The 52,586-nt window shown below is 62.0% G+C and carries 68 protein-coding genes, 1 tRNA gene and 2 pseudogenes (1 of these 71 running past the window's edge); 38 read left to right on the forward strand and 33 right to left on the reverse strand.

The features are described 5' to 3' along the window. Positions 1 to 236 precede the first annotated feature (236 nt). Together CIT26_RS26265 and CIT26_RS26270 are read right to left on the reverse strand one after the other, a co-directional pair. Entirely contained in the window at positions 237 to 461 is a 225-nt protein-coding gene (locus CIT26_RS26265; RefSeq protein ID WP_095495275.1) for a hypothetical protein, read from the reverse strand. Between the two features lie 386 nt (positions 462 to 847). Beyond that, on the reverse strand, positions 848 to 1,075 hold the full coding sequence (locus CIT26_RS26270) for a hypothetical protein (protein WP_095495276.1): 228 nt from the start codon (positions 1,073 to 1,075) through the stop codon (positions 848 to 850). A 330-nt stretch (positions 1,076 to 1,405) separates the two neighbouring features. Here CIT26_RS26270 and CIT26_RS26275 point away from each other — a divergent pair, with 330 nt between their 5' ends. Further along, positions 1,406 to 1,606, forward strand: a complete 201-nt coding sequence (locus tag CIT26_RS26275; RefSeq protein WP_095495277.1) for a YodC family protein — start codon at positions 1,406 to 1,408, stop codon at positions 1,604 to 1,606. A gap of 64 nt (positions 1,607 to 1,670) precedes the next feature. On the opposite strand, the gene CIT26_RS26280 is transcribed toward CIT26_RS26275, so the two are convergent. Genes CIT26_RS26280 through CIT26_RS37955 form a run of 3 tightly spaced genes read right to left on the reverse strand, consistent with a single transcriptional unit; the run spans position 1,671 to position 2,250 of the window. Beyond that, entirely contained in the window at positions 1,671 to 1,874 is a 204-nt protein-coding gene (locus CIT26_RS26280; protein ID WP_095495278.1) for a hypothetical protein, read from the reverse strand. Positions 1,875 to 1,888: 14 nt separating this feature from the next. Beyond that, the gene (locus CIT26_RS36810; RefSeq protein WP_167391542.1) at positions 1,889 to 2,047 is read right to left on the reverse strand and encodes a hypothetical protein; all 159 of its coding nucleotides are present in this window, start codon (positions 2,045 to 2,047) and stop codon (positions 1,889 to 1,891) included. Then, positions 2,044 to 2,250: a ribbon-helix-helix domain-containing protein gene (locus tag CIT26_RS37955; protein WP_095495279.1), complete on the reverse strand. Its 207-nt coding sequence runs from the start codon at positions 2,248 to 2,250 to the stop codon at positions 2,044 to 2,046. Before CIT26_RS37955 ends, CIT26_RS36810 begins: the two co-directional genes overlap by 4 nt. Positions 2,251 to 2,326: 76 nt before the next feature. Between CIT26_RS37955 and CIT26_RS26290 the strand changes: the two genes are divergently transcribed. From CIT26_RS26290 to CIT26_RS26300, 3 genes are all read left to right on the forward strand, one after another. Beyond that, complete coding sequence (locus tag CIT26_RS26290; protein WP_095495280.1) at positions 2,327 to 2,608, forward strand: hypothetical protein; 282 nt, start codon at positions 2,327 to 2,329, stop codon at positions 2,606 to 2,608. Next, entirely contained in the window at positions 2,605 to 2,895 is a 291-nt protein-coding gene (locus CIT26_RS26295; protein WP_095495281.1) for a hypothetical protein, read from the forward strand. Before CIT26_RS26290 ends, CIT26_RS26295 begins: the two co-directional genes overlap by 4 nt. A gap of 362 nt (positions 2,896 to 3,257) precedes the next feature. After that, the gene (locus CIT26_RS26300) at positions 3,258 to 3,554 is read left to right on the forward strand and encodes a hypothetical protein (RefSeq protein ID WP_143747922.1); all 297 of its coding nucleotides are present in this window, start codon (positions 3,258 to 3,260) and stop codon (positions 3,552 to 3,554) included. A gap of 1,135 nt (positions 3,555 to 4,689) precedes the next feature. Here CIT26_RS26300 and CIT26_RS26310 read toward each other — a convergent pair. The 3 genes from CIT26_RS26310 to CIT26_RS26320 all read right to left on the reverse strand — a co-directional run bounded on the left by CIT26_RS26310 (position 4,690) and on the right by CIT26_RS26320 (position 5,651). After that, positions 4,690 to 4,764 (reverse strand) — tRNA-Glu (locus tag CIT26_RS26310). Positions 4,765 to 4,854: 90 nt separating this feature from the next. Beyond that, a complete protein-coding gene (locus CIT26_RS26315) occupies positions 4,855 to 5,262 on the reverse strand; it encodes a VOC family protein (RefSeq protein WP_095495284.1) in 408 nt (135 codons plus the stop codon). Next, positions 5,259 to 5,651, reverse strand: a complete 393-nt coding sequence (locus CIT26_RS26320) for a fimbrial protein (protein WP_095495285.1) — start codon at positions 5,649 to 5,651, stop codon at positions 5,259 to 5,261. Before CIT26_RS26320 ends, CIT26_RS26315 begins: the two co-directional genes overlap by 4 nt. Positions 5,652 to 5,677: 26 nt before the next feature. Between CIT26_RS26320 and CIT26_RS26325 the strand changes: the two genes are divergently transcribed. Continuing rightward, complete coding sequence (locus CIT26_RS26325) at positions 5,678 to 6,763, forward strand: RluA family pseudouridine synthase (protein WP_095495286.1); 1,086 nt, start codon at positions 5,678 to 5,680, stop codon at positions 6,761 to 6,763. A 209-nt stretch (positions 6,764 to 6,972) separates the two neighbouring features. Then, positions 6,973 to 7,884, forward strand: coding sequence for an RNA polymerase sigma factor RpoH (gene rpoH / locus CIT26_RS26330; protein WP_095495287.1), 912 nt, complete (start codon positions 6,973 to 6,975; stop codon positions 7,882 to 7,884). Between the two features lie 108 nt (positions 7,885 to 7,992). Here rpoH and CIT26_RS26335 read toward each other — a convergent pair. Beyond that, positions 7,993 to 8,076: pseudogene (locus CIT26_RS26335) on the reverse strand (DUF2274 domain-containing protein); the annotation flags it as partial. A gap of 92 nt (positions 8,077 to 8,168) precedes the next feature. Here CIT26_RS26335 and CIT26_RS26340 point away from each other — a divergent pair. After that, positions 8,169 to 8,786: a hypothetical protein gene (locus tag CIT26_RS26340; protein ID WP_143747923.1), complete on the forward strand. Its 618-nt coding sequence runs from the start codon at positions 8,169 to 8,171 to the stop codon at positions 8,784 to 8,786. A 252-nt stretch (positions 8,787 to 9,038) separates the two neighbouring features. Here the strand turns inward: CIT26_RS26340 and CIT26_RS26350 are convergent, their stop codons facing one another. The 4 genes from CIT26_RS26350 to CIT26_RS26365 all read right to left on the reverse strand — a co-directional run bounded on the left by CIT26_RS26350 (position 9,039) and on the right by CIT26_RS26365 (position 11,543). Next, the gene (locus CIT26_RS26350; RefSeq protein WP_095495290.1) at positions 9,039 to 9,911 is read right to left on the reverse strand and encodes an MBL fold metallo-hydrolase; all 873 of its coding nucleotides are present in this window, start codon (positions 9,909 to 9,911) and stop codon (positions 9,039 to 9,041) included. Between the two features lie 147 nt (positions 9,912 to 10,058). After that, the gene (locus CIT26_RS26355; RefSeq protein WP_095495291.1) at positions 10,059 to 10,718 is read right to left on the reverse strand and encodes a peroxiredoxin; all 660 of its coding nucleotides are present in this window, start codon (positions 10,716 to 10,718) and stop codon (positions 10,059 to 10,061) included. Between the two features lie 175 nt (positions 10,719 to 10,893). Then, complete coding sequence (locus CIT26_RS26360; RefSeq protein ID WP_095495292.1) at positions 10,894 to 11,259, reverse strand: cell division protein ZapA; 366 nt, start codon at positions 11,257 to 11,259, stop codon at positions 10,894 to 10,896. A gap of 11 nt (positions 11,260 to 11,270) precedes the next feature. After that, positions 11,271 to 11,543 (reverse strand): DUF4164 domain-containing protein, encoded by a 273-nt coding sequence (locus CIT26_RS26365; RefSeq protein WP_023797069.1) that lies wholly within the window; start codon positions 11,541 to 11,543, stop codon positions 11,271 to 11,273. A gap of 306 nt (positions 11,544 to 11,849) precedes the next feature. Here CIT26_RS26365 and tkt point away from each other — a divergent pair, with 306 nt between their 5' ends. From tkt to CIT26_RS26400, 7 genes are all read left to right on the forward strand, one after another. Next, positions 11,850 to 13,841 (forward strand): transketolase, encoded by a 1,992-nt coding sequence (tkt, locus tag CIT26_RS26370; RefSeq protein ID WP_095495293.1) that lies wholly within the window; start codon positions 11,850 to 11,852, stop codon positions 13,839 to 13,841. A gap of 153 nt (positions 13,842 to 13,994) precedes the next feature. Next, positions 13,995 to 15,005 carry a type I glyceraldehyde-3-phosphate dehydrogenase gene (gene gap / locus CIT26_RS26375; RefSeq protein WP_095495294.1) on the forward strand — a complete coding sequence of 337 codons (1,011 nt, stop codon included), beginning with the start codon at positions 13,995 to 13,997 and terminating at the stop codon, positions 15,003 to 15,005. A 253-nt stretch (positions 15,006 to 15,258) separates the two neighbouring features. Further along, the gene (locus CIT26_RS26380) at positions 15,259 to 17,148 is read left to right on the forward strand and encodes a potassium/proton antiporter (RefSeq protein ID WP_095495295.1); all 1,890 of its coding nucleotides are present in this window, start codon (positions 15,259 to 15,261) and stop codon (positions 17,146 to 17,148) included. 109 nt (positions 17,149 to 17,257) lie between these two features. After that, the gene (locus CIT26_RS26385) at positions 17,258 to 18,454 is read left to right on the forward strand and encodes a phosphoglycerate kinase (RefSeq protein ID WP_095495296.1); all 1,197 of its coding nucleotides are present in this window, start codon (positions 17,258 to 17,260) and stop codon (positions 18,452 to 18,454) included. Between the two features lie 129 nt (positions 18,455 to 18,583). Beyond that, the gene (locus CIT26_RS26390; RefSeq protein ID WP_095495297.1) at positions 18,584 to 19,609 is read left to right on the forward strand and encodes a class I fructose-bisphosphate aldolase; all 1,026 of its coding nucleotides are present in this window, start codon (positions 18,584 to 18,586) and stop codon (positions 19,607 to 19,609) included. A 129-nt stretch (positions 19,610 to 19,738) separates the two neighbouring features. Continuing rightward, complete coding sequence (locus tag CIT26_RS26395; protein WP_095495298.1) at positions 19,739 to 20,479, forward strand: DUF899 domain-containing protein; 741 nt, start codon at positions 19,739 to 19,741, stop codon at positions 20,477 to 20,479. Between the two features lie 98 nt (positions 20,480 to 20,577). Continuing rightward, positions 20,578 to 21,309: an SGNH/GDSL hydrolase family protein gene (locus CIT26_RS26400; protein ID WP_095495299.1), complete on the forward strand. Its 732-nt coding sequence runs from the start codon at positions 20,578 to 20,580 to the stop codon at positions 21,307 to 21,309. A gap of 13 nt (positions 21,310 to 21,322) precedes the next feature. On the opposite strand, the gene CIT26_RS26405 is transcribed toward CIT26_RS26400, so the two are convergent. Further along, complete coding sequence (locus CIT26_RS26405; protein WP_164759070.1) at positions 21,323 to 21,502, reverse strand: hypothetical protein; 180 nt, start codon at positions 21,500 to 21,502, stop codon at positions 21,323 to 21,325. Between the two features lie 57 nt (positions 21,503 to 21,559). Next, complete coding sequence (locus CIT26_RS26410; RefSeq protein WP_095495300.1) at positions 21,560 to 22,513, reverse strand: ring-cleaving dioxygenase; 954 nt, start codon at positions 22,511 to 22,513, stop codon at positions 21,560 to 21,562. A 269-nt stretch (positions 22,514 to 22,782) separates the two neighbouring features. Between CIT26_RS26410 and CIT26_RS26415 the strand changes: the two genes are divergently transcribed. The 5 genes and pseudogenes from CIT26_RS26415 to CIT26_RS26435 all read left to right on the forward strand — a co-directional run bounded on the left by CIT26_RS26415 (position 22,783) and on the right by CIT26_RS26435 (position 25,201). Then, positions 22,783 to 22,950 (forward strand): hypothetical protein, encoded by a 168-nt coding sequence (locus CIT26_RS26415; protein ID WP_095495301.1) that lies wholly within the window; start codon positions 22,783 to 22,785, stop codon positions 22,948 to 22,950. Positions 22,951 to 23,036: 86 nt separating this feature from the next. Beyond that, a pseudogene (locus CIT26_RS26420) lies at positions 23,037 to 23,571 on the forward strand (type 1 glutamine amidotransferase family protein). Between the two features lie 53 nt (positions 23,572 to 23,624). Continuing rightward, positions 23,625 to 23,990, forward strand: coding sequence for a VOC family protein (locus tag CIT26_RS26425; protein WP_095495302.1), 366 nt, complete (start codon positions 23,625 to 23,627; stop codon positions 23,988 to 23,990). 7 nt (positions 23,991 to 23,997) lie between these two features. Next, entirely contained in the window at positions 23,998 to 24,408 is a 411-nt protein-coding gene (locus tag CIT26_RS26430) for a hypothetical protein (RefSeq protein WP_095495303.1), read from the forward strand. Positions 24,409 to 24,481: 73 nt separating this feature from the next. Beyond that, positions 24,482 to 25,201 (forward strand): helix-turn-helix transcriptional regulator, encoded by a 720-nt coding sequence (locus CIT26_RS26435; protein ID WP_095487267.1) that lies wholly within the window; start codon positions 24,482 to 24,484, stop codon positions 25,199 to 25,201. A 64-nt stretch (positions 25,202 to 25,265) separates the two neighbouring features. Here the strand turns inward: CIT26_RS26435 and CIT26_RS26440 are convergent, their stop codons facing one another. Then, positions 25,266 to 25,961, reverse strand: coding sequence for a DUF1013 domain-containing protein (locus tag CIT26_RS26440; protein ID WP_095495304.1), 696 nt, complete (start codon positions 25,959 to 25,961; stop codon positions 25,266 to 25,268). 351 nt (positions 25,962 to 26,312) lie between these two features. On the opposite strand from CIT26_RS26440, the gene CIT26_RS26445 reads away from it, so the two are divergent. Continuing rightward, positions 26,313 to 26,930, forward strand: a complete 618-nt coding sequence (locus CIT26_RS26445; RefSeq protein WP_095495305.1) for a LysE family transporter — start codon at positions 26,313 to 26,315, stop codon at positions 26,928 to 26,930. Between the two features lie 193 nt (positions 26,931 to 27,123). Here CIT26_RS26445 and CIT26_RS26450 read toward each other — a convergent pair whose 3' ends face one another. Further along, positions 27,124 to 27,264: a DUF1127 domain-containing protein gene (locus CIT26_RS26450; protein WP_065011316.1), complete on the reverse strand. Its 141-nt coding sequence runs from the start codon at positions 27,262 to 27,264 to the stop codon at positions 27,124 to 27,126. A gap of 131 nt (positions 27,265 to 27,395) precedes the next feature. Further along, positions 27,396 to 28,409, reverse strand: coding sequence for an NAD(P)H-quinone oxidoreductase (locus CIT26_RS26455; protein WP_095495306.1), 1,014 nt, complete (start codon positions 28,407 to 28,409; stop codon positions 27,396 to 27,398). Between the two features lie 186 nt (positions 28,410 to 28,595). Here CIT26_RS26455 and CIT26_RS26460 point away from each other — a divergent pair, with 186 nt between their 5' ends. The 3 genes from CIT26_RS26460 to CIT26_RS26470 all read left to right on the forward strand — a co-directional run bounded on the left by CIT26_RS26460 (position 28,596) and on the right by CIT26_RS26470 (position 30,440). After that, positions 28,596 to 28,790: a DUF1192 domain-containing protein gene (locus tag CIT26_RS26460; RefSeq protein ID WP_023797052.1), complete on the forward strand. Its 195-nt coding sequence runs from the start codon at positions 28,596 to 28,598 to the stop codon at positions 28,788 to 28,790. Positions 28,791 to 28,873: 83 nt separating this feature from the next. Next, positions 28,874 to 30,121 (forward strand): MFS transporter, encoded by a 1,248-nt coding sequence (locus tag CIT26_RS26465; RefSeq protein WP_095495307.1) that lies wholly within the window; start codon positions 28,874 to 28,876, stop codon positions 30,119 to 30,121. A gap of 31 nt (positions 30,122 to 30,152) precedes the next feature. Beyond that, the gene (locus CIT26_RS26470; RefSeq protein ID WP_095495308.1) at positions 30,153 to 30,440 is read left to right on the forward strand and encodes an ArsR/SmtB family transcription factor; all 288 of its coding nucleotides are present in this window, start codon (positions 30,153 to 30,155) and stop codon (positions 30,438 to 30,440) included. A 218-nt stretch (positions 30,441 to 30,658) separates the two neighbouring features. Here the strand turns inward: CIT26_RS26470 and CIT26_RS26475 are convergent, their stop codons facing one another. The 6 genes from CIT26_RS26475 to CIT26_RS26500 form a co-directional block, all read right to left on the reverse strand. Further along, positions 30,659 to 30,946, reverse strand: a complete 288-nt coding sequence (locus tag CIT26_RS26475; protein WP_095495309.1) for a hypothetical protein — start codon at positions 30,944 to 30,946, stop codon at positions 30,659 to 30,661. 76 nt (positions 30,947 to 31,022) lie between these two features. Beyond that, the gene (locus tag CIT26_RS26480; RefSeq protein ID WP_425350383.1) at positions 31,023 to 31,613 is read right to left on the reverse strand and encodes a glutathione S-transferase family protein; all 591 of its coding nucleotides are present in this window, start codon (positions 31,611 to 31,613) and stop codon (positions 31,023 to 31,025) included. Between the two features lie 60 nt (positions 31,614 to 31,673). Further along, positions 31,674 to 32,129 carry an SRPBCC family protein gene (locus CIT26_RS26485; protein ID WP_095495311.1) on the reverse strand — a complete coding sequence of 152 codons (456 nt, stop codon included), beginning with the start codon at positions 32,127 to 32,129 and terminating at the stop codon, positions 31,674 to 31,676. Between the two features lie 10 nt (positions 32,130 to 32,139). After that, the gene (locus tag CIT26_RS26490) at positions 32,140 to 32,484 is read right to left on the reverse strand and encodes an ArsR/SmtB family transcription factor (protein ID WP_095495312.1); all 345 of its coding nucleotides are present in this window, start codon (positions 32,482 to 32,484) and stop codon (positions 32,140 to 32,142) included. Between the two features lie 5 nt (positions 32,485 to 32,489). Next, on the reverse strand, positions 32,490 to 33,146 hold the full coding sequence (locus CIT26_RS26495; protein ID WP_095495313.1) for a glutathione S-transferase family protein: 657 nt from the start codon (positions 33,144 to 33,146) through the stop codon (positions 32,490 to 32,492). A 63-nt stretch (positions 33,147 to 33,209) separates the two neighbouring features. Next, positions 33,210 to 34,091 carry an alpha/beta fold hydrolase gene (locus CIT26_RS26500; protein ID WP_095495314.1) on the reverse strand — a complete coding sequence of 294 codons (882 nt, stop codon included), beginning with the start codon at positions 34,089 to 34,091 and terminating at the stop codon, positions 33,210 to 33,212. A gap of 98 nt (positions 34,092 to 34,189) precedes the next feature. Between CIT26_RS26500 and CIT26_RS26505 the strand changes: the two genes are divergently transcribed. Together CIT26_RS26505 and CIT26_RS26510 are read left to right on the forward strand one after the other, a co-directional pair. After that, a complete protein-coding gene (locus tag CIT26_RS26505; protein ID WP_095495315.1) occupies positions 34,190 to 34,717 on the forward strand; it encodes a winged helix-turn-helix transcriptional regulator in 528 nt (175 codons plus the stop codon). 79 nt (positions 34,718 to 34,796) lie between these two features. Next, positions 34,797 to 35,027 (forward strand): hypothetical protein, encoded by a 231-nt coding sequence (locus CIT26_RS26510; RefSeq protein WP_095495316.1) that lies wholly within the window; start codon positions 34,797 to 34,799, stop codon positions 35,025 to 35,027. Between the two features lie 133 nt (positions 35,028 to 35,160). Here CIT26_RS26510 and CIT26_RS26515 read toward each other — a convergent pair whose 3' ends face one another. The 3 genes from CIT26_RS26515 to CIT26_RS26525 all read right to left on the reverse strand — a co-directional run bounded on the left by CIT26_RS26515 (position 35,161) and on the right by CIT26_RS26525 (position 36,898). Continuing rightward, positions 35,161 to 35,562 carry a hypothetical protein gene (locus CIT26_RS26515; protein WP_095495317.1) on the reverse strand — a complete coding sequence of 134 codons (402 nt, stop codon included), beginning with the start codon at positions 35,560 to 35,562 and terminating at the stop codon, positions 35,161 to 35,163. A 244-nt stretch (positions 35,563 to 35,806) separates the two neighbouring features. Then, positions 35,807 to 35,989 carry a 50S ribosomal protein L32 gene (gene rpmF, locus CIT26_RS26520; RefSeq protein ID WP_029348751.1) on the reverse strand — a complete coding sequence of 61 codons (183 nt, stop codon included), beginning with the start codon at positions 35,987 to 35,989 and terminating at the stop codon, positions 35,807 to 35,809. Between the two features lie 138 nt (positions 35,990 to 36,127). Then, positions 36,128 to 36,898 (reverse strand): biosynthetic peptidoglycan transglycosylase, encoded by a 771-nt coding sequence (locus CIT26_RS26525; protein ID WP_029348752.1) that lies wholly within the window; start codon positions 36,896 to 36,898, stop codon positions 36,128 to 36,130. A gap of 78 nt (positions 36,899 to 36,976) precedes the next feature. Between CIT26_RS26525 and CIT26_RS26530 the strand changes: the two genes are divergently transcribed. Further along, complete coding sequence (locus tag CIT26_RS26530) at positions 36,977 to 37,894, forward strand: polyprenyl synthetase family protein (RefSeq protein ID WP_095495318.1); 918 nt, start codon at positions 36,977 to 36,979, stop codon at positions 37,892 to 37,894. 27 nt (positions 37,895 to 37,921) lie between these two features. Here CIT26_RS26530 and CIT26_RS26535 read toward each other — a convergent pair whose 3' ends face one another. The 5 genes from CIT26_RS26535 to CIT26_RS26555 all read right to left on the reverse strand — a co-directional run bounded on the left by CIT26_RS26535 (position 37,922) and on the right by CIT26_RS26555 (position 42,660). After that, positions 37,922 to 38,812 (reverse strand): LysR family transcriptional regulator, encoded by an 891-nt coding sequence (locus tag CIT26_RS26535; RefSeq protein ID WP_245319570.1) that lies wholly within the window; start codon positions 38,810 to 38,812, stop codon positions 37,922 to 37,924. Between the two features lie 290 nt (positions 38,813 to 39,102). Then, entirely contained in the window at positions 39,103 to 39,840 is a 738-nt protein-coding gene (locus tag CIT26_RS26540) for a class I SAM-dependent methyltransferase (RefSeq protein WP_095495320.1), read from the reverse strand. 89 nt (positions 39,841 to 39,929) lie between these two features. Beyond that, on the reverse strand, positions 39,930 to 40,802 hold the full coding sequence (locus CIT26_RS26545; RefSeq protein WP_095495321.1) for a lytic transglycosylase domain-containing protein: 873 nt from the start codon (positions 40,800 to 40,802) through the stop codon (positions 39,930 to 39,932). A 4-nt stretch (positions 40,803 to 40,806) separates the two neighbouring features. Then, complete coding sequence (ispG, locus tag CIT26_RS26550) at positions 40,807 to 42,060, reverse strand: flavodoxin-dependent (E)-4-hydroxy-3-methylbut-2-enyl-diphosphate synthase (RefSeq protein WP_095495755.1); 1,254 nt, start codon at positions 42,058 to 42,060, stop codon at positions 40,807 to 40,809. Between the two features lie 420 nt (positions 42,061 to 42,480). Beyond that, positions 42,481 to 42,660 carry a YdcH family protein gene (locus tag CIT26_RS26555; RefSeq protein WP_095495322.1) on the reverse strand — a complete coding sequence of 60 codons (180 nt, stop codon included), beginning with the start codon at positions 42,658 to 42,660 and terminating at the stop codon, positions 42,481 to 42,483. 239 nt (positions 42,661 to 42,899) lie between these two features. Between CIT26_RS26555 and CIT26_RS26560 the strand changes: the two genes are divergently transcribed. Beyond that, positions 42,900 to 43,103, forward strand: coding sequence for a YdcH family protein (locus CIT26_RS26560; protein ID WP_077380473.1), 204 nt, complete (start codon positions 42,900 to 42,902; stop codon positions 43,101 to 43,103). A 33-nt stretch (positions 43,104 to 43,136) separates the two neighbouring features. Here CIT26_RS26560 and CIT26_RS26565 read toward each other — a convergent pair whose 3' ends face one another. Next, a complete protein-coding gene (locus tag CIT26_RS26565; protein ID WP_095495323.1) occupies positions 43,137 to 43,940 on the reverse strand; it encodes an IclR family transcriptional regulator in 804 nt (267 codons plus the stop codon). Positions 43,941 to 44,062: 122 nt separating this feature from the next. Between CIT26_RS26565 and CIT26_RS26570 the strand changes: the two genes are divergently transcribed. The 11 genes from CIT26_RS26570 to CIT26_RS26620 all read left to right on the forward strand — a co-directional run. Beyond that, positions 44,063 to 44,938, forward strand: a complete 876-nt coding sequence (locus CIT26_RS26570; RefSeq protein WP_095495756.1) for a transporter substrate-binding protein — start codon at positions 44,063 to 44,065, stop codon at positions 44,936 to 44,938. A 70-nt stretch (positions 44,939 to 45,008) separates the two neighbouring features. After that, the gene (locus tag CIT26_RS26575; RefSeq protein ID WP_095495324.1) at positions 45,009 to 45,674 is read left to right on the forward strand and encodes an amino acid ABC transporter permease; all 666 of its coding nucleotides are present in this window, start codon (positions 45,009 to 45,011) and stop codon (positions 45,672 to 45,674) included. 1 nt (position 45,675) lies between these two features. After that, positions 45,676 to 46,326: an amino acid ABC transporter permease gene (locus CIT26_RS26580; RefSeq protein ID WP_095495325.1), complete on the forward strand. Its 651-nt coding sequence runs from the start codon at positions 45,676 to 45,678 to the stop codon at positions 46,324 to 46,326. Positions 46,327 to 46,330: 4 nt separating this feature from the next. Then, the gene (locus tag CIT26_RS26585; RefSeq protein ID WP_206072819.1) at positions 46,331 to 47,125 is read left to right on the forward strand and encodes an amino acid ABC transporter ATP-binding protein; all 795 of its coding nucleotides are present in this window, start codon (positions 46,331 to 46,333) and stop codon (positions 47,123 to 47,125) included. 36 nt (positions 47,126 to 47,161) lie between these two features. After that, positions 47,162 to 47,626: a RidA family protein gene (locus CIT26_RS26590; protein ID WP_095495326.1), complete on the forward strand. Its 465-nt coding sequence runs from the start codon at positions 47,162 to 47,164 to the stop codon at positions 47,624 to 47,626. A 24-nt stretch (positions 47,627 to 47,650) separates the two neighbouring features. Further along, positions 47,651 to 48,856 (forward strand): aminotransferase class V-fold PLP-dependent enzyme, encoded by a 1,206-nt coding sequence (locus CIT26_RS26595; RefSeq protein ID WP_095495327.1) that lies wholly within the window; start codon positions 47,651 to 47,653, stop codon positions 48,854 to 48,856. 103 nt (positions 48,857 to 48,959) lie between these two features. Then, entirely contained in the window at positions 48,960 to 49,457 is a 498-nt protein-coding gene (purE, locus tag CIT26_RS26600) for a 5-(carboxyamino)imidazole ribonucleotide mutase (RefSeq protein ID WP_095495328.1), read from the forward strand. Beyond that, the gene (locus CIT26_RS26605; protein ID WP_095495329.1) at positions 49,454 to 50,530 is read left to right on the forward strand and encodes a 5-(carboxyamino)imidazole ribonucleotide synthase; all 1,077 of its coding nucleotides are present in this window, start codon (positions 49,454 to 49,456) and stop codon (positions 50,528 to 50,530) included. The genes purE and CIT26_RS26605 overlap by 4 nt, the downstream gene beginning before the upstream one ends. A 200-nt stretch (positions 50,531 to 50,730) precedes the next feature. After that, entirely contained in the window at positions 50,731 to 50,856 is a 126-nt protein-coding gene (ykgO, locus tag CIT26_RS26610) for a type B 50S ribosomal protein L36 (RefSeq protein ID WP_006327841.1), read from the forward strand. Between the two features lie 116 nt (positions 50,857 to 50,972). Continuing rightward, complete coding sequence (locus CIT26_RS26615; RefSeq protein ID WP_095495330.1) at positions 50,973 to 51,557, forward strand: tetratricopeptide repeat protein; 585 nt, start codon at positions 50,973 to 50,975, stop codon at positions 51,555 to 51,557. Positions 51,558 to 51,644: 87 nt separating this feature from the next. Next, on the forward strand, positions 51,645 to 52,586 hold the 5' portion of the coding sequence (locus CIT26_RS26620; RefSeq protein ID WP_095495331.1) for an alpha/beta fold hydrolase. Its footprint extends 126 nt past the window's final position; only the first 942 of its 1,068 coding nucleotides appear in the window; its start codon is at positions 51,645 to 51,647; the stop codon falls past the right edge of the window.

Consider the following 52,586-nt stretch of genomic DNA (forward strand, 5'->3'; position numbering starts at 1 on the left):
GGCACGCTGATCAGCCCGGCCCCCATGCCGGAGAGCGCGGCGACCAAGCCGTCAGCTACACCACTCCCTGGGACACGATCGTGGTCGCTTCGATAGCCGACGCCGAGACGGCGCTTCAGTAACCATGGCCACTCATGGAAAAGCCGTCCAGGCTTGCCCGCGAGAGCGGGTTGCATGAACGCAGGCGACAAAAGCCGGTCCCTCCGCGCATGGGCCGGCTTCTTATTGAATAGCGCTCAGTCCTTTGCGTCGTCACCGTCTTGCACAGAGCCATCGTTTTCATCTGCCGGGCTTTCTAACCCGGCTAGTTGCCGGTCGGCCATTTCTTTAGCGAGGCCCACCAGAGCATCGACCTCTTGCATCTGGTCCATGTGACCGCCATGGGCGACGCGTTTCCGGATCCTCTTCAGTTGGTCAGAGGTAAGTCGCAATATTTCGGCGATGGACAGCTTCTTGGCCACGCCTGCATCTCCTGCATCCCAACCCTCGAGATGAGCAAGCGTTCCGGCCCGAAACCTTTTACGGGTAAAGTTCGAGCGGCCCGGCAGCCCTATTGGGGTGACCAACAGCCAGCCGCCGGGCCTGGCCGGCTGGCGGTTGGGGGGCGGTCGCCGGCTGGGCAGTTATAGGCTCCCCATGCGTTGTTGCTAATTTAGTAAAATTGTCATGTTCCGTTCCCCCTGGCCGTCAAATCGGATGAGCCTGGAGGCGACTCCATGCCTAAAACGGGTGAGTACCGGCGGCAACGGGGCCGGCGTGCGGCTTGCCTTTGTAGCCGGTCGCGATGTTGTCCCTCCGGAGGAGCGATTCGCCGTGCGGGTGCGCGCTCTAAGAGTTCATCAATCCCCTACGGCTGGGTACGCTCGGCTATGGCGAACGCCTGTAAGTTCTTTGCCTTGCCGTGGTCGTCGTCGGCATTTGCGATAATCGAGAAGAACGCCGCGCGGGCGATGTCCTTCTTTGACGCGCTCGGGTGTTCTTTCCTAGCCGCCTTAACCAGTTGCTTTGGTGTCATTTCTGGCGTGACAATCCGCATGAGGGTGGCGCCTATCGCCTGCATTTCAGCCGCGTCCATGATCCAAACTCCTCAAAGCCACCCGCATTCGCACAGTATCTCATATTCCTAATGTGTGGAACGTGCGGCGTCCGGTTCGGCCCGGATGCACCAGCAATGGAATGGGATCTGAAACCCAAGCTCAGATGCAAAAAATGCGAGGGGAAAAAGGTCGGCGTGATCTATACGCCCGACACCAGGCCGAATGCTTACGGCAAGGCCAAATGATGACCGGCTGCAAGACACGATCTCAATTTGGTGCACCGCGCTTGCGGCGAGCGCTTGGCCTGTTGCCACCACGTCCTACGTCTGATTACCTTTGATTGTTTTCAAACATCAGGAGGGCCAACCATGGCGGACAATTTCAAGACCGGAGATGTGGTCCGTCTGAAGTCAGGAGGCCCTAACATGACTGTCAGCGACGCTGCCGCCTCGGGCTCCGTATTGTGCAATTGGTTCAATCGTGAAGGCGAAACTTGGACCCCGCAACACGCCGGATTCAAACCAGATCAACTGGAAATGGCGCACTTGGTCAGTCCCTCTCAGGCGTAACAAGCTTCGCGCAAGATCCCGTTGCGCGCAACGATTCCGCCACCGGGAAGCGCGAGACCATTCTTTAGCCGCCACCGTCTAGAACGCCACCCGCTTGACTGAATACAACCGTGCCGTCGTCTTTGCGTACTTCCACCGCTACGATACCGTCATCCTGCTTTCGAGCAGGGAATGTCGCCAGTGCGTGATCTCTTGCGGCCTTCTCGGCATCGAAGGGCGTCTCTTCAACAATGCCCTGTTTCCCGTACCAAATCACTGTGTAGGCCACTGCTGCGACGCTCCCTACATATCGTTGTTTTCGATGATGCCGGCTTCGCCGTCGGGCAGGTGAGGGGCGGGCGGGCGCGATTTCTTGATCCTTACCCCGGCGCCGCCGCCGTTCTCAGGGATGAAACTCCACGCCGGCGGCTTCGAGGGCAGCGCGGAAAGACCCGGTTTCACTCAGCCTTCAGTACCTGGTGTCTGATCAACCAGTCACGAATGATCAATCGGACGGCTTCAGGTCGCGAAACATCATGCTCGGCAACAAATTGATCGACGCCCGCGAGCATGTCCGGTTGAAGGCGGACCATGATCGGCACACCCTTTCCAGTTGGGGCCGGTCCGCGCCGTTTCTTTGATACCACGGTTTCTTGCTTTGGCATAAAAACTCTGATATCAGAATTCCCGTTCTTGCGGAAGCGCTAGAGCCTCACACAAAACCGAATTGGAGAAGATCCGATGCCGAACACCTATGTTCGGGCAGCCGCCGAAGGCATGCCCGCCACCAAGGAAAAGATGACCTTCATGGATCTGGAGCCGCTGATCTGCGACGCTTACAACATGATCGACGTGCTGTTGAACCTCTTGGAGCAGCATTTCAGCTGTCCCCCCGAAAACGGCAACTACGTCATCCCCGAGACGGAAGGTAGCCGCCTGTTCTTCGTTGCCAGCGTCGCGGAGTCGATGTCCCACAAGGCCAGGAAGAGCTACTACGAAGCCACCGAAGGAAAAGCGTCATGAGCACCGCCCCGACTGTCGAACCCTTCTGCGTCTCAGACACGTTCGTCACCGGCGCCGGCCCGCTCCAGTTCATGGGCGACAATCTCAGGCTGACCTTGTTCGTTCTGCAGCGCTCGACCTATGACGGCGGCACCGAAAACGCCGTTGTGTCGAAGCTAGTCGGAAGCAGATCCGACATGCTCAAGATCGCCGCCGACATATTGAAGGGGTGCCACGCTCACGCGCCGAAAGACAAAATCAAGGATGCCTTTGTCGAATTTCTCGAAGGCCCGACAGGGCGGCACTGAATTTCAAGCCAACTCACGACCTCGCCCGCTGCCTTCACGGTGGCGGGCTGTTCTTTTCTCGCGCTTCCCTTCATTAATGGATTCACGTTCATGGGGGGGCGGGCAATGGTTCAGTTCTGTGTGGAAATTGCGTCAGAATCACCCTGCCGAATTTGTGAGACGGCTGTACCTCTTCAGCTCTCGGAATGCCCGAAATGCTCGGCGGCCACGTATCGTCTGACTTTCACGGATTTCTTTGGGGATTTGGAGGGCATGCGCATTGCTGATGCGCGTTACGGCGGACTGGTCGTAGGCCGGCAAGGCCCCGTAGACGACATACCCATGTACCTTCACGTGGGTGGAGGGATTTTGAGTTAGCCGGATTGATGCACGGTCGAGAGTTTATCGTCTCAAACCAGGCCACCGCAAAACACTCAAAGACCCTTGAGGAGATCAATTCAGAAAAGGGCTCGGCGGGAGATATTCCGCTTTGCTACTCGATCAGGTCATCAGTCATCAACACGAACTTCCTGCCACCCGGAGGGGGCATTTGGATCACTCACGGCCAGTTTATCGTCAATGCGTTTGCCACCGCAAAACATCTCGACACACTTGAACGGCTGAACGCCGATGCCAATCCTGAGAGCGTCTTGTCGATCGGCATGCATTCAACTTCGTGAGCCCGCGCTGCCTCACGGTGGCGGGCTTTAACGTCTAACGCGCGAACATACGGAGGTGGACTCTCTCCCAGATCGGAGTAGGCTGCACCCATCGGCGATAAACATCATGGGCATCACCGGCTGAAAGCGACTACCGCACTTCCGCCCCGAATGGGAGGAAAGCTATGGTCAGCCCCAGATCTTCAAGAAGTGGCATTGCCTATCCAGACGACCTTGCTCTGTTGAAGCGAGTCTATGACCGTGTTTGTCACGAGGAAGGACTTGCCGAAGGCAGCGAAGACGCGGCGTATCTGAGTAAGTGCGCCATAAGCCTCTTCTCGCAGGGCGAATTCGACGAAGCAATTCTTTACGAGCGCCTCCGTGATCGACGGTGAGCCTCCCATGGCGCGCATCCCCCATGTCGCGTGAACCTGCCGATAGTCGCAGGGAAGAGCTGGAATGCAAGGAGTGGGCCCGACGCTCCATTTTCATGGCGCGCTCTTCGCGTGGCTGATGTCACGGTCTGTCCGAAGGTGGCTTTTGAACCTTTTGAGGGTTCGCGCCTGGGGCTTATGTGAAAATTTCGTGTCGAACCGGGCCATTTCCAACCCCGCAACTATCGGAACGGCCCGTTGCTATTGCCGCCTCTCATCGCGGTAATCGTGGGCATTACCCCTGCTTTGGTGGGTAATCTCGGGACCAATACGCACGCACGTACGAATTTGCGACAAAAGCCCGTCCGAAAACAGAGAGACCGGGGACAAGTCAGTTCGGAATTCCTTTGCGCTGGATGCTCTTAGGGGGAGTTTAACCAATTTGGCGGGAGTTTCGCGGCTGGCCAGCATCGAGTTTGAATAGCCATGCAGCGGCCGGGGCATCGGCCTGGAGTCGATAGAACACCGCCTGCAACTCTAAGAAGGCCGCAAGACGCTCTTGTCGGCGCCGATCTGCCCCAAATAATCCGAACATTCGATTCCCTGCCCCATGGCCAAGGTTTTGGTGATGTCGCAACGCGCGAACAGATATGGCCCTTTAAAGCCTCGCGCAATAGCGAGCCTCTGAGGCTACCGCAAATCGAAATGGACTACGTACGGAGGGCTTATTTGACCGTTATTTGACGGTTTTACCTGCCGACCCGCTAAGCAGTTGATTTCCTTGGTACGCCCAAGGGGAATCGAACCCCTGTTCCCGCCGTGAGAGGGCGGTGTCCTGACCGCTAGACGATGGGCGCGTTCAAGAACCGGCGATATAGGCTGACGGCCGGGAAAAAGCAACTGGCCTTCGGACAGTCGATGATGCCGGGAAAATATCCGTTGCAAGCTTACCGTTTTGGCTCGATCAGGTCCCAGAGATTTCCATGGAGATCGGCGAAAACTGCCACAGTGCCATAGGCCTCGTGGCGGGGCGCCTCACGGAATTCGACGCCCTTTGCGAGCATTGCCGCATGGTCGCGGACAAAGTCGTCGGTTTCGAGGAACAGAAAGACGCGGCCGCCGGTCTGGTTACCGATGCTATCCCTTTGCGCGTCATCGGCCGCCTCGGCCAGCAGCAGCCGCGCGCCTTGTCCGTTGGCCGGCGCCACCGTGACCCAGCGCTTGCCGCCGCCCAGATCGGCGTCCTCAATGAGCGAAAAGCCCAGCCTGTCGACATACCAGGAGATCGCCTCATCGTAATTGGCGACGACAAGCGCGACGGTGGCGACGCGGCGATTTTCGGCGAAACCAGTCATTTGTTGCGGATCGAAAAGCGACCGATGATGCGGCGTTCAGTGATGTCGTAGACAAAAATGGCGCGGCTGCCGTCGGCAAGCTCCGCATCGATGGAGACGCGGTTGCCGGAGAGCGACTGGCTGATGACCTTGGCGCCGACCGGCAGCACGATGTCGCCGGTCAGCGGCTCGCCTGATGGCACCTGGATGTCGCCGGCAAGTGATGGACTATTGGGCGGCGAGCTGGCCGGTGGCGCGGTGCGCGTTTTGTAGACAAGGGCTGCGATCACCACCATAAGGGCGAGGAACAGCAGGCCGAGATTGATGGCGACGAAGCGGACGAGCTTCTTGCGCACCTTTTCAACTTCGGGGTCGAGCGGCTTTTCCTCGTCTTCGTCGGCAGCAGCCATGGCAAAACATTCCGGAACGATTTTCGATGAGCGCTCATAACGAAGAGGCCCCCATATTGATAGAGGATGGATTAATGGAGGGCGGATCGCCAGACGGGGGATCGCCAAACGGGGGATCAATAGTGCTGGAAGCGGGTCCCGATGCGGCCGGCCAGCGCCTCGACCAATGGCTGGCGGGCAAGCTCGGTCCGGACATGTCGCGCAGCCGGGTGCAGATGCTGATCAGGCAGGGCGCGGTCAAGGTCGGCGGCCAGCCAGTCAACGAGACGAAGCGCAAGATGGCGGCCGGTGACCGCGTGTCGGTCGACATGCCGCAGCCGGAGCCGGCGGAGCCGCAAGGCGAGAACATCGCGCTCGACGTCCTCTATGAAGACAACGAATTGATCGTCATCAACAAGCCGCCGGGGCTTGTCGTCCATCCCGGCGCCGGCAACTGGACCGGCACGCTGGTCAACGCGCTGATCCACCATTGCGGCGACAGTCTTTCCGGCATCGGCGGTGTGCGGCGGCCTGGCATCGTCCACCGCCTGGACAAGGAGACCAGCGGCGTCATGGTCGTCGCCAAGACCGACCGTGCCCACAAGTCATTGTCGGAGGCCTTTGCCGACCATGGCCTCACCGGCGATCTCAAACGCGCCTATCTGGCCCTGGTCTGGGGCATCCCGACGAGACCGACAGGCACGGTCGACGAGCCGCTCGGCCGCGCCGCCGACCGCGTGCGCCGTGCCGTGGTGCCGGAGGGCCGCGACGATGCCCGCCACGCCATCACCCATTTCACCGTGATCGAGCGCTTTGGCGAGCAGCAAAAGGAATTTGCCACGGCAAGCCTCGTCGAATGCCGGTTAGAGACCGGCCGCACCCATCAGATCCGCGTCCACATGGCTCATATCGGCCATCCGGTCGTCGGCGATCCCGATTACGGCCAGGCCTTTCGCACCAAGGCGAACCGGCTGCCCGAGCCGCTGAAAGGCCGGGTGAAGGCATTTCCGCGACAGGCATTGCATGCCCGCCTCCTTGAATTTCGGCATCCGGCTACCCATTTGACGATGAGGTTCGAGGCGCCGGTGCCGAGGGACATGGAGGAACTCGTCGACGGCTTTCGCGAACTCTGAACCGCCTTCCATCCATTTAAAACCCGATCGGCGAAAACCTGACCGGCGTTGTTCACTTTGGCGTGACACACTGTTTTCGTGTTGAACCAATGCTGTCCTTTCTGGTTTTGTTCCTATATACACCGGTTGTCGCGAACGAGCCTTTGGCGTTCGCAACATATGCCCGCCACGTTTCGGGGGCACCACTCCAAGAGAGAGGGGGCGCTATCATGGCCCAGTCACTACCTAGTATCGTTTCCGGCGAAGGCGGCCTCAGCCGCTACCTGGAAGAAATCCGTCGCTTTCCGATGCTTCAGCCGCAGGAAGAGTACATGCTCGCCAAGCGTTACGCCGAGCATGAGGACACCACGGCTGCACACAAGCTCGTCACCAGCCACCTTCGGCTCGTCGCCAAGATCGCCATGGGCTATCGCGGCTACGGCCTGCCGATCGGCGAGGTGATCTCGGAAGGCAATGTCGGCCTGATGCAGGCCGTCAAGAAATTCGAACCGGAGCGCGGCTTCCGGCTCGCCACCTACGCCATGTGGTGGATCAAGGCCTCGATCCAGGAATACATCCTGCGCTCGTGGAGCCTGGTCAAGATGGGCACGACCGCCAACCAGAAGCGCCTGTTCTTCAACCTGCGCAAGGTGAAGGGCAAGATCCAGGCGCTTGACGACGGCGATTTGAAGCCCGACCAGATCACCGAGATCGCCACCCGCCTCAACGTGTCCGAAGCGGAGGTGGTGTCGATGAACCGCCGCCTGTCGGGCGACGCCTCGCTCAACGCACCGATCCGGGCGAGCGAAGGCGAGTCCGGTGAATGGCAGGACTGGCTGGTCGACGACCACGAAAGCCAGGAAGAGGCGCTGATCGAGCAGGACGAGCTGGAAAACCGGCGCGGCATGCTGTCCGGCGCTCTTGCCGTGCTCAACGAGCGCGAGCGGCGTATCTTCGAGGCGCGCCGCCTTGCCGAGGAGCCGCTGACGCTGGAAGAGCTGTCGTCCGAGTTCGACATCAGCCGCGAGCGCGTGCGCCAGATCGAGGTGCGCGCCTTCGAGAAGGTGCAGGACGCGGTCAAGGCCGCGGCCAAGCGCCAGATGCAGGCCCTGCGCACCATCGAGGCGCAGCCGGCGGCGTAAAGCTTCCGACGGAAACAAATAAAGGCGGCGTCAGGCAACTGGCGCCGCCTTTTTTATTGGTCCTCAGACTGCCGGAAGAACTGTCGCTTGGTGTCATATTCTAGCAAGTTACCGGTTCCGCCGCGCCTTCGCGAACGCCAAATCCGTCGCCATAAACCGCTCAATCATCGGTATGATCAGCCTGGCCGGCTCATGCGGCATTATAGCAATTTTCCCCAAGCCCTGGAAACCGCAACGCTGCAAATTGTGGCGGCAATGTTCCGGCGCCGACACGGGCTTCCGCCTTGAAATTTCACAAGGTGGCGCTTGCGGCAAGCGGGCGCGACAATGGGCCGCCGGGGCTGCGCTGGGCAGTTGAACTCGCCTATTTGGAAACCAAAGGCAGTATGACGATGACGATTTCTCCGTTTCTCACCGCTCTCGGATCCGAAGGTCCCCCAGCCGACCGAGCGAAAGACATGGACCTGTATGGATGGCTAATTGGAAGCTGGGAAATGGACACGGTCCACTACCTCGACGACGGCACAATCCAGAAGTGGAATGGAGAATGCCATTTTGGCTGGGTGCTCGAAGGCCGCGCGATTCAGGACGTCTGGATTAGGCCCAAGCGCCCTGCGCCGTCCACGATGTATGGCACGACTTTGCGCATCTTCGATCCTAGGATCGATGGCTGGCACATCATATGGAACGACCCGCTCAACCGAGATCACTCGCGCCAGATCGGGCGGGCCGAGGGTAAGGACATTGTCCAACTCGGCACTGACTCGCGCGGTCTGAAAACTCGATGGCGTTTCACCGAGATCACTGCCAACAGCTTCCATTGGATCGGCGAGGAAAGATCTTCCGTGAGCGACCCTTGGAAAATCACGTATGAACATTTAGTCCGCCGAACAAAACCCTGAAGCTAGACTAGCTGGCGTCTGCGCTGCCCCTCATCCGGCTGCCGCCACCTTCTCCCCGTATAGTGACGGGGGGAAGAGGCAGATCGCACCGCCGCCACTCTTTTTTGCAACGTCGAAAATTAGCGAAATCGTCAGTGAAAGCGTCCTTCTCCCCGTCGCTATACAGTCGCTATACGGGGAGAAGTGCCCGGCAGGGCGATGAGGGGCGGCGCCGAGTTTGAATTGGAGTTGTAGTGCCAGCGACCCATCTCATCAAAGGCAATCGAGCGGAAACTTCAGATAGCGGCGACCGTTTGATTCCGGTTCCGGCAAGCGCCCGCCATTCATGTTGACCTGCAGCGCGTGCAGGATCAGCCTTGGCATCGGCAGCGTCCTGTCGCGCGCCTCGCGCAACGCCACGAAATCGGCCTCTGTCCTGCAGGCGGCAACATGGGTGTTCTTGGATTTCTGTTCCGCGACCGTGCTCTCCCACAGCGGTTCGCGTCCTTCTGTCTGGTAGTCATGACCGACGAAAAGGCGTGTCTCGTCCGGTAGCGCGAGGATATCCTGGATCGAGCGCCAGAGTCGCGCCGCACTGCCGCCGGGAAAATCCGCTCTTGCCGTGCCGCTGTCAGGCATGAAGAGCGTGTCGTGGATGAAAGCAGCGTCGCCGATCACATAGGTGATCGAGGCCAGCGTATGGCCCGGCGAAAAAAGCACCTTGGCCGGAATGCCGCCGACCGAAAATGTTTCGCCATCGGCGAACAGTCTGTTCCACTGGGATCCGTCGGCAGGAAAATCCGGCCAGTTGTAGATCGCCTTCCACAATTTCTGGACGTCGATGATCTTCTCACCAATCGCCGTGGGCGCCCCGGTCTTCGCGCTAAGATAGTGCGCCGCCGAGAAATGGTCGGCATGCGGGTGCGTGTCGAGTATCCACTCGACCTCCAGCCCGTTCTCCCTGATGAAATCGAGCAGGGCGTCGGCATTCTTCGTCGCTGTTGCGCCGGACTTCTCGTCGAAATCGAGGACTGGATCGATGATTGCGCATCGTCGCGTCTGCGGGTCGGCAACGACATACTGGATGGACCCGCTCGGCTTGTCGTAAAAGCCTGCCACCTGCAGCTTGGCCGATGTCGCGTCCAATCTCGGCTCCCTCAACTCCCACCCGGCAGGAATGGTTTTCCCTGCCGGGGTAAAAGAAGAGCATGGTCATTCGCCAGCGCAACGCCGTCAAGCACCGCATGCTCATGCAGGCGTGAAAACCGAAATTCTCCGTGCCGTCCTGGCTGCTCAGGCGGAGGGCTGTTTGGTCTTCCTGAGATACGGCAGGACCGTCTCGTAGGCGCCGAAACGCTTGATCGCATCCTCGTTGGAAACAGCGGCGGTGATGATGACATCTTCGCCCTGCTTCCAGTTCGCCGGCGTCGCCACCTGGTGCTTGGCGGTCAGCTGGATGGAATCGATCGCGCGCAGGATCTCATCGAAGTTACGGCCGGTCGTCATCGGATAGGTGAGAACCAGCTTGATCTTCTTGTCGGGGCCGATGACGTAGACCGAACGCACCGTGGCATTGTCTGCGGGCGTGCGCCCTTCCGAGGTTTCGCCGGCGCCGGCCGGCAGCATCTCGTAAAGCTTGGCGACCTTGAGATCCTTGTCGCCGATCAGCGGATAGTTCACCGATTGGCCGGTCGCCTTCTTGATATCATCCTGCCATTTGCCATGGCTTTCGACCGGGTCGACGGAAATGCCGATGATCTTGACGTTGCGCTTCTTGAACTCGCCTTTCAGGCCGGCCATCGTGCCGAGCTCGGTCGTGCAGACCGGCGTGAAATTCTTCGGATGGCTGAAAAGCACCGCCCAGCCGTCACCGATCCAGTCGTGGAAGCTGATCGTCCCTTGCGTGGTTTCGGCCGTGAAATCCGGCGCGGTATCGTTGATACGGAGGCTCATGACGTGTCCCTACCCTGTGAGTGCAGATTGCAGCCGGCATTGACCGGCGCTGCTTTTGCCTTTCTACCACTCCGGCGTCATCCTTCAAACGCCTGTTGCGTCGGCATCAAGGCCGACTGCGAAAATATTTTCATTGCTTCTCGGCAAAGGCAGCAGGAATTTCCGCTGCGCTGGCTCAGCCCTTGTTCACCGCCAGCGTCGTCGCCAGGTCTTCCATGCGCTGGGCGAGCGCGCCAAGCGCTTGGGTCAGCACGGAATCGTTCTTGTCGGCCTTGGTCAGCGCGTCGTCACGCGTCTTGCGCAGCGTCAGCACTTCGCTTTCCATGCCCTTGACGCGTTTTTGCAGTTCCGAAAGCTCGTCCATGACCATGATGCCGGCCATCACCGTCAGCCGCTGGTCGCCGATCTCGCCGAACGAATCCTTCAGATGCGAGACGTAGCGGTCGAAGCGCTCGGCAAGGTCGATCAGATGTTCTTCCTGGCCCTCGTCGCAAGCCATGCGATACTGCTTGCCGTCGATGGAAACCGTGACTTGTGCCATTGGGCCAGCCCCTATCTGTCCAACACGGCGCGGATGGTTTCCATGGCGGTCACCAGCCGACGCGACACTTCCTTGTTGGCGTCTTCCAGCCGTTCGGCGCGCGCTTCGGAATTGTCGAGTTCCTGCGCCAGCCGCGAGCGGTCGGCGTTCATGCGCTGCACCTCCGCCTCGGCTTCCGTATAGTCGCGCTCGTGCTCGAGCTTGGCCGCGACGGCATTTTCCAGCCCCTCGATGGCCTTACCTAGCCTGGCAATGACTTCCTTGAGTGTCGTTTCCCCGGTCATGGCTTTCGTCCTGCGCCCTGCCCATCACCGAATCATCCACGTTCAGAACGCGTTATGTCTGAAACATTACCCGCCGTGTGAAGCCAACGTCAATAAAGCTCTCGCGACTGTCCCCTACTAACGCTAATGTAGAGCCTCCAAGACCCTTCTGGCGCCATCACAAGACCGGCAAAAGCGCCGGATTATTGACTAACAAGATCGGCAAAAGCGCGCCGGTTTGTTGACTAAAAAGCCGCGCCTGCTATGTGTCGCGCACCCCCTTTCCAGGGCTCTCCCAAGGCCCCGAACCCCCACACTGGAGGAAGCATGACCTCGCGTGAACAACATGACCGGATGGCCAATGCGATCCGTTTTCTTTCCATGGACGCCGTCGAGAAGGCCCAGTCCGGCCACCCCGGCCTGCCCATGGGCTGCGCCGACATCGCCACCGTGCTGTTCACGCGTTTCCTGAAATACGATGCGAAGAGCCCGCATTGGCCCGATCGCGACCGATTCATCCTGTCGGCCGGCCACGGTTCGATGCTGCTTTATTCGCTGCTTTATCTGACCGGCTACGAGGACATCACTCTCGACCAGATCAAGCATTTTCGGCAAGTGGGGTCGAGGACGGCAGGCCATCCCGAATATGGCCATGCCGCCGGCATCGAGACGACGACCGGCCCGCTCGGCCAGGGGCTTGCCAATTCGGTCGGCTTCGCACTCGGCGAGCGCATCATGAATGCCGCCTTCGGCAACGACCTCGTCGATCACTACACCTATGTGCTGGCCGGCGACGGCTGCCTGATGGAAGGCGTCTCGCAGGAGGCCATCGCACTTGCCGGACATCTCAAGCTGAACAAGCTGATCGTCTTTTGGGACAACAACAACATCTCGATCGACGGCCCGGTGTCGCTGGCCGACAACACCGATCAGGTTGCCCGCTTCCAGGCATCCGGTTGGAACGCCAGCCACATTGACGGCCAGGATCCGGAGGCGATCGCCTATGCCATCGAGGCGGCCCGCCATTCCGACAAGCCGACGATGATCGCCTGCAAGACGACGATCGGCTTCGGCGCGCCGACCAAGGCCGGCACCAACAAGGCACACGGTTCGCCGCTCGGCGCTGAGGAAATCGCCGGCGCGAGAAAATTCTTCGGTTGGGATTATCCGCCTTTCGAGCTTCCTGCCGATATCCTCGATGCCTGGCGCGACGCCGGCAAGACGGGCATCAAGGCACGCACCGACTGGGAAGGCCGCCTTGCCAAGGCCGACGCCCAATTGCGCAGCGAATTCGAGCGCCGCATCAGTGGCACGCTGCCGGCGAATTTCGACGCCGTCATCACCGACTACAAGAAGAAGCTCAGCACGGACAAGCCGAAGGTCGCCACCCGCAAATCGTCGGAAATGGCGCTCGAAATCATCAACGGCGCGGTGCCGGAAACCATCGGCGGCTCAGCCGACCTGACCGGCTCCAACAACACCAAGACCAGCCAGACCAAGAACATCACATCAGACGATTACGGCCAGCGCTACGTTCACTACGGCGTCCGCGAGCACGGGATGGCGGCCGCACTCAACGGACTGACGCTGCATGGCGGCATCATCGCCTATGGCGGCACCTTCATGTGCTTTTCCGACTACGCCCGTCCGTCGATGCGGCTCGCCTCGCTGATGGGCATCCGCTCGATCTTCGTCATGACCCATGATTCCATCGGTCTCGGCGAAGACGGCCCGACCCATCAGCCGGTCGAGCATCTGGCCGCACTGCGCGCCATTCCGAACCACAATGTCTTCCGCCCGGCGGACGCGGTCGAGACCGCCGAATGCTGGCAACTGGCCATCGAACAGGAAAAGACGCCTTCGACGCTGGCGCTGACCCGGCAGAACCTGCCGGCGGTGCGCAACGACTTCGTTGCGGAAAACCTCAGCCGCCAGGGCGCCTATGAGCTGGCCGCCGCCAGTGGCGATGCGGCGGTGACGATCTTCGCTTCGGGTTCCGAGGTCGAGATTGCGCTGGCGGCGCGCGAGGCATTGGAGAAGCACGGCCATCCGACCCGCGTCGTCTCTGTCCCCTGCTTCGAATTGTTCGACAAGCAGAGCGCCGACTATCGCAACAAGACGATCGGCAACGCACCGATCAAGATCGCCATCGAAGCCGGCATCCGCCAGGGCTGGGATCATTTCATCGGCACCGACGGCATCTTCATCGGCATGACCGGCTTCGGCGCCTCTGGCACGATCGAACAGCTCTATCCGCATTTCGGCATCACCGCCGAAGCGACGGTGAAGGCGGCGGAAGCCCGCCTGCACGGCGAGTAAAGCCAGACACCCGCGAGACCGCGCATGGCGGTTTTGCGGCAGCCTCAGTCTGGTGGACTTAAATCCAACCCATCGACGGCTGGATTCTTTGGCAGCCCGCCGTTATGAAGCTGCGGACTTGATCTTCGGCCTCCAACTCCCAGGGAGAGAAAAATGACCGTCAGAGTTGCCATCAACGGATTCGGCCGCATCGGCCGCAACATCCTGCGCGCCATCCACGAATCCGGCCGCAAGGACATCGACGTCGTCGCCGTCAACGACCTCGGCCCGGTCGAAACCAACGCGCATCTGCTGCGCTTCGACAGCGTGCATGGCCGCTTCCCGCATGAAGTGACGGTTGACGGTGACCAGATCACCGTCGGCACCGAAAAATTCAAGGTCACCGCGATCAAGGACCCGACGCAGTTGCCGTGGAAGGAGCTCGGCATCGACATCGCGCTCGAATGCACCGGCATCTTCACCGCCCGCGACAAGGCCGCGGCGCATCTGACCGCCGGCGCCAAGCGCGTCCTCGTCTCGGCGCCTGCGGAGGGCGCCGACCTCACCGTCGTCTATGGCATCAACCATGACAAGCTGACCAAGGACCACATCGTCATCTCGAACGCCTCCTGCACCACCAACTGCCTGGCGCCGCTGGCAGCCGTGCTGCATGAGGCCGTCGGCATCGAGAAGGGCATGATGACGACGATCCACTCCTACACCGGCGACCAGCCGACGCTGGACACCATGCATAAGGATCTCTACCGCGCCCGCGCCGCGGCCCTGTCGCAGATCCCGACCTCGACCGGCGCGGCCAAGGCGATCGGCCTGGTGCTGCCCGATCTCAAGGGCAAGCTCGACGGCATCTCCATTCGCGTGCCGACGCCGAACGTCTCGGTCGTCGATTTCAAGTTCATCGCCAAGCGGCCGACGACCGTGCAGGAGATCAACGAGGCGGTTATCGCCGCCTCCAACGGCAAGCTGAAGGGCATTCTCGCCGTTACCCATCACCCGAACGTATCGATCGACTTCAACCACGATTCGCATTCCTCGATCATGGCGCTCGACCAGACCAAGGTTATGGACGGAAACTTCGTTTCGGTGCTGTCCTGGTACGACAATGAATGGGGTTTTTCCAACCGCATGGCCGACACCGCCGTCGCGTTCGGCAAGACCATCGCCTGATCGCAGAACCATCTTCTCGCGACTTGGAAACGCCCGGCTCTGTCCGGGCGTTTTCATGAGAGCGCCCAGCACCCTTTTGGATGCTCAAGCGGCGCTCTGACGGTTTGATTGGCAAGACCGCGCCTCGAGCGCCAAAACACTCAAAAATCAGCGGCATAGGGCAAAAAACCACCCTCCCGCCTTGCACCGGTCATGTCTTCGCCTCACTCTCTCGTAAAGCGAGAGGAACACGAATTCGAGGGGCGATTGGCGGATGGAGCATGCGATCTATCTCGTGACACTGGTCGGCGCCGCACTGGTCGTTGCCGCCGCGTTTTCGAGCCTGATCGCCTTCCGCTTCGGCGCCCCTCTCTTGCTGCTGTTTCTCTGCATTGGCCTGGCCACCGGAACCGACGGCCTCGGCATCCAGTTCGACAATGCGCGGCTGGCTTATTTTGCCGGCTCACTGGCGCTGGCGGTCATCCTGTTCGATTCCGGTTTCGGCACGCCGCTCAACGCTTTGCGGCAGGCGGCCGGACCGGCACTGTCGCTGGCGACTATCGGCGTCCTTTTGACCACTGGCCTGTTCGGCGTCGTCGCCCACTATCTGCTCGATCTCAGCTGGCTGGAATCCTTCCTGCTCGGGGCTGCGGTCGCGTCGACCGACGCGGCAGCCGTGTTCTTCCTGTTGCGCGCCGGCGAGATCAATTTGCGCGAACGCGTGCGTTCGACGCTTGAGGTGGAATCCGGCACCAATGATCCGATCGCCATCTTCCTGACCATTAGCCTGGTCGAGATCATCGCCGCCAACGCCAATCCCGAGGCCAGGGTGCTGGTTGCCGACCTCGTACTCGGCTTCCTTCTCAACATGGGGCTTGGCGCCATTGTCGGCATTTTCGGCGGCCTCGCCATCGTGCGGCTTGTCGACCGGCTCAATCTCGACCACGGGCTGCTGCCGATCTTCGTGCTGACGCTGTCGCTGATGGTGTTCGCCGCTGCCGGCGCCATTGGCGGCTCCGGCTTTCTGGCGGTCTATCTTGCCGGCCTCATTGCCGGCAATTCCGACATCCGCGCCGTCACCATCCTCAAGCGTTTCCAGGACGGCATGTCGTGGCTGGCACAGATCATCATGTTCCTGATCCTCGGCCTGTTCGCGACGCCCTCGCAATTTCCGGCGATCCTGCTGCCGGCGGTGCTGCTGGGCCTGTTCCTGATATTCGTGGCACGGCCGATCGCCGTCTGGCTTTGCCTGATGCCGTTCCGTCTGCCGCGCCCGGAAGTCGCCTTCGTCTCATGGGTGGGCCTGCGTGGCGCCGTGTCGATCCTGCTCGCCATCACGCCGCTGCTTGGCGGCCTTGAGAACGGCCGCCTCATCTTCAACACCGCCTTCATCGTCGTGCTGGTGTCGCTGGTCATCCAGGGATGGACCGTCGGGCCGCTGGCGCGCCGCCTCGGCCTGATCGTGCCGGCCCGCCTGGGTCCGTTGGACAAGGTCGAACTTGAATTGCCGGGCTCCGCCCATCACGAGCTGCTCGCCTATCGCGTAGCACCTGGCAGCCCGGTGGCACGCGGTGAGCGCATTCCGCGCTGGGCGCGGCCGTCGCTGGTGCTGCGTGACGGACGCTCGATGCGCTTCCAGGACATGGGCAGGCTCGCCGCCGGCGACCATGTCTACATCTTCGTGCCGGATCGCTATCCAGCCCTGCTCGACAAGCTGTTCGCCAGCCGCGCCGTGGTCGATCCCGAGGATGCGGACTTCTTCGGCGCCTTCGCCGTCGATCCGGCGCGCTCCGCCGCGGAACTGGAAGCCGCTTACGCGCCGGGCCTGACCGAGGAGGAACGCAAGCTGACCGTCGGTGACCTTGTGACGGAGCGGCTCGGCGGCCATGCCGAATATGCCGACCGCGTGCTGATTGGTCCGATCGAGCTGATCGTCCGCGACGTCGACGACAAGGGCAAGATTACTGGTCTCGGTCTTTCCCTCGAGCCGACCGCGCCGGTGGCACGGGTGCCGGTGTTCCTGAGTGCCGGCGAAATCGCCGACCGCATTGTTGCCTTTGTGCGCAATTGGCGCAAGCGGATCAAAAAGCGAAGTGGCGAGGCGCCGGCGGACGCGGAACCGTCTCCACAGCCGGTGGTGGAAAAGGCAACCGACGGGGGCTGACGGCTTCCGACACAAGCCGTGGTCATATTTTCCGCGTAGCACCATTGCAGGTCTTGCATCGTCGTTGGTGCGGGTTAAGGTCCCGGCGTTTTTTGCGAAAGGGAACAGCATGGCCGGCTTCAAGACACTGGATGACATTGGCAACATCGATGGCAAGCGTGTGCTGGTGCGCGTCGACCTCAACGTTCCCGTCGCCGACGGCAAGGTCACCGACGCCACCCGCATCGAGCGCATCGCGCCGACCATCGCCGAGCTTTCCGGCAACGGCGCCAAGGTCATCCTGCTTGCGCATTTCGGCCGGCCAAAGGATGGACCGTCGCCCGAATTCTCGCTTGAGCCGATCGCCAAGGCGACCGCAGAGGTGCTCGGCCGCCCTGTCGGCTTCGCGGCCGATTGCATCGGCGACAAGGCCGCGAGCGCCGTCGCCGCGATGGGCAACGGCGACGTGCTGCTGCTCGAAAACACCCGCTTCTACAAGAGCGAGGAGAAGAACGACCCGGACTTCACCGAAAAGCTCGCCGCCAATGGCGACATCTTCGTCAACGACGCCTTTTCCGCTGCCCACCGCGCTCATTCGTCGACGGAAGGGCTTGCGCACCTGCTGCCGGCTTTCGCCGGCCGTACCATGCAGGCCGAGCTCGACGCGCTGGAAAAGGGCCTCGGCAATCCCGCGCGCCCTGTCGTCGCCATCGTCGGCGGCGCCAAGGTCTCGAGCAAGATCGACCTCCTGATGAATTTGGTGAAGAAGGTCGACGCGCTGGTCATCGGCGGCGGCATGGCCAACACCTTCCTGGCCGCGCGCGGCACCGATGTCGGAAAGTCACTGTGCGAGCACGACCTCGCCAACACCGCCAAGCAGATCATGATCGAGGCGGCCGAAGCCGGCTGCGCCGTCATCCTGCCGGTCGACGGTGTCGTCGCCAGGGAATTCAAGGCGGGCGCCGCCAGCGAAACCGTCGCCATATCAGAGGTGCCGGCCGACGCCATGATCCTCGATGTCGGCGAAAAGACCGTGAAGACCGTTGCCGACTGGATCGACCGCGCCGCGACGCTGGTCTGGAACGGTCCGCTCGGCGCCTTCGAGATCGAGCCGTTCGACCGGGCGACGGTGGCGGCAGCCAAGCACGCCGCGGCCCGCACCAAGGCCGGCAAATTGATCTCGGTCGCCGGCGGCGGCGACACGGTGGCAGCACTCAACCATGCCGGCGTGGCCGACGACTTCACCTACGTCTCAACCGCCGGCGGCGCCTTTCTGGAATGGATGGAGGGCAAGCCGCTGCCCGGTGTCGATGTGCTGAAGCGCTGAGGCGAGAGGCGAACGAGGGCGTTTGCGCGTTTCAATCGATTCGAGTTTTCCACTCGGAATGGTTCGACTTGAACCTGCCTTGCACTAGTGGTCTGCTAGTTTGGAACAACTGTTTCAGGAGGATGCACAATGAGCGAACGTCTCGAGGACATTGCCGCCGCGATGGTGGCCGACGGCAAGGGTCTTTTGGCCGCCGACGAAAGCTCCGGCACCATCAAGAAGCGCTTCGACGTGATCGGCGTCGAATCGACCGCCGACAGCCGCCGCGACTATCGCGAGATGATGTTCCGCGCCAAGGAGGCGATGACCAGATACATTTCCGGCGTCATCCTCTATGACGAGACCATCCGCCAGAAGGCCGCGGACGGCACGCCGCTCGTCGACATCATCAAGGCGACCGGCGCCATCCCAGGCATCAAGGTCGATGCCGGCGCCAAGCCTCTGGCTGGGTACCCCGGCGATACGATCACCGAAGGCCTCGACGGCTTGCGCGAGCGGCTCGCCGACTATTACAAGCTCGGCGCCCGTTTCGCCAAATGGCGCGCGGTGATCGACATTGACGTCGCCAAGGGCGTGCCTTCCGCCACGTCGATCGGCTCGAACGCCCATGCGCTCGCCCGCTATGCGGCGCTTTGCCAGGAGGCCGGCATCGTGCCGATCGTCGAGCCGGAGGTGCTGATGGACGGCGCCCATGACATCGGCACCTGCTACGAGATCAGCAAGGCAACGCTGACAAAACTCTACACCGAGCTCTACGCGGCCCGCGTCGTCCTCGAAGGCACCATCCTGAAGCCGAACATGGTTCTCGCCGGCAAGAAGTCGGGCAAGACCAGCAGCCCCGAGGAAGTCGCCGAAAAGACCATAAAACTGTTCCGCGAAACGGTGCCGGCCGCGATTGGGGGCATCGCCTTTCTCTCCGGCGGGCAATCGGACGAGGAGGCGACCGCCAACCTAAACGCCATCAATGCCATCGGCCCGCATCCATGGAAGCTGACCTTCTCCTATGGCCGAGCCTTGCAGGCGGCGCCACAGAAGGCGTGGAGCGGCAAGGCGGCCAACGTCGCCGCTGCCCAGGCCGCCTTCGCCCATCGCGCCCACATGAACCATCTGGCAGCGCTTGGAAAATGGCAGCCGGAACTGGAACAGGCCGCCTGACCGGATTTTTTCTACCTCAGCCGAACCCGGGCCATCTGCCCGGGTTCCGCATGCTCCCAAAAAAACGCGACGGCCGTGTCGGCTTGCGTTGAGCCCAAACGTCCTTGGGGCTCAAAGAGGAGCAGTCGGATGCCAAACAACAAGATCGTTTCACGGGAAGACTGGTTCCAGGCGCACAAGGCGCATCTGGCCCGCGAGAAGGAATTGACGCGATTTCGCGACCGCATCGCTGCCGAACGGCGGGAATTGCCTTGGTTGAAGATCCGGAAGGACTATGTCTTCGAGACCGAACAGGGCCCGAAGAAACTGGTCGACCTGTTCGCCGGCGCAAGCCAGCTGATCGTCTACCACTTCATGTTCGGGCCGGGCGCCGACTACCGTTGCGAAGGTTGCTCCTTCCTTGCCGACCACATCGACGGCGCCAACCAGCACCTCAAGCACCACGATGTGTCGCTGGTCGTGATCTCGCGGGCGCCGTTGGCTGAATTTCTGCCCTACAAACAGCGCATGGGCTGGAAATTCGACTGGGTGTCGTCCTACGCCTCGGACTTCAACTTCGACATGCAGGTTTCCTTCACCGACAAGCAGATCGCATCCGGCGACACGACCTATAATTTCGAGCAGCGCGCGCTGAAATCGAAGGACCTTCCCGGCACCAGCGTGTTCTACAGGGATGAGAACGGCGACATCTTCCTGACCTTCATGTCGCGCTCCAGGGGCGGCGATCCGCTGATCGGCGCTTATCACTATCTCGACCTGACGCCGAAGGGCCGCAACGAGACCGGTCCCTATCACAGCCTGATGGACTGGGTGCGGCTGCACGACGAATATGCAGACAGGTCCGAAATGCAGGACGCCTGTTGTCATTGACGACCGGCAGCCGACGCAGGTCTTTCGCCTTTGGCCCGATATGCGCTAAGTGCTGCTCGCTATGCCCTTAAACGGACTTGCCCCATTAACGGTTTGCGATGCAGCGCTTTCTAGCCCTCCTCACCTGGCTCGCCTTTCCGGTCTATGTTTGGCAGGGGCTCGGCGTGCGCCGCCGCACCACCCGCATGCTGCCGGCGCAAGGTCCGGTCATGCACGAGATATCAGGCCAGGCGCCGGCGGTCTCGCTTCTGATGCTTGGCGATTCTTCCGCCGCTTCGGTGGGCATCGGCAATTCCGAGTACGGGCTGGCCGCGCAACTGGCCGATCTGATCTCGAAACGCACTGGCCGTGCGGTGCGCTGGCGGGCAGCCGGCTTCAACTCGGCGACCTCAGGCCAGATCCGCGACCACGTGCTGCCCAATCTGTCGGCCGATCCTTGGACGCATATCGTGCTCGCCATCGGCACCAACGACACCAAGAACTTTCACTCGGTGCCACGCTTCAAGAGCGATTTTGGCGGCCTGCTCTACGCGCTGCGCGCCAAATGGCCGGAGGCGCGCGTGGTGTGGTCGCCGGTGCTGGAATTCACCCGGGCACCGGCAATGCCGCCGCTGCTCGGAAAAATCCTGGAGATCCGCGCCGCCGAGATGAACCGGATGGGCGAGCGCCTCTGCCTCGAACGCGGCGCGGTGCCGGCGCCGCGCCTGCCGATCACCGATGCCGAAGCCGGTTTTGCCTCCGACGGATTTCATGCCTCGGAAGCCGGCTACCGGGCCTGGGCGGAACATCTCGTCGACTTGGTGCTGGCCAAGGAACCACGCCTCGCATAGCGGGCCTCCAGCCCTACGTCCAATGCCCCAGCGCCGCTGTTATCGAAATCGCCGCCATCGCCAATACCGCCAGCTTCCAAAAATCGCTGCGCCGCTTCAGCCCCGGCCAGCCGAGCGGCTTGATCAACTGAATGACCATCATGGCGACGATGACGAGCGCAAGAAGTTTCGACATGCCGCCTTTGACCAGCATCGCGGTCGGCTGTCAAAGCGCTCCGCTCGTACCAGATCGCCATAACGCTGAGAGGTTCTATGTCAGCGGCTTGAGGTCGGCCTCGATCGCAGCCCGGTTCGGTTCGAGGAACGGTGGCAAGGCCAGCCTTTCGCCCAGCGTTTCCAGCGGCTCGTCGGCCGTGAACCCTGGGCCGTCGGTGGCAATTTCGAACAATATGCCGTTCGGCTCACGGAAGTAGAGCGAACGGAAGTAGTATCGTTCGACCTCACCGCTTGACGGCAGGCGGAACTCGGCCAGCCGCGCCGTCCATTGATGCAAAATCTCCTGGTCCGGCGCCCTGAATGCCACGTGGTGGACCGCACCGGCGCCCTGCCGTGCCGGCGCAAGGCCCGGCTGCACCGCGACATGAAGCTCCGCCGCCGGGCCGCCTGCTCCCATCTCGAAGACATGAACCTGGCCCTGACCATCCGGCGAGGCATAGTCCCGCGCCTTGCGCATGTTCATCACCCTGGTCAGCACGGTTTCAGTGTTGGTGATGTCAGGAACGCTGATAACGATGGGCCCGAGCCCGCGTATCTGGTGCTCGACTGGGACCGGGCTTTGAGCCCAGGGATGATTGTCGCCCTTGCCGCCATCGCTGACGAGACGCAGGCGCTGGCCTTCTGGGTCTTCGAAGTCCAGCGACGGGTAGCCGCCAACATCGCCGATCTCTCCCGTCGCGACGGTCTTGCCGGCCAGGCGCTCCTTCCACCAGGCAAGGCTTTCGGGGCTGGCGACCCTCAGGCTGGTCCGCACGATGCTGTTGGTGCCGCGCCGTTCGCGTCCGACCGGCCAATCGAAGAAGGTAAGATCGGTGCCAGGCGTCGCCTCGGCGTCGGCATAGAAAAGGTGATAGGCTGACGTGTCGTCCTGATTGACCGTCTTCTTGACCAGCCGCAGCCCCAAAGTACCGGTGTAGAAACGAAGGTTTCCCGGCGCATTCGCTGTGATAGCGGTTAGATGGTGGATTCCCGTTAGTTGCAGGCCCATGGTCGTCCTCCCTGATCTCTGGAAAATTTTTCTCCTTCAATATCGGAACGCCGACCCTATCGCAGAAGGACGCGAATTCCGACAGTCCGTCGCTGCAAGCTGAACGATCCCAACTCTGACAGGGACATGCGATGAACAGGCCGGCGTGCCTCGTACCGTCGAGATCGGGAAGACAACCGGCAGGATCACCAAGGCCATCAAGCCTCCTGACAGACTGCTGTCAGGAGGGGTGTGCGATAGTGTCTCCATCGAAAGAGAGGAGACCAGCTATGAACGGTTTTACCATTCTGCGCAGCGTGCAGCACTATGTCGGCAAGATCAGGACGATGCGCAACGAGATCCGCACCCGGCGTTTCATGAATGGGTTGCCGCAGAGCATCCGCAAGGACATCGGTTGGCCGGATAATTACGAAGGCCGCCACGGCCGCGGCAATTGAGGCGATTTTTTTCGCGGCAGCAGTTGGATCCGGACGCCACGGCGCCCAGATAAATAGGTCCGGCGGGCCGAAAGACGGAGCAGGAAATGTCCGAACAGAAGACCATCGGCGTCCTTTTCATCGATCGCTTCGCCGACTGGGAATACGGCTTGCTGGCGGCTTCGGCGGTCGAATGGTTCGGTGCACGCGCGGTGTCGCTGACCCCGAACGGCAAGCCGGTGACCTCGGCCAGCGGATTTGTGCTGACACCCGACCGCTCCGCCGAGGGTGATGAAAACACCGATCTCGACGCCGTCGCGGTCATTGGCTCCGACCAGTGGGTCGATGCCCCGCCTGACATCTCCGGACTGCGGCGGCGTGGTCGGCGGCATCTGCGCCGGAACGCTTGCACTTGACTGGATCAACGAAAAGGAACCGGGCTATCCGGGCGCCCAGAACTATCAGGACGTGCCCTATGCCATCGCCGACGGTCGCATCGTGTCCGCGCCGGGTTCGGCTCCCGGCACCTTCGCTCTTGCCTATTTGAAGACGCTCTATCCCCAGAGAAGCAGCGATCTCGCACAGATGCGTACGCTGTTCGCCAAGGAGTATGCCGAAGGGGAATATGCTGAAGCCTCCTGACAGCATGGTGTCAGGAGCGGCGTGCAATAGTGCGACAGTATCAGGAGACAGACATGGCCTTCATCCCGGCAAAAGCCTCGGCATGGTTCGAGATCCCGGTCACCGACATGGATCGGGCGCGCGCCTTCTATGGGTCGGTGCTTCAGAATGATCTCATTCTGGAGGAAAGCGGCCCGAACCCGATGGCCATGTTCGCCGCGCAGGACCGAATGGCCTCCGGGCACGTCTACCCCGGGAAACCCGCAGCACCGGGAACCGGCCCGACCATCCATCTGTCGGTTGCCGCGCCGATCGAGGATGCCATCGAACGGGTGAGGCAGAACGGCGGTCAGGTCGTCTCGCCTGTGATCTCCATTCCGGCGGGCACATTCGCCTATTGCCTCGACCCGGACGGCAACAGCTTTGGGCTTTTCGTCTAGGTGACGCATGGTAAAGAGCTGGAACGACAGGCTGAACACGCCAGGCATCAACGGTATCAAGCCGACGCCGCGCACTGTTGGCGACGTCGTCGAGGGCCAGCCGATGCTGGTGCCGACGGCACGGCAGGTCGATGATTTCATCCGCTCCATCCCCAAGGGCGTGGCCATGGATGTCGGCGCATTGCGCACTGCGCTCGCCATCGAGCACGGCGCCGAAGTGACATGTCCGGTCACCATCGGCTATCATCTGCGCACTGTCGCCGAGGCCGCCAACGAGGATCTGGAACGCGGTATGACGCTGAGCGACATCGCGCCGTTCTGGCGGGTGCTGGATGCAAAGACGCCGACAACAGGGAAATTGTCCTTCGGCGCGGCATTCGTCGCCGTGCAGCGCAAGCGTGAAGGGCTCGTACCATAATGCATGTCGCCCAAAAGTGGGAACCGGTTTTGGGACAACGACATGCATAAAAACAACATCGAGGGACCATACGATGCGTCGCGCCGACAGGCTCTTCCAGATCGTGCAGCATCTGCGCGGTGGCCGTCTGGTCACCGCCCAGAAGCTGGGCACGTGGCTCGAGGTTTCCGAGCGAACAATCTACCGCGACATCGCCGACCTGCAGTCGACCGGCGTGCCGATCGACGGCGAGGCCGGCGTCGGCTACATGATGAGGGAGGGCTTCGACCTTCCGCCGCTGATGTTCACGCGTGACGAGATCGTCGCGCTGGTCGCCGGTGCCCGCATGGTGCGCGCGTTTGGCGGCGCTGCGATGGCGCGGGCCGCCGACGAGGCGCTGGTCAAGATCGGCGCCGTGCTCCCCGATGCCGAAAAGGACCGCATCGCCCGCACCGAGATCCACACGCCGATGTGGGTGGTGAGCGACGCCGCCCGCGAAGCAATCGACCTGATCGAGCGCGCGGTGGAAAAACGCCAGGTGCTGACCATCGACTACTCCGACGAAGCAGGCCGCAGCACCGCGCGCGACATCAGACCATTGGGCCTGTGGTTCTGGGGCAAGGTGTGGACGCTGGTCGCCTGGTGCGAGATGCGCGACGATTTCCGCGCTTTCCGCATCGACCGCATCGCTTCGGTGGTCATAGCCGGCCGCGTCTTCAAGCCGGAGCGCGGCAAGCAGCTCGCCGATTTCTATCGTGCGGTGGAGCGCAGCGAGGACTACGGCATGGCGCCGGACCGGGCCGCGCGAACCTGACACCGCGAGATCGAAAAAAGCCCGCGTGAGGCGGGCTTTTGTAATTGATCGGCCTATGGCCGACTCACTCCTCGTCGTCCTTATCTTCGTCCTTCGACTTCAGCGCCGAAAGCTTGGCGAAGACGGCGTTGGCGTCGAGCTCCGCATCCTCGTCCTTTGGCTTCTCCGGCGCGGGCACCAGGCGCTCGGTCAATGCCGCCGGCAGCAGCGTGTCGCCGGCCGGCTGTGCCTGCTCGCGGCCACGCGAAGCGCGGTTGACTTCCATGTCGAGGTCGATCTGCGAAGCGAGACCCAGCGTCACCGGATCCATCGGCTGCAGATTGGCCGAGTTCCAGTGCTTTCTGTCGCGGATCTGGTCGATCGTCGACTTGGTCGTGCCGACGAGGCGCGCGATCTGCGCGTCCTTCAACTCGGGATGGTTGCGCACCAGCCAGAGGATGGCGTTGGGCCGGTCCTGGCGCTTCGACAGCGGCGTGTAGCGCGGACCCTTGCGCTTGGATTCCGGCACCCGCACCTTGGGATCGGACAGTTTCAGCCGATGGTTCGGGTCCTTCTCGGCGCGTGCGATCTCGTCGCGGGTCAGCTGGCCGGTCATGATCGGGTCCATGCCCTTGATGCCTTGCGCCGACTCGCCATCGGCGATCGCCTTGACCTCGAGCGGATGCAGCCCGCAGAACTGCGCGATCTGCTCGAAGGACAGCGCGGTGTTGTCGACCAGCCAGACGGCGGTCGCCTTGGGCATCAGCAGCGTATTGGCCATTATGAGATATCCTTCTCGTTCGCCCGCGTTCCCGCGCGGGCGGTGGTTTTAGAGCCACCAAAATGGGAAATTCGCTGCGTATATAACCACTCCGTTGCCGTTTCGCAACGTTTTTGGAAGGTACCCGCGAGATTGGCGGGAGAGATCGAAACGTGTCAAATCGACCAGTTTGGCTTCGGCACCGTGCTTCCGGCGAGCCGCTCAGCGGGCGCGGCCGATAATCCGGCAAAAAAAGAGGTCCTCATGTCGGCATTTGCCGACTGTTAGAAGGGACATGTTTCATACACATTTCGCCCTCGGTGGCAGCGGCTGCCTTCAGGAGAGCAGGCCGCCGCCGATGTGGGCTGATCGATGTTGGAAACCGGGCACGCTGTCGCGGCGGGGTTGTTTCCGTTCGCCATTTCCTATGCGCTGTTGGCAATGCTGCCGGGCGCCAATTTTGCTGTCGTCGCGCAGGCCGGGCTAACCGCTTCGCGTGCCACAGCGCTTTCGGCAGCCGCTGGTATCGCCCTTGGCGCGAGTTCGTTGGCGGCGGTCGTCGCGACGGGAGCCGGCGCGCTGCCGCCGGGGGGCATCGCACACCAGATGGCCGCCAGCCTATACGGCGCAGTGCTGGTCTTCATCGGCTGGAATTCGATGCGGCGGGCGCTGTCGATCGAGACCGGTGTCAACGAGCCGAAGCCGGTTCCAATCGCTCGATACTTCCGGCTGGGCTTTGTCACCGCTGTTGCAAATCCTGCCACCGCGCTGTTTTTCGCATCCACCATGCTGAATCTAAATGCTCGCGGGGCAACTCACCTATCCGTGGTCGCGTTGGTGTTTGCCATTGCGATCGGCTGGTTTGGTCTTCTCGGCCTTTCCATTTCCCAACCGGCCACACGGCGATTTTACAGTCGTTTCCGAAAGCATGCGGACATCGTGCTGGGAGGAGCCCTGGTGGCGCTCGGCTTTGCCGCACTTGGCTATTGAGACAGGTACACGCAACCGCCGCTGCTTGACGGACCTTTAAACGACAAAACCCGCCGGACAGGGTCCAGCGGGCTCGGAACCGGCGACGGGAAACCCGTCTGCTGCGGCTCTGGCTTCTAAAGCATGATCTCGGACCGAAGCACCACTTCGCGAAAAAGCGGCTTGATGCTTTCGGGCGAGATCACGCTCGAGATCAAAGCGCCTTGCGGGCGATCCTCTCAATGTCACCACGGTTGATGCCGAGGTCGTTGAGCTGACGGGCGTTCAGGCGGTTCAGTTCGCGCACGGTTTCATTGTACATGCGCCAGTTACGGAAAGCACGGATCGGGTTCATGGTAGTCCTCCATCGTTTCGATGCCGCTCAAATAGGCATCGTTGATGAAAAGTTGAACAGACGCTTTTGCATGGCCGCAATGCGTTTGTGCATTGCACAATTAAGCTTTTGTTCAGCTTGTTTACTGGCCGTCAGCCGACATCGAGCACGATCTTGCCGATATGCTCGCCCTCCTCCATCCGCTCATGCGCCCGCCACGCCTCCTTGAGCGGGAAGATCATGTCCATGACGGGTGCTACCTTGCGGGTGCCGAGCAGCGGCCACACCTGCGCCTCCAACGCCGCGGCGATCGCCGCCTTGAATTCGACGGTGCGCGGCCGCAGCGTCGAGCCGGTGTGGGTGAGCCGTTTGACCATCATCTTCGAGAAATCGGCGCTTGCCACCGCCCCGCTCTGCGTGGCGATCTGGATGATGCGGCCTTCCACCGCCGCGGCCTCGTAGTTTCGCGCCACATAGTCGCCGCCGACCATGTCGAGGATGACGTTGGCGCCCTTGCCGCCGGTCGCGTCCTTGACCGCCGCGACGAAGTCCTCGTCGCGGTAGTTGATCGCCCGGTCGGCGCCAAGCTTAAGACAGGCGTCGCACTTCTCCTGGCTGCCGGCGGTGGTGATGACATAAGCGCCGAAGGCCGAGGCGAGCTGGATCGCCGTAGTGCCGATCCCGGACGAGCCGCCATGGACGAGCAGCGTCTCGCCGCTCTTCAGGCCGCCGCGCTCGAAGACATTATGCCAGACGGTGAAGTAGTTTTCCGGTACCGCCGCCGCTTCTGTGTGGGTAAAGCCGGCCGGCAGCGGCAGCACGCTGCCGGCATGGACCTTGACATATTCGGCATAGCCGCCGCCGGGCGTCAGCGCGCAGACCCGGTCGCCGACACGCCAGCGCGATATCTCGTCGCCAAGGGCTGCAACTTCGCCCGACGCTTCGAGACCCGGCAGATCCGACGCACCGGGCGGCGGTGGATAGACGCCCTTGCGCTGCTGCACATCCGGCCGGTTGATACCGGCAGCGCGCACCCGGATCAGGATTTCGCCGGGACCGGGCACGGGCACATCGCGCGTTTCCGGTTTCAGCACTCGCGGTCCGCCGGGTTCCGAGATCGCAATGGCCGTCATCTTCGCCGGAACTTTGTTCTGTCCACTCGCCATGAATTTTCCCGTCTCGCTTCGCCAGTTTCTTGCCAGCTGCCGGTTTTCTTGCCGACTATTTGCATCCATGCCCCTGCCCTATGTATGCTGATTGCCAAATCAGGCAAATGGCCACTGCAGCGTCGGGCGTTCGATTGGACGCGCAAGGTAGCAATTTAATTTTTTGCGCATGAGCGAGGAGCGACGATGGCGATCTTCGACGACGAACCCAAAAAGAAAGCCCGCCCGCATGAGATCGGGCAGGATCTGTCGCTGCTTTCCGTCGACGAGCTGTCCGAGCGGATCGGCATCTTGCGCGACGAGATCGCCCGGCTCGAAGCCGAGCTCAAGACCAAGAGCACCACCAAATCAGCGGCCGAGGCGCTGTTCCGCCGCGGATAGCTTCCAGAGCCGAAGCGCCCGCCGCCGAAAAGCTCGAACGCGACTGTCTTCAGACCCTCCAGAATTCCAGCCGGATCAGCTAAATGTTTGCAAGCTACCGACCGATCCTCTCGCTGCTTCGCGGCACCGCTTTCCTGCTGGCGGCGACCGGACTGCACGGGCTGCTGTTGCCGCTGCGCGGCCAGTTGGAAGGTTTCTCCACCGCATCGCTTGGCCTGATGGGCACGGCCTGGGCCGGCGGCTTCGTCACCGGCTGCTTCTTTGCGCCGCGCCTCGTGCGTCGCGCCGGTCACGTACGCGCTTTCGGCGCCTTTGCGGCATCGGGAGCCATCGTCGCACTGCTCACCGGCCTGATCATCGACGAATATGTCTGGATCCTGCTGCGCGCCTTCACCGGCTTCACCATGGCCGGCGCCTTCATGGTCATCGAAAGCTGGCTGAACGAGAAGTCCACCAACGAGAACCGCGGCACCGTCTTCGGCCTTTACATGATGGTCACCTATGCCTCGATCATGGGCGGCCAGATGATCGTTGCCGGCGGCGACGTGAAGTCGGCCTCGCTGTTCATGATCACCGGTATCCTGTTCTGCCTGTCGCTCATTCCGACCGCAGTGTCGACGGCTTCGCACCCCAAGCCGCTGCAGGATGTCTCGCTCGACGTCAAGGGGCTCTATGTCAATTCGCCGGTGTCGGCGATCGCCTGCGTTTTGATCGGCATCGCTAACGGCGCCTGGGGCACGCTTGGTGCCGTCTATGGCGCCCGTATCGGCATTTCCACGGCCGAGATCGCGCTGATGATGAGCCTGGTGGTCGTCGCCGGCGCCGCCATGCAACTTCCGGCCGGACGTCTCTCCGACAAGACCGACCGCCGCTTTGTGCTGGCGGGCCTGGCCTTCGGCGCGGCGCTGTTCGCCGTCGCGGTCTTCCTGTTCGAGCCGCGCTCCGGCGTCTTCGTCATCGTCTGCACCGCCGCCTACGGCGCTTTTGCCTATACGCTGTATTCGATCGCCGTTGCCCATGCCAACGACCACGCCCGGGCGGAGGATTTCGTCAAGGTGTCGGGCGGCCTGCTGCTGCTCTATGGTTTCGGCACGATGATCGGGCCGCTGCTGGCCGCCGGCCTGATGGGCTGGATGCGGCCGGAAGGCCTGTTCCTTGCGACGGCCTTCGCGCATCTTTGCCTGGCGGGATATACGCTGCTGCGCATCAGCCGGCGCGCGCCGGTGCCGATCGAAGACCGCGACGCCTTCAAGACGCAACCGGCCGAGCGCTCGATCACGCCGGAAGCATTGCGGCTCGATCCGCGCAGAAAGCCTGAAACCAACGGTTGAGATTTAGAAAACTTTGCCCCACAAATAAGGCATGATGTTTTCCGACGCCTTCATGGCGATTGCCGATCCCAACCGGCGCCATCTTTTGGAAGAGCTCCGGCGCGGCCCGAAGACCGTCAACGAACTGGCCGCCGGGTTGCCGGTCTCGCGCCCGGCTGTTTCGCAGCATCTAAAGGTGCTGCTCGATGCCGGACTGGTCAACGCCAAGCCGGAAGGGACAAGGCGCGTCTATACGGTCAGCAATGCCGGCTTCCTGAGGCTCAACATCTGGCTCGACCAGTTCTGGGATGCAGAGCAGCTTGGCTCGCCCGGAAACTGAGATGCGCCGTCGCATCTTTGCCAGTAGCGCACCAGGCGCGTCGAGCAGCTCGCCCGTGCCATGCTTGCTTGCGGGTGCCGAGATCATCATGGCGGTCGAGAAAGGCACACTGCTCCGTCATACCTCCTCGGGAGGCCGATGAGCTAGCTCAATGGTTGTTGCGGGACGAAACGCCGTCCTTGTAGGTAGCGCCGAAATAGACCTCGACGCTGTGCAGCCTACCGTCCTGGAACGAATGCAATTCGGTGTTGCGGAAGACCTTTCGAGCGTTTCGCAGCGATAGAGAACGAAAGCACCGTTGCGTCCTCGCAAATCCTCTCGACGGGGATCGACTTGAACAGCGTGCTGTTCGGCCAGCAGCGCGCGAAGTAGGTCGCGCGGTCGATGGCGTCGTCATAGGGGCTGGTGAAATCGCCTGTCAGCACCGCCTCGATGACGCTGCGGTCGTTGGCCCGGTAGGCGGCGAAGTAACTGCGGATCAGGTCCGATCTGCTTTTGACAGGCATGGCGAAAGCTCCTTAGGATTCAGGTGCTTGGCGTTGAGCCGCATATCGTCCCATTGAAACAGTGTCGGGCATCGGCCTAAGCGTTCCAGCTTGGACGTTTCTGAACACGGTCGAGCCAATGATGGACATTGACGAGCGAGTCCGGGATGTCGGCTCCGAAGAAGGCGCCAAGCCACGCTGCGACGGCGGCGGTGATGTCGGCGACGGAGTACTGGTCGCCGGCGATGAACGGGCGACCATCGGCGATCTCGCGGTCAAGCCACGCCCACTTTGCCGGAACGGCTTCGCGCTGCGTTTCGGCGAAAGCCGGGAACTGCACGAGCCGCTCCGCAAACATGGGATCGGAATGCTGGGCAATGCCGCCAATCGTTCCGAAGATCTCGATCTCGGCGCGGCGGTTCCACATCTCGACCTTGCCTTGGCTGACCGCGTCTGAGCCGAACAGTGCCGGCGTTGGGTGAAGCGCCTCCAGATAGCGGCAGATGGCGATGCTTTCGGTGATCACCGTCCCGTCATCGAGCACGAGCACGGGAATCTGGCCAAGTGAGTTGAGCTCAAGGAATTGCGGCGCCTTGTGCTCGCCTTTTGTCAGGTCGACTTCAACCCGCGGAACGTCGATGCCTTTCTCAGCCATGAAGATGCGAACGCGGTAGGAATTCGGACCAATCGCAGTAGAGTTTCATACTATCCTCCCGATTCTGCTGGTCTTTGGCTCAGGCTGCGGCGCTCACGCGCATTCCACCCGCAGGTTGTCGAGCATCTGGCTCCAGCCAGCCTGATGGTTTTCGGGCTGATCATGGCCGTCAAGAAAGGCGCCTTGCTCGGTCATCACCAGCCGGCAGCCTGTGCCTTCTGGACTGAATTCAACCGTCAGCAGGCCGACAAACAATCGCTGGCCGCTGCTGGTCATGCCACCAGCCGAAACGATGCGCTGGTCGCGCACGATGTCGAGGTAGCGCGTCTCGTTCACATAACTCTCGCCACCCTTGGGTCCGAAACGGCTGAGCGCAATGCCGCCCACCTGGAACTCGAAGCAGTCAATGCTGCTTTCCCACCTCTCGCCGGGCGAGCCCCAGCGCTGCAATGCGGCGGGATCGGACCAGGCGGCGAACACCCGTGCCGGCGAAGCGTCGTAGCTGCGTTCGAGCACTATGGTCGAATGGACGACGGAGCGTTCGCTCATGTTGGCCTCCTCAGTTTCCTTCGGTTTCGTCCTTGGTTTCCGCGAGAAAGGCGCCGAGTCGGTCGAGCCGCTGTTCCCAAGCCAGGCGCCGTTCGTTGATCCAGTGTTCGGCAGTCCTCAGCGCCTTCGGCTCGATCTGGCAGGTGCGCACCCGGCCGAGCTTTTCGGTGCGGACGAGACCGCTCGCCTCGAGCACGTTCAGGTGCTGGACGACCGCCGACAGCGACATCGCCAGCGGCTCGGCCAACTGGCTTACCGAGGCGGGGCCGCACGACAGCCGCTCCACCATGTGCCGCCGCGCCGGGTCGGCGAGCGCCTGGAACATCAGGTCGAGCTGGGCGGTATCCTGCAGCATCGGGCTTAGCCGTTGTTGTAGGGGAAGAGCTTGAAATAGGGCTGCGCTTCCTCGATCACGCGGGCGACAGACGGGCGTTGCAGCAACCGGTCGTGGTAGCGTCTCACCGCCGAATATTTGTCGCCGAACGGCTCGACCTTGTTGGCGTAGAACAATGCCGGGGCGGCGGCGCAATCGGCCATGGTGAAGGCCTCGCCCATCGCCCATGTCCTCGACTGCATGTCCTGTTCGATGATGGCGTAGGCGCTGCGCAGCTGGGCGCGTGCCTCCTCGACGCCGAACGGATCGGTCTTGCCTTCCGGCCGCAGGCGGTCGCCGACGATCTTCTGCATCGGGTGCTGCACGTAAAAGTCATAGAAGCGGTCGGCGAGGCGGGTCTGGCGGGCGAGATCGATGTCGGCAGGGATCAGCTCGACCGGTCCGGGATAATTCGCGTTGAGATATTCGATGACGATCGTCGATTCCGGCACCGTCCGGTCCAGCGTTTCATCGCGCAGCACCGGCATCTTGCCCGCCGGCGACAATTTCAGGAACGCCGCGCGCGACTGTTCATTGCCGAGATCGACGACGACCGACGTGAACGGCGTGCCGTTCTCATAGAGCGCGATCAGCGGCTTCCAGCAGAAGGAGGCCAGCGGATGGAGATGCATCGCCAAGGACATCGTTTTGCTCGTTCCCTTGATGGTTCGCCGCTGCATCGTTTACAGAGCTCAACACTGAAGCGATTACTTAACTATTGCCGATGGTGTGTCAAGGTCCGGCTCCGCGCTTATCTGGCCTTGGCAATGGGCGACGATGGCATCAACGATCGCGGCCCAATCGTCGGGATGGAGTTCGTGGCCGCCGCCTTCAATGCGGACAAGCCTCGCGCCGGCAACTGCTTCGGCCAGAGCGGCGCCATGCTCGACCGGAAAGATCGGATCCTCGGTGCCGTGGATAACGAGGAGCGGCGCCGTCATTTGACCCAGCCGCCCCTTCCAGTCCTCCCCGCCCTTGAGCATGAAATGATTGGTCGCGCTTAGAAAACCGCCGGACCGGTCGTAGTCCTGTTCGACGAAAGCCCTCGTTCGCTTCTCGTCGAAGGGATGCGCGGTGCCTGCGATCGCATGCGCGTCCTTGACGATGAAGTCGACCACCTGGGCTCGGTCAGACCAGTCGACCTTCGCGCCTTCGACCGAATGCTTCATATAGGCCTCGGTCGTGCCAGGCAGATGCGACGTGTCGATTCCTACAGGAGAAGTGCTGATCGCTGTAAGCGAGACGACCCGCGATGGATATTTCAGCGCCACAAGCTGCGCGATCATGCCGCCCATCGACATGCCGACCACGTGCGCTTTCGCGACGCCATGGCCGTCGAGAACGCGGATGGCGTCGTCCGCCATGTCGTCGAATGTGTACGGCGGCTCGCCCGGCGCATATTTGATCGAACGGCCGGTATCGCGATTGTCATAGCGGATCACGAACAGACCCTTGCCGGCCAGTGTCCGGCAGAACGCCTCCGGCCACCAGAGCATAGAAGCCATGGCGCCCATGATCAGCAGCACCGATGGGTGCGCGGGGTTGCCAAACGTCTGGGACGCGATTTCGGGTTCCGCAGCTTTCATCATGATCGCAGTCTCCTCCCTACAACTGATTGCATTTTGCAATCAGTTGCACGATAATAAAACTGATATGATAATGCAACCGGTTTCTTTCGGAGAATCGCATGAGCATCGATCGCCGGTCTGGGTGCCCGATCAACCTGTCGCTTGAAGTGTTTGGCGACCGGTGGAGCCTGATCATTCTTCGCGACATGATTTTCGGCGGCAAACGCCACTTTCGCGACCTGCTCAACGGATCGCTGGAACGCATCGCTTCCAACATCCTCGCCGATCGGCTGAAGCGGCTGATGGAGCTCGGCATGCTGACCAGGGCCGACGATCCCACCCACAAGCAGAAGGCGATCTACAGCCTGACCGAAATGGCGATAACGCTGGTGCCGATCCTGGCGTATCTCGGCGCCTGGGGTCGCGTCTGGCTGCCGGTCAGCGAGGAACTCTCGATCCGCGCCGAGCTTCTGGAAAAGGGCGGCCCGCCGATGTGGGAAAAGTTCATGGACGAACTGCGCCATGAACATCTGGGCACGCCTTCCGATACGCCGCCGGATGCCACCGTGCGTGCGAGTTTGCAGGCTGGATACGAGGCGGTTGTCGCCCGAAAGGCGCCGGGCGCCGGGTGCGATCCTGATGCCTGACCAACTTATTTTCCCCATCGCAGACCGGCTCTGCTATTAAGGGATTGAAAGCCATAATTTACGGGATTGGAAAAAGCCCTTGGTTGAGAACTCTAAGGATACTGCCCGCGCGCGGGCCGATTTGCGTTTCAAGAAGCAGGAAGAGGCAGCCACGGTTCGTCAGAAGGCGATGGCGGAATATGTCGCCGAGAGCGACGCCCGCCAGATAAAGACCAACAAACTGAGGGCGCTGCGCCTCGCCAAGGAAGCGGAAGATCTCGCCAATGCGCCGGCTGCTCCGGCAAAGAAGCCGCGCGCCAAGAAAAAATAGAGCTGGTTCCTTGCGCATGACGCTGGAAGCCGGAATCGGTTTCCGGAAAAGATCATGCGATGATTCAAAGCAGCCGCCACCGCGGGCATCAAGGCGGCTGGCTTAACCGCCGACCCAGGCTAAGGCCGGGCCTCTAGTTCACGTTTATGTCACGAGTGGCCGCCCGCATCGACACCGAGAAACCGGCCAGGACGTCGACCAGTGCGATGACCATCAGCGTGAAGAAGACCGAGTGCGCCGCACCCTTCACCAGCAGGAACTCGACCAGGAACGCCACGAAGACGAAGGTCGACAACAGGTGGTCCATGACCGAAGCGTTTGACGTGCGCGTCGATTTCACGATTTCGATGAAGAAAAGGATCAGCCCGATCAGCACGATCAGATCGCCGAGCGTCATAGAGAACACCCCGCCCGACATCATGCGGATCGAGAACATTTCGCTTGCCCAGGGGTCGTCGCCGCCGCCGAATATTCCCAGAAGCCCGAGATTATAGAGGACGAAGGGCACGATCAGCAGCGGGATGGCACCGAACATCAGGCGGCTCCGATTGGACAGCCTTCTCTAGTATGCGCTCGGCGTTCGCCGTCAAGAAATTTCGCACATGACCGCGAACACGGACAAAGACCGTGCGAAATAACAGTGCCAGCCGGCCCGGCTACCATCCGATATGGCTGTCGGGATGTCTGAAATTGACTCGGTGGACGATCATCTGCGCACAATGCAAAAAGACCGGCGCAATGGCCGGTCCTTCGATAGGCACAAACCGTCGAAAGCTGTTTCAGCTTTCCTTCGGTTCCAGAACCTGGCGACCGCGATACATGCCGGTCTTCATGTCGATATGATGCGGGCGGCGCATCTCGCCGGAATTCTTGTCCTCGACATAGGTCGGGGCCTTCAAGGCGTCGGCCGAACGGCGCATGCCGCGCTTCGACGGAGAGGTTTTTCGTTTCGGTACGGCCATGGATATGCTCCACTACATGGTCAAAATGCCCCGGCTGCCCTCGTGAAAGGGCCGCGTCAGGGCCGGAATCTGAGAAAGTCGGGTGCCTATACACGCCCTGCGCCGTTTTGGCCAGCGCCGTCGCGAATTTTTTTTAAGCTATCGCAGACAGCCGACATAGGCGCCGGACCGGCCTGCACGCCGCTCGATCAGCGCCGCCAGCCGCCTCAGCCCCGGTCCGGGCTTCGCCGGGTTGCGTGCGATCGGGTTCGGCAAGGTGACGGCAAGCAGTGCCGCCTGGCGACGCGACAATCGTTTTGCCGAAACTCCGAAATGGTGCTGGGCGGCGGCCTCGATGCCATAGATGCCCGGCCCCCATTCGGCGATATTGAGATAGATTTCCATAATGCGCCGTTTCGACATCACCATGTCGACATAGACGGCCAGCGGCAGCTCGACGACTTTCCGGACCGAGCCCAGCGGCCGCGACCACAGATAAAGGTTCTTCACGGTCTGCATGGTGATGGTCGATGCGCCGCGCGTCATCTCCCCGGCCAAGGCATCGTCGACCACGCCCCTCAACTCGCCAAGGTCGATGCCGCGATGGAAACAGAACTGCCCGTCCTCCGACATGATGACCGAATTCGCAAGCGCCGGCGCCACATCGTCGATCGAGACCCAGCGCCGGTCATAGCCGGAAAACGTCGCCAGATCCTTCAGCATCAGTGTCGATACCGGATGCACGAACGGCGGCAGATAGAGAAAGGTCAGCACCACCGGCATCAGCGCCAGCACGACGGCGACGGTGATACCGCGCCGGACCCAGTGCCGGGGCCAACGTTTGAGACCGATGCGGTTGCCGCGTTTCGGCCTCACCATGTCCAGCCCTTCGGTTTCGTGATCGACGATCGGTTCCGCCAAGCCGCTCAATCCATGCTGCTCCCTGCCCCGGCATAATGGCGCTTGGCTTCTTGCGCAACGTCTGAGTGTCGGCTACCCGTCCCCGGCATGACGAAAGACGATCAAATACCGTTCGAGGCAGCGCTTGTCGCACGCACAGAGCCGATTGAGGCGCTGCTCAGGCAGTTGCTCGGCGACCGCCCGCTTTCAGGCGAGATCGAGCGGCCGCAGCGTCTGATGGAGGCGATGCGCCACGGCGTGCTGAACGGCGGCAAGCGCCTGCGCCCCTTCCTGGTCATGGAAAGCGCCGCGCTGTTTTCCGCCGACGGCGAGGCGGCGCTGCGCGTGGCGGCCGCGCTCGAATGCGTGCATTGCTATTCGCTGATCCATGACGATCTGCCGGCCATGGACGACGACGATTTGCGCCGCGGCCAACCGACCGTGCACAAGGCCTTCGACGAGGCGACCGCCATCCTCGCCGGCGACGCCTTGCTGGCGCTCGCCTTCGACATCATTGCCGACGAAGCGACGATGCTGCCGGCCGAGCGACGGGCGGCGCTGGTGCTGGCGCTGGCCCGCGCCGCCGGAGCCGGCGGCATGGTCGGCGGCCAGATGCTCGATCTCGAAGCCGAGCGTATCAGGCCGGACGAAGCCGGCATTATCCGGCTTCAGGCGATGAAGACCGGCGCGTTGATCCGCTTCGCCTGCGAGGCGGGCGCAATCCTTGCCGGCGCGGCAGCGGCCGACCGTGAAAGACTGGCGGAGTTCGGCTCGGCGATCGGGCTTGCTTTTCAACTTGCCGACGACCTGCTCGATCTGACGGCGGATGCGCACCAGATGGGCAAGGCGACCGGCAAGGATGCCGCCGCCGGCAAGGCGACGCTGGTGGCACTGCACGGCGCGAACTGGGCGCGGGACCAGCTTCAAGGCCTCGTCGGCCAGGCCCACGCCTTGCTTCATCCCTATGGCGAAGACGCCGTGCTTCTGAAGCAGGCAGCGAAATTCGTGGCGGCCCGCAACAGTTGACGCTGTTCCAACTGTACTCCCGACGTCTTACGGCGCGCCGTATAGCCAAGGAGGGTTGGTGAACTGTTCGGCCAGAAAATCCACGAACACGCGCACACGCGGCGACAGAATTCGACCAGGCGGATAAACAGCGCAGATTGGCGGTCCGTCATGATGATTGTATCCGGTGAGCAATGCGGTCAGCCTGCCTACCCTGATGTCCGGCCCGACCAATATCTCCGACATGCGGATGATGCCGACACCGGCGAGCGCCAGCCGGCGCAGGGCTTCGGTGCTGTTGGCCTCTATCGGGCTGCGGATACGCATGCTTTGCGGACCGTCCGGGCCATCGAATTCCCAGATGTTGAGGCCGCCGCGTGATGTGATGCCGAGACATGTATGATGTTGAAGGTCGCCTGGCGTCATCGGTGTGCCGTGTTTTTCGAGATACCGAGGTGACGCGCAAATGACACGGTGATTGGGCGCCAGCCGCCGCACCACCAGCCTGGAATCGCTGTGGGCGGCAACACGCACGGCGACGTCCGTCTCCTCAGCCAACAGGTCAACAATCGCATCTGTAAACATCAGCTCGAGCTCAATGGCCGGATAACGATCGATGAAAGCCGGCAACAACGGCACGATCAAACGATGGCCGAAGGCGCTCGGAAGACTGACGCGCAGCCGGCCGCGCGGTTCTGCGCCGGGTTGAATCGCGATTTCAGCCTCTTTGATGTCGTTCAGGATACGGCGAGCGCTGTCGGCATAGGTGCTGCCTTCCGCAGTCAAGCTGATGCGCCGCGTCGAGCGCTGCAGCAAGCGCACGCCGAGGCGGGATTCCAGGCGACCTACGATTTTGCTGACGGCCGAGGGGGTCATCCGCAGCCGGCGCGCCGCCGCCGAGAAGTCGCCTTCCTCGACAACCGACAGGAACACACCCATCGTTTCTTGCCGGTCCATGTCATCTATTCCAATTCGTCACAGATAAACGGAATTTATCACCGATTATCGGCGCACGCACTATATAATATGATTTCCTCCTCAGCATCCAAAATACCGGCGAGGAGGTGCGATGCGTTCAGAACAGCCAAACCTGCGCGATGCTCACGAACTGCATCGGTGGGCACGTCGCCAGCGCAGCGCCGCAATTGGCCGGTTATGCCTTCGGATTGTCCGCGTGCTCATTCGGTCACGGCAAAAAATGAGGAACCGCTCAAGGAGCAACGTCCGGGCTAGCGCAGCCGGCCGATCGGAATGATTTCGGGCGATGTCGGAGCGTATGGCTCGCCACGCCAGTTGCCGAGCCATACTTCGACGACCAGCCCGGTCTGGTCCAGCATCTGCGCAAGGCTTTCCTTTGTCGGGAAGGCGATTTTCGATTCGGCGCTGAGCACCCGTCCGCTGTCGGGAATTTCGTAATGGGTGGAGTAAGTGACGACACCGGTAGCGGGATCGTGCCGGAAATCGTTCCACGCTCTTACCGTGCCCAATCCGGGATGACTCAGTTCCCGTTCGGACCGTTCCGGCGTCCACTCGAGCCATTCCTCCGTGGCTGGATTTCGCGTGTCGAAGATGAAGCGCCCATCGGGAGCCAGATGAGCAGCGATCGTGCGAAGCACCGCCTCTCGATCTTCTGGCGTGAGGAACACCTGGAAGGCGTGCCCGGTCAAAAGCACCAGATCGAAGCGTCGTCCGAGCCGGACGTTTCGGGCATCGGCATCGACCCAGTCGACCCTCTGCCCACCGGCTCGGCGGCGGGCGATATCGAGCATCGCCGGCGCCGGATCGACGCCGGTCACGCTGCGCCGGTTGGCGAGCGCGGCGGCCAATTGTCCGGTGCCGCAACCGAGGTCGAGAACCGAGCCCGCATGCTTGGCAAAGCCGACGCAATAGTAGAAGTCCACGCCGCCTTCGTTCTCGATATCGTAGAACTGGACGAGATCGGGATCGCTGTAGAGACGGTCGGTCATGGTAAGCCTATAGCTGGAGCCATGGAGCAGCAGAATTCGTGAAATGAAAGCACAGCTTCGGCGGCTTGGCGGCCAATCGGTCGGTACCCTTACCGATTCCGCACCACAATGCATGCACCGCCGACGCTTTGCAGTTTCTGGCAGATGTTGTCGGCCTTGGCTTTGGAGTCGGCGCCGATCCGGACCGCATAGATGCCGCGCCTGCCGATCGGCGAGCGCACCCGGCTGACCACCGGATTATGCCCGCCAAGCAAGGCCGGAAACCGGCGCTTCACACCATTCCATTGATTGAGCGCGGCGGCGCGGCGGAAATTGCCAGCCACCTGCACGCCCCACGGCTTGATGTTGATCGACGCCATGGCCACGGTTTGGGACTTGATGACCGGCAGCTTGCGGCAGGCGACCGCGAAGCTCGCTTTCTTGTCGAGCGGCTGGATGGTGCCGGTATAGGCGGTGTCGGTGAACCTGTCGGCCGGCTCGCCCATGATATCCAGAACGTAGTTTTCGGTCTCCATCGGCAGGAAGCCACCGGAACTCAGCCAGCGCGATACCCGGCTTTCACCGGCATTGTAGGCGGCGGCCGCCAGGCCCAGATTGCCGAAGCCGGTTTTCATTTCGGCGAGATATTTTGCCGAGGCGGGGATGGCCTGCTCGATATCGAAGGAATTGGCGAGACCGCGTATCTTGGCGGTACCCGGCATGAACTGGGCTATGCCTTCGGCGCCGACCGGACTGACCGCGTTGGGATCGAAGCGGCTTTCCTTCCAGATCAGCCGGGCAAAGAAATCCTTGGGCAGGCCGTTTTGATCAGCATGGGCCTCGATCAAGTTGCAAACACGGTCGAGCAGCCGCTGCTTGGCGGGGCGCGGCGGATCGGCGTGGGCGGCTGTCGCCCAGCCCAGCCCGCCAAGCAAAACCAACCCACCAAGCAAAATCGGCGTCGCCCACGGGAAGCGCCGCATCGACCTACTCCGCCGCAGCCTTGCCAGGTTGCCCAAACCGCTGCTCGATATAATCGGCGACCATTTTTTCGAAGTCGGCGGCAATCGAAGGGCCGCGCAGCGTCGCCGCCTTGCTGCCGTCGACGAACACCGGCGCCGTCGGCGTCTCGCCGGTGCCGGGCAGCGAAATGCCGATATCGGCATGCTTGGATTCACCCGGACCGTTGACGATGCAACCCATCACCGCGACCTTCAGGTTCTCGACGCCGGGATATTTTTCACGCCACACCGGCATGTTCTTGCGCAGATCCGCCTGGATATTCTGGGCGAGTTCCTGGAACACGGTAGAGGTCGTGCGGCCACAGCCGGGGCAGGCGGCGACGATCGGCACGAACTGCCGGAACCCCATGGTCTGCAGGAGTTCTTGCGACACTTGCACCTCGCGCGTGCGGTCGCCGTTCGGCTCCGGGGTCAGCGAGATGCGGATCGTGTCGCCAATGCCTTGCTGGAGCAGGATGCCCATCGCTGCGGACGAGGCGACGATGCCTTTCGAACCCATGCCGGCCTCGGTGAGGCCGAGATGCAGCGCATGGTTGGAGCGGGTGGCAAGCTCGGTGTAGACCGCGATCAGATCCTGCACGCCGCTGACCTTGGCCGACAGGATGATCTTCTCGCGGCCAAGGCCGATCTCCTCGGCCATTTCGGCCGATAGGATCGCCGACTGCACGATCGCCTCGCGCGTTACTTCCTGCGCGGTCAGCGGAAAGCCCTGCCGCTGGTTGTCGTCCATCAGCCGGGTCAGAAGCTCCTGGTCGAGCGACCCCCAGTTGACGCCGATGCGCACCGGCTTGTCGTACCGGATCGCCATCTCGACGATCGCCGCGAACTGCCGGTCCTTCTTGTCCTTGAAGCCGACATTGCCGGGATTGATGCGGTATTTGGCCAGCGCCTCGGCGCAGGCCGGATGGTCAGCAAGCAGCTTGTGGCCGATATAGTGGTAATCGCCGACCAGCGGCACGTTGATGCCGAGCCGTTCGAGCCGGTCGCGGATGACGGGCACGGCGGCAGCACTCTCGTCGCGGTCGACGGTGATGCGCACGATCTCGGAGCCGGCGCGATGCAGCGCCGCAACTTGAGCGACTGTCAGGTCGACATCGGCAGTATCGGTGTTGGTCATCGACTGAACGACGACAGGGGCACCCCCGCCGACCGTCACGCCGCCGACATCGACGCCGACCGAGGTGCGGCGCGGGAAGGGAGAGGAAAAATATCCGGTCATGGCCGGCTGCCCTTTGTTAGCTCCGAATTCCGGAATCGGTTCCGGAAACAATCATGCGCAAAATCAAAATACAGCGTCGTTTGCGCGTCCGAAAGGACGCGCGGCGCTGTAGAAGATCCGGGCATGAGGTGGAGGAGCAAAGATGGCTTGTCAATGGCGACAGGCAGGCAGACCTGCCGAATCGATAACAGCAAGACGGCCGGCAAGCCATCTTTCCTGTCCACGTCGCCGGAACAAAACAAAGGAACGCTCCGGCGGCATGGCTGCCACCGGAAAGATGGTCGCGCCGAAAGCGGCGCAGCTATCCCTGCGCATGATTCCGAAAATCGGAATCGATTTTCAGAAAGGATCATGCGCCAAATCAGAAGGGCTACAGCGTCCTTTGCGCGCCCAAAGGACGTGCGGCGCTGTAGAAGAGCGTCAGTGCTTGGTCGGTTTCGCCTTCAGTTTTTCAATCTCGTCCTTGAGCGCCAGCTTGCGCCGCTTGAGATTCACGATTTCGAGGTCGTCGACCGATGGATGGTTCATCGCATCATCGATTTCGCGTTCGATGTCGCCGTGTTTCCGCTGCAGCTCATCAAGATGGGATGCAAGAGACATGATTGGTTCTCCCTTTCATGGTTTCCTCGATTGCAGCCGTCAAGGCGCGTCCACCGCAAGTTCGCTTCTGTGACGGCATAATGACAGTGTGCCACTATCGGGCATCGATGTCGAATGCTGCGTGGTAGCATTCCACGACAATACGAAATGTGGTATTGGCTGCGCGCCGGTGCAAGATACCTCCGGCCTCGCCCAATCAGGCCCATTTTTGGGCGCCGCAGACGTGCAGACGGTAGATAATGTCCGAACAGGAACAGGCTGATATCCGCCTCGAATATTCTCGGCTGAAGCAGGAGCACGCCGATTTCGACGCGGCCATCAACGCGATGATCGCCATGAACTGCGACCCTCTGCAGATCCAGCGCATGAAGAAGAAAAAACTTTTCCTGAAAGACCGGCTGATGGCGCTGGAAGACCGGATCATCCCCGACATCATCGCGTGAGCGAATCCCACTTACGGTCGCGACAAATTCTGCTCATCCCGTGATCGAAAGCCTCGCGGCGCGTTCGCGCAGCAGGGCGATGAGATCTCCGGTCTTCTCCTCGGAAGTGTCGATTGGAACCACCAGGCATATCGTCGCCTCGACCTTGCCGGCAGCTGAAAAGACCGGCGCGGCAAGGCATTTTGTATAGGCGTCGACAAGACCTGAGGTTACACAGTAGCCGGCAGCCCCAGCCGTAGCGATATCGGCTATGAAGTCGTCCAGCAGCAATCTGCGGCCGTCTGGCAGGACGAGATCATCTTCGGACACCATGTCTTCGATCACCGCCCTTTCGAAACCGGCGAGAAGCAACCGCCCGGAAGCGGTCCAGGGAAGCGGGATCTGCAGACCTGTGGCCGAACTGATCCGGAACGGCCTGGTACCTGGACTGGAATGGACAATCGTGTAGCGGCCGCTTTGCAGCATGCACAATTCGGAGGTCTCGCCTGTCTCGCGCGACAGGTTGTCGACTTCCTGACGCCCGTGCCTGAGCAGGTCGTTGCCGCGCACATAGTCCATTCCGTAGAGATAAAGCTTCTTCCCGAAATAGACCCGATTACCGTCGCCGGCCATTTCCAGCAGGCCCGCATCCACGAGCGAGCGCACGAGCGTGTAGATCGTTGAGCGCGGCGCATTCACTCCCTTGGCGAGATCACCAATCCCGATCGCACGCTGGTTCGCGTGAAGAAACTCTAGGATATGGAGCACCCGGTTGAGACCCTTCTCGCGAGAGCCCGAATTCCTGTCTTCGTCCGGACCAGCGTCCGGCCGAACTGCCAAGGCATTGCCATCTTGCATTACTTGTTCCTGATGTTAGTATCTGTCTTGTACAGGATACATGTGTCTTTTGTAAGAGACAATCCAGCAGATCACCGATGCATGTATCGGCAAGGGGAACACAACACGAAAAGGAGGTCGCCGTGAACGACACATCCAAAAGACGTGAATTTCTGAAACTGGCCGGGCTCGCAACGGCCGGAGTGGTGGGCGCAGCAGCAACGGTCGATGTTCAGAAGGCGGCGGCGCAAGCGGCACCGGACAGCCTGCTGCGCACCGTTCTCGAGCGCGGCAAGGTGATCGTCGGCACTGGCAGCACCAACGCGCCATGGCACTTCGAAAACGATGCCGGCGAACTGGTCGGCATGGACATCACCATGGGGCGCATTCTTGCCAAGGGGCTTTTCGACGATCCGACCAAGGTCGAATTCGTCATGCAGGATCCGGCCCAGCGCATTCCGAACGTGACCACCAACAAGGTCGACATCTCGATCCAGTTCATGACCATGACCGCCCAGCGCTCGCAGCTGATCCACTTCTCCCGGCCCTATTACGTCGAAGGCATCGCCTTGCTGACCCTTCCGAACGCCGAAAACAAGACCTTCGACAAGCTGGTTGCCGGCGGTTCGGCGACACGGATTTCCATCCTGCAAAACGTCGATGCCGAGGCAAATGTGCACATCGTCCTGCCGGAGGCGCAGGTGATGCAGATTGACACGCAGGCCAACGTGCTGCAGGCACTGGAATCGAAGCGCGTCGACGCCGCCGCCGTCGATCTGTCCACGGTCCGCTGGCTCGCCTCACGTAATCCGGACAAATACTTCGATGCCGGCAAGAGCTGGTTCTCGATGCTTTACGGCGCCGCACTTCGGCAAGGCGACCCCGACTGGCTGACCTTCGTCAACACGACCTTCACCACCGCCATGTTCGGCCATGAGACGGCGCTCTATGACGCTGCATTCAAGGACTATTTCGGACAGGAGCCGCCGGCCCGCCATCCCGGCTTCCCGGTCATCTGATGCAAGCCGGCGGAAGGGCCGCGCCCTTCCGCCTGCTTCTCGTCGACAGCCCTCGATATGACAGGAACACATGGGCTATACCCTAAACTTCAACCTGATCTGGCGGCATTTCGAAAAGCTCTGGGGCGGGCTGCTGCTCAGCCTCGAGCTGGCCGTGATCTCCATCGCGATCGGCATCGTCATCGGGCTACTTCTGGCGGTCTGGTACGTATCGGCCGGGCGGCTGGTCCGGACCGCCATCGCCGCCTATGTCGAATTCATCCGCAACGTACCGCTGATCCTGCTCGTCTATCTGGTCTTCTACGGCCTGCCGACGGTGGTCGACATCGCCTACAGTGCGCAGACCTCATTCATTGCCACGCTGTCGCTCTATAGCGGCGCGTATCTGGTCGAGGTGTTCCGCTCGGGGCTCGAAGCGGTTCCGCGCGGGCAGCTCGACGCCGGCAAGGCGATTGGCCTGACGCCATGGCAAAGGCTGCTCCATGTGCGCCTGCCGACGATGCTGCGCATAACGCTGCCCGCGCTTTCCAACACATTCCTATCGCTCTTCAAGGACACGTCCGTTGCTTCGGTCATTTCGGTGCCCGAGCTCACCTACGGCGCCCAGTGGATCAACTTCAACACCTTCCGGATCGTCGAGGTCTACCTTGTGGTGACGGCGATGTACCTCTTGACGGGCTACGCGCTTCTTTATGCGCTTCGGCTTGTCGAGCGCCGGTTCAGGGCGGCGCACTAGGATGCTTGGCCAGATCGCCTATGCCTTGCCCTTCCTGGCCCAGGGTTTTGCCGTGACAGTGTGGGTGTCGCTGCTGGTCGTGGTATTGTCGCTCATCGCCGGTGTGATGATGGGCGTCGGCCTTGTCTATGGCCCGGCTCCGCTGCGCTGGGCAGTGCGCATTTTCAGCGACACCATTCGCGGCATTCCGATCCTGGTGCTCATCTTCTTCGTCTATTACGGCCTGCCTGCCGTCGGCATCCATCTGGAATCCTTCTGGGCAGCCGTGCTGGCGCTCACCCTGTTCAAGACGGCACAGGTCATCGAGTATCTGCGCGGTGCGGTCGGTTCCATACCGAAGGGGCAGTCCGAAGCGGCGATGGCGATCGGGCTGACCTTTCGCCAGCGACTGGCTTACGTCATCTTCCCGCAAGCGTTCAGGCGCTTCCTGCCGCCTTGGATCAATGGCGTGACCGATGCGGTGAAGGGCAGCGCGCTGGTCTCGCTGCTCGGCATCACCGACCTGATGCACGCCATCAACCAGGTCATCGGCCGCACCTACGAAGCGATGCCGCTCTACATCCTCGGTGCGGTCATCTACTTCGTCGTCAATTACGCCCTCTCCCTGGCCAGCCGACGGTTGGAGCGGCGTTTCTCCTTCATCCGGGAATAGCAAGATGTCCATCCCCCCGCCCGCCAATCCGGCGCTTCTCGACATCTCCGACGTTTCCAAGTCCTTTGGAACCGTCGAGGTCCTGCGCTCCGTCAGCCTGCAGGTGACACGCGGCGAAGTGGTGACTGTCATCGGACCTTCCGGCAGCGGCAAGACCACGCTGCTGCGCTGCGTCAACTTCCTGGAGAGCTACGACAGCGGCTCCATCCGCATCGACGGCAAGGAGGTCGGCTTCCGCGACACGGGAACACGCCAGCGCCGCAGCGAGCGCGACCTGGCGAAGATGCGCGCCGAAACCGGAATGGTGTTCCAGAGTTTCAATCTGTTTCCGCATCTGACGGCGGCCGGCAACATCATGCTTGGCCTGCGCAAGGTGCGCGGCAAGAGCAGTACCGAAGCCCGTGCCATTGCCGAGCATTGGCTCGGCCGGGTCGGACTTGCCCACAAGGCCGACAGCCTGCCGGCCGAGCTTTCCGGCGGCCAGCAGCAGCGCGTCGGCATCGCCCGGGCGGTGGCGATGGAGCCGAAAATCCTGCTGCTCGACGAGATAACCTCCGCGCTCGACCCGGAACTCGTCGGCGAGGTGCTCGAGGTCGTGCGCAGCCTGGCCGAGGACGGCATGACGATGGTGATGGTCACGCATGAGATGGCCTTTGCCCGCGACGCCTCGAGCCGCATCATATTCATGGCAGATGGCGGCGTCAGCGCCGCAGGCCCGCCCGCCGAGATTCTGGGCACCGAGATCGACAATGAGCGTCTCCGCAGTTTCCTGGCGCGGTTTCGTGCCTCGCATTTCTGACATCGGACGGCGAAAGCTGTCGCAAGGAGCCTTTTCATGACGACGCCTTACATCCGGCTCGCCGAATTGGGCCTGACGCTGCCCGAGCCGCCGACGCCGATCGCCAATTTCGTCACTCACGCCGAAAGCGGACGGCTGATCTTCCTCTCCGGCCAAGGGCCGCTGCGCGCCGACGGAACGCTTTGCACCGGCAAGGTGGGCGAGGACGTCACGGTGGAGGAGGCCTATAGGCATGCCCGTCTCACCGGCCTGAACCTGCTCGCCGTCATGCACGCCGCGGCAGGTGACCTCGGCCGCATCGTGCGTGTCGTCAAGCTGCTTGGCTTCGTCAACGCCATCCCGACCTTCAGCGACCATCCGAAAGTGGTCAACGGCTGCTCCGATCTTTTCGCCGCTGTCTTTGATAATATCGGCGGGCACGCCCGTTCGGCGATCGGTGTCGGCTCCTTGCCGGGAAACATCACCGTCGAAATCGAGGCGGTCGTCGAGATTGCCGCCTGACGTCTACCCATGGGATCTCTAGAGATGAAAACCTATTCCGCAAACGGCTCCAACACGACAATTCGCCAACGGCTCGGCCTTCGCCCGATCATCAACGTTTCCGGCACGATGACGGCGCTCGGCGCCTCGATCATCGTCCCGGAAGCGATTGCCGCGATGTCGGAGATCGCGTCGCAGTGGGTGGAGATGGACGATCTGCAGCGCGCCGCAAGCACGGTCGTCGCGCGCCTCACAGGGGGCGAGGCTGGCTTCGTCACGGCTTGCTGCGCCAGCGGCATCACCATGGCCATTGCCGGCACAATGACCGGCACCAATCTTCTGGCGATCGAGCGGCTGCCGGACGATACCGAGGGCCTCAAGTCCGAGGTCATCGTCCAACTCGGCCACATCGTCAATTACGGCGCGCCGATCGACCAGTCGATCCGGCTTGCCGGGGCCAGGACCGTATCGGCCGGCACGGTCAGCGTGACGCAGGACTATCATGTACGCGAGGCGATCCGCGAACGCACCGCGGCAGGCCTCTATGTCGTTGCCCATCACACGGTGCAATACGGCATGCTCTCGCTCGAGGAATTCTGCGAGATCTGCCACGCCAAGGGTGTCCCGGTGATCGTCGACGCCGCCTCCGAATACGATTTGCGCGGCTTTCTCGCACGCGGCGCCGACATCGTCGTCTATAGCGGGCACAAATTCCTCAGCGGACCGACAAGCGGCATCGTCACCGGGCGCAAGGATCTGGTGCGGGCCGCCTATCTGCAGAATCGTGGCGTTGCGCGGGCGATGAAGGTCGGCAAGGAAAGCATTGCCGGCACCATGGCCGCGCTGGAAGCCTGGGAGCGGCGCGACCATGCCGGCATCCGCAAGCGGGAAGAAGCGGCCTTGCATCTGTGGAAGGACACACTGCAGGGCCTGCCCGGCATCGCCGCGCATATCATTCCCGATCCGACCGGCAATCCGCTCGACCGCCTGCAGGTGTTTGTTACGCCCGAAAGCAGGTTCACCGCCGCCGGCCTTGCCTCGGCGCTGGCGGCCGGTTCGCCCCCTATTATCGTCCGCAACCACGAAGTCGAGCGCGGTCACTTCTTCCTCGACCCGTGCAATCTTCATCCTGGCGAGGCGGAGATCGTCGCCGAACGCCTGCGGGCCGTGTTGAGCGCGGCCGAGCGTCCGGCGGATGCGATGAAGTCCGCCCGCAAGGATAGCGCCGGCGCCTTGCGCTGGCCGGATTAGGTAATGATGGTGCCTCGCGCCCGAATGCTGCGCAGAGGCACCACGTCCTTGCCGTCGATCCCGAATTCCGCTAATGCGCGCCTTTGCCGCCGGGAGCAGAAGCTTGGACGATCACCGCGCCGACGTCGCCGTCATCATGGGCAGCCAGTCCGACTGGGCGACGATGCGCCACGCCGCCGAAACGCTGGAGGCACTGGGCATCCCGCACAAGCGGCTGATCGTTTCGGCTCATCGCACTCCCGACCGCCTCTATGACTTTGCCAAGGGCGCCAAGGCCGCCGGTTTTCGGGTGATCATCGCCGGCGCCGGCGGTGCGGCGCACCTGCCCGGGATGACGGCGGCGATGACGCCGCTCCCGGTTTTCGGTGTGCCGGTGGAATCGAAGGCGCTTTCCGGGCAGGACTCGCTGCTCTCCATCGTGCAGATGCCGGCCGGCATTCCGGTCGGCACGCTGGCTATCGGCAAGGCGGGCGCCACCAATGCCGCCCTTCTGGCTGCGGCCGTGCTGGCGCTAACCGACGAAAAGCTCGCTACCCGGCTCGATGCGTGGCGCGCCGCCCAGACCGCCAGGGTCGCTGCCGAGCCCACGGACACGCCATGAGCCTGCCCGCGGGATCGACCATCGGCATCGTCGGCGGCGGCCAGCTCGGCCGCATGCTGGCCATGGCCGCCGCCCGCCTCGGCTACCGCATAGTCGTGCTGGAACCGCAGCCGGATTGCCCGGCGGCACAGGTCGCCAACCGGCAGATCACCGCCGCCTACGACGACACGGCTGCGCTCGCCGAACTGGCTGCAGTCAGCGCCATCGTCACCTACGAGTTCGAGAACGTGCCGGTCATGGCTGCCAGCGCGCTCGCCGTTACGGTCCCGGTCTATCCGCCGGCGCGCGCACTTGACGTGGCGCAGGACCGGGTGGCGGAGAAGAAATTTCTCAACGGCATCAGCATTCCCACCGCGGATTTCTGTCCCGTCGACAATGACGACGAATTGACGGCGGCGCTGAAAAAGTTCGACGGCAGCGGCATATTGAAGACGCGGCGCATGGGCTATGACGGCAAGGGTCAGCGCGTCTTCCGCAACATGGAAACGGGCGGCTTTGCCGGCACCTGCGAGGCGATGGGCAACGTGCCGCTGATCCTTGAATCCTTCGTCGACTTCGAACGCGAGATTTCGGTGATCGCGGCGCGCGGCATGGACGGTTCGCTCGCCGCCTACGATCCGGCAGAAAACGTCCACCGCAACGGCATCCTGCACAGCTCAACCCTGCCGGCCAAGATAGAGTCCGAAACCGCCGCTGCAGCGCAGGCGGCGGCAGCAAGAATACTTGCGGCGCTCGATTATGTCGGCGTCATCGGCATCGAGTTCTTTGTCCTCGCCGACGGCGCGCTGCTGGCCAATGAGATCGCGCCGCGCGTTCACAATTCCGGCCACTGGACTGAGGCCGCCTGCATCGTCTCGCAGTTCGAGCAGCACATTCGCGCCGTCGCCGGCCTGCCGCTGGGAAATCCCGGCCGCCATTTCGACTGCGTCATGGAAAACTTGATCGGCGACGATATCCTGCGCGTCCCGGCCCTGCTCGCCGAGCCCGATCTGATGCTGCATCTCTACGGCAAGACCGAGGCGCGCCCCGGCCGCAAGATGGGCCATTTTACGCGAATGACCCGTCACCGTTGAGACTATAGGACGGCACCGCTCTAACGCCGTCGGTAGAGCAGGAACTCAAAATCCGCCGCACCAGCTTCATCTATGAAGCGCGCTTGCGGTTGACACGGACAAGGCTCCTCGTTTATGAGCCACGCACAAGTTGAGAGGCGCGCTTTCCGAGCGCGCCTTAATAGTTCGGCCCAAGCGGGCCCAGACCGACGGGCAAGACCATGAAGATCAAGAATTCGCTCAAGGCGCTCAAGGCGCGTCACCGCGACAACCAGCTGGTTCGCCGCAAGGGCCGCGTGTACATCATCAACAAGACCGCTCCGCGCTACAAGGCGCGTCAGGGTTGAGTCTTTCGCGTGGAGGCGCCTGCCTCCGCGCCTGCATGATGTAATTTGCCGGCCTGCCGGCCCTTTCACGCTAAATTCAGTTTGACGATCTGCTGTCCGGGGTTAGATTCCTGGCCATGCGGATTCTCTTTGCATTCTTCGCGGCGCTTTTTCTTTTCGGTTTCGCCCCGCTTCCGGCTCAGGCGGACGATGCGGTCGCCCCTCCGGTTGCCACGACTAGGGAGGCAAGGCTCGACCAGCTGTTCGTCGACCTGAAGCGCCAGCGCAATGAAAAGGCCGCCGAGCGCATCGCCGCTCGCATCTCGCACGAGTGGTCGCAATCCGGCAGCGCCTCGATCGACCTGATGATGCAATGGTCGCAAAAGGCGATCGAAGACAAGCAATTCGACGTGGCACTCGATTTTCTCGACCAGGTGGTGACATTGCAACCGGCCTATGCGGAAGGCTGGAACCGGCGCGCCACAGTACATTTCATGATGAATAACTTTGGAAAATCGATGTCGGACATCGACCGCACGTTGCAGCTCGAGCCGCGCCATTTTGGCGCACTGTCCGGCCTGGCGCAGATCATGGCCGTAACCGGCCACAAGCAGTCGGCGCTGGAAGCCTGGCAGCGCGTGCTCGGCATCTATCCGATGATGCGCAGCGCCCAGGATCAAGTCGGCACGCTTTCGGAAGAACTTGCCGGCGAAGGAATTTGATTTCCCGGTTGGCGGACAATTCCACTTGAGTGAAAGTCGCTTTAGCTAGACTGTGAACTAATTTCGCTCCGGTCCGTACCTCTCCCCATGAACCTGATCTTCGCCGCGCTCGTCTTCCTCATGGCGCTTGTGTTCACCCTTGCAGGTGTCACCCTCGCCGGTTCATGGCTGATCGAGCGCCGCAATCCGCCGATCGGCGACTTCGCGGATATAAACGGTGCCCGCATCCACTATGTTCACGTTCCGGCGCGGAAAAACGCCGAACTGCCGCCGATCGTCTTCATCCACGGCGCCAGCGCCAATCTCAGAGATCAGATGCTGCCGCTGAGGTCCTTGCTGGAAGGCCGTGCCGAGATGCTGTTCTTCGACCGCCCGGGTGCAGGCTGGTCGGGACGCGGCCCCGGCAACAACGAGACCCCATCGGCACAGGCCAGCACCATCGCAGCTCTGATGGACCATCTCGGCATCGGGAAAGCCATTATCGCCGGCCATTCCTTCGGCGGCTCGGTGACCACCGCCTTCGGCCGCGAGCATCCCGACAAGACGCTCGGCCTGGTGTTCATGGCGCCCGCCACCCATCCCTGGCCGGGCGGCGCGACCGCCTGGTACTACAATTTGACGACCATTCCGATCGTCGGCCGGCTGTTTTCCGAAACGCTGACCTATCCGTCGGGAACGCTGCAGATGAATACCGCCATCGCCTGCGTCTTTGCCCCCAACAAGGTGCCGGACGGCTATGTCGCCGAGGTCTCGATCCCGCTGGTGCTTCGGCCGAACGCCTTTCGTGCCAACGCCACCGATGTCGCCGGGCTTTATCGCTACACGCTCGATGCCGCGCCGCACTACCGCGATATCAAGGCGCCGACTGTGGTCATCTCGGGCGACCGCGACAAGGTGGTCTATGCAATGATCCATTCGGTCGGCCTCGTCCGCGACATCGCCGGCGCCGAGCTGATCTGGGTCCACAATCTCGGCCACAAGCCGGACTGGATCGCGCCCGATCTCGTCGTCGGCGCGATCGAAAAGGTC

This window comes from Mesorhizobium temperatum (assembly GCF_002284575.1).
Classification (GTDB): Bacteria; Pseudomonadota; Alphaproteobacteria; order Rhizobiales; family Rhizobiaceae; genus Mesorhizobium; species Mesorhizobium temperatum.

Coding starts and splice junctions, on each gene's coding strand:
- CIT26_RS26270 (WP_095495276.1), bottom strand. CDS start 1,075: ATGGACGCGGCTGAAATGCAGGCGATAGGCGCCACCCTCATGCGGATT.
- CIT26_RS26275 (WP_095495277.1), top strand. CDS start 1,406: ATGGCGGACAATTTCAAGACCGGAGATGTGGTCCGTCTGAAGTCAGGA.
- CIT26_RS37955 (WP_095495279.1), bottom strand. CDS start 2,250: ATGCCAAAGCAAGAAACCGTGGTATCAAAGAAACGGCGCGGACCGGCC.
- CIT26_RS26290 (WP_095495280.1), top strand. CDS start 2,327: ATGCCGAACACCTATGTTCGGGCAGCCGCCGAAGGCATGCCCGCCACC.
- CIT26_RS26295 (WP_095495281.1), top strand. CDS start 2,605: ATGAGCACCGCCCCGACTGTCGAACCCTTCTGCGTCTCAGACACGTTC.
- CIT26_RS26315 (WP_095495284.1), bottom strand. CDS start 5,262: ATGACTGGTTTCGCCGAAAATCGCCGCGTCGCCACCGTCGCGCTTGTC.
- CIT26_RS26320 (WP_095495285.1), bottom strand. CDS start 5,651: ATGGCTGCTGCCGACGAAGACGAGGAAAAGCCGCTCGACCCCGAAGTT.
- CIT26_RS26325 (WP_095495286.1), top strand. CDS start 5,678: ATGAGCGCTCATAACGAAGAGGCCCCCATATTGATAGAGGATGGATTA.
- rpoH (WP_095495287.1), top strand. CDS start 6,973: ATGGCCCAGTCACTACCTAGTATCGTTTCCGGCGAAGGCGGCCTCAGC.
- CIT26_RS26355 (WP_095495291.1), bottom strand. CDS start 10,718: ATGAGCCTCCGTATCAACGATACCGCGCCGGATTTCACGGCCGAAACC.
- CIT26_RS26360 (WP_095495292.1), bottom strand. CDS start 11,259: ATGGCACAAGTCACGGTTTCCATCGACGGCAAGCAGTATCGCATGGCT.
- CIT26_RS26365 (WP_023797069.1), bottom strand. CDS start 11,543: ATGACCGGGGAAACGACACTCAAGGAAGTCATTGCCAGGCTAGGTAAG.
- tkt (WP_095495293.1), top strand. CDS start 11,850: ATGACCTCGCGTGAACAACATGACCGGATGGCCAATGCGATCCGTTTT.
- gap (WP_095495294.1), top strand. CDS start 13,995: ATGACCGTCAGAGTTGCCATCAACGGATTCGGCCGCATCGGCCGCAAC.
- CIT26_RS26380 (WP_095495295.1), top strand. CDS start 15,259: ATGGAGCATGCGATCTATCTCGTGACACTGGTCGGCGCCGCACTGGTC.
- CIT26_RS26385 (WP_095495296.1), top strand. CDS start 17,258: ATGGCCGGCTTCAAGACACTGGATGACATTGGCAACATCGATGGCAAG.
- CIT26_RS26390 (WP_095495297.1), top strand. CDS start 18,584: ATGAGCGAACGTCTCGAGGACATTGCCGCCGCGATGGTGGCCGACGGC.
- CIT26_RS26395 (WP_095495298.1), top strand. CDS start 19,739: ATGCCAAACAACAAGATCGTTTCACGGGAAGACTGGTTCCAGGCGCAC.
- CIT26_RS26400 (WP_095495299.1), top strand. CDS start 20,578: ATGCAGCGCTTTCTAGCCCTCCTCACCTGGCTCGCCTTTCCGGTCTAT.
- CIT26_RS26405 (WP_164759070.1), bottom strand. CDS start 21,502: ATGCTGGTCAAAGGCGGCATGTCGAAACTTCTTGCGCTCGTCATCGTC.
- CIT26_RS26410 (WP_095495300.1), bottom strand. CDS start 22,513: ATGGGCCTGCAACTAACGGGAATCCACCATCTAACCGCTATCACAGCG.
- CIT26_RS26415 (WP_095495301.1), top strand. CDS start 22,783: ATGAACGGTTTTACCATTCTGCGCAGCGTGCAGCACTATGTCGGCAAG.
- CIT26_RS26425 (WP_095495302.1), top strand. CDS start 23,625: ATGGCCTTCATCCCGGCAAAAGCCTCGGCATGGTTCGAGATCCCGGTC.
- CIT26_RS26430 (WP_095495303.1), top strand. CDS start 23,998: ATGGTAAAGAGCTGGAACGACAGGCTGAACACGCCAGGCATCAACGGT.
- CIT26_RS26435 (WP_095487267.1), top strand. CDS start 24,482: ATGCGTCGCGCCGACAGGCTCTTCCAGATCGTGCAGCATCTGCGCGGT.
- CIT26_RS26440 (WP_095495304.1), bottom strand. CDS start 25,961: ATGGCCAATACGCTGCTGATGCCCAAGGCGACCGCCGTCTGGCTGGTC.
- CIT26_RS26445 (WP_095495305.1), top strand. CDS start 26,313: ATGTTGGAAACCGGGCACGCTGTCGCGGCGGGGTTGTTTCCGTTCGCC.
- CIT26_RS26450 (WP_065011316.1), bottom strand. CDS start 27,264: ATGAACCCGATCCGTGCTTTCCGTAACTGGCGCATGTACAATGAAACC.
- CIT26_RS26455 (WP_095495306.1), bottom strand. CDS start 28,409: ATGGCGAGTGGACAGAACAAAGTTCCGGCGAAGATGACGGCCATTGCG.
- CIT26_RS26460 (WP_023797052.1), top strand. CDS start 28,596: ATGGCGATCTTCGACGACGAACCCAAAAAGAAAGCCCGCCCGCATGAG.
- CIT26_RS26465 (WP_095495307.1), top strand. CDS start 28,874: ATGTTTGCAAGCTACCGACCGATCCTCTCGCTGCTTCGCGGCACCGCT.
- CIT26_RS26470 (WP_095495308.1), top strand. CDS start 30,153: ATGATGTTTTCCGACGCCTTCATGGCGATTGCCGATCCCAACCGGCGC.
- CIT26_RS26475 (WP_095495309.1), bottom strand. CDS start 30,946: ATGCCTGTCAAAAGCAGATCGGACCTGATCCGCAGTTACTTCGCCGCC.
- CIT26_RS26485 (WP_095495311.1), bottom strand. CDS start 32,129: ATGAGCGAACGCTCCGTCGTCCATTCGACCATAGTGCTCGAACGCAGC.
- CIT26_RS26490 (WP_095495312.1), bottom strand. CDS start 32,484: ATGCTGCAGGATACCGCCCAGCTCGACCTGATGTTCCAGGCGCTCGCC.
- CIT26_RS26495 (WP_095495313.1), bottom strand. CDS start 33,146: ATGTCCTTGGCGATGCATCTCCATCCGCTGGCCTCCTTCTGCTGGAAG.
- CIT26_RS26500 (WP_095495314.1), bottom strand. CDS start 34,091: ATGATGAAAGCTGCGGAACCCGAAATCGCGTCCCAGACGTTTGGCAAC.
- CIT26_RS26505 (WP_095495315.1), top strand. CDS start 34,190: ATGAGCATCGATCGCCGGTCTGGGTGCCCGATCAACCTGTCGCTTGAA.
- CIT26_RS26515 (WP_095495317.1), bottom strand. CDS start 35,562: ATGTTCGGTGCCATCCCGCTGCTGATCGTGCCCTTCGTCCTCTATAAT.
- rpmF (WP_029348751.1), bottom strand. CDS start 35,989: ATGGCCGTACCGAAACGAAAAACCTCTCCGTCGAAGCGCGGCATGCGC.
- CIT26_RS26530 (WP_095495318.1), top strand. CDS start 36,977: ATGACGAAAGACGATCAAATACCGTTCGAGGCAGCGCTTGTCGCACGC.
- CIT26_RS26535 (WP_245319570.1), bottom strand. CDS start 38,812: ATGGGTGTGTTCCTGTCGGTTGTCGAGGAAGGCGACTTCTCGGCGGCG.
- CIT26_RS26540 (WP_095495320.1), bottom strand. CDS start 39,840: ATGACCGACCGTCTCTACAGCGATCCCGATCTCGTCCAGTTCTACGAT.
- CIT26_RS26545 (WP_095495321.1), bottom strand. CDS start 40,802: ATGCGGCGCTTCCCGTGGGCGACGCCGATTTTGCTTGGTGGGTTGGTT.
- ispG (WP_095495755.1), bottom strand. CDS start 42,060: ATGACCGGATATTTTTCCTCTCCCTTCCCGCGCCGCACCTCGGTCGGC.
- CIT26_RS26555 (WP_095495322.1), bottom strand. CDS start 42,660: ATGTCTCTTGCATCCCATCTTGATGAGCTGCAGCGGAAACACGGCGAC.
- CIT26_RS26560 (WP_077380473.1), top strand. CDS start 42,900: ATGTCCGAACAGGAACAGGCTGATATCCGCCTCGAATATTCTCGGCTG.
- CIT26_RS26565 (WP_095495323.1), bottom strand. CDS start 43,940: ATGCAAGATGGCAATGCCTTGGCAGTTCGGCCGGACGCTGGTCCGGAC.
- CIT26_RS26575 (WP_095495324.1), top strand. CDS start 45,009: ATGGGCTATACCCTAAACTTCAACCTGATCTGGCGGCATTTCGAAAAG.
- CIT26_RS26580 (WP_095495325.1), top strand. CDS start 45,676: ATGCTTGGCCAGATCGCCTATGCCTTGCCCTTCCTGGCCCAGGGTTTT.
- CIT26_RS26585 (WP_206072819.1), top strand. CDS start 46,331: ATGTCCATCCCCCCGCCCGCCAATCCGGCGCTTCTCGACATCTCCGAC.
- CIT26_RS26590 (WP_095495326.1), top strand. CDS start 47,162: ATGACGACGCCTTACATCCGGCTCGCCGAATTGGGCCTGACGCTGCCC.
- CIT26_RS26595 (WP_095495327.1), top strand. CDS start 47,651: ATGAAAACCTATTCCGCAAACGGCTCCAACACGACAATTCGCCAACGG.
- CIT26_RS26605 (WP_095495329.1), top strand. CDS start 49,454: ATGAGCCTGCCCGCGGGATCGACCATCGGCATCGTCGGCGGCGGCCAG.
- ykgO (WP_006327841.1), top strand. CDS start 50,731: ATGAAGATCAAGAATTCGCTCAAGGCGCTCAAGGCGCGTCACCGCGAC.
- CIT26_RS26615 (WP_095495330.1), top strand. CDS start 50,973: ATGCGGATTCTCTTTGCATTCTTCGCGGCGCTTTTTCTTTTCGGTTTC.